The organism is Burkholderia sp. BC1 (assembly GCF_052683555.1).
Window position 1 is genome coordinate 1 of the sequence record NZ_JBQYLP010000016.1, and the last position, 56,409, is coordinate 56,409.

Genomic DNA, 56,409 nt, shown 5'->3' on the forward strand with positions numbered 1-56,409 from the left:
ACGAGCCGCGTTTCGAGCTCGCGCGTATCGACGTCGGGCATCGTGCCGGGCTCCGCATGCACGACGAAGTGAATGCGGGCGATGGCCGATTCCGACAGCAGCGGCGTGAACTCGACGTTCACGCCGTTGTACGCATCGACGAGCAGCTTCGCGATGCGCCGCCGCAGGTCGGTGTTGTATTTGTCGCGCGGCACGAACACGAGACACGACACGAAGCGGTCGAAGCGGTCGCGCCGCACGAACAGCCGCGTGCGTTGGTGTTCCTGCAGCCGCAGGATGCCGAGCGCGATGTCGTAGAGCTGGTCTTCGTCGGCCTGGAACAGCTCGTCGCGTGGATAGGTTTCGAGCACCGTCACGAGCGACTTGCCGAGATGCCCCTTCGGCAGAAAGCCTGCGCGGCGCACGATGTTCGCGCACTTGCGGCGCACGATCGGAATCTCCGCGCTCGACACCATGTACGCGGTCGACGTGTAGAGCCCGAGGAAGCGGCGCTCGCCGCTCACCTTGCCGTCGGCGCCGACGAGCTTCACGCCGACGTAGTCGAGATAGCCGGGCCGATGCACGGTGGCGCGCGAATTCGCCTTCGTCAGAAAGATCGGCGATGCGCCGGAGATGATGGCCGCGGCGGCCGGCGGCAGCGGCGTCACGTCGGGCGCGCCCGGCGAGCGCAGCGATTCGCGCAGGATGCCGAAGCCCGAGCCTTCGATACCGCGCAGCGCGAAACCGGAGCCGTCTGACACGAGCGCGTAGTCGCGTTGCCCGAGGAACGTGAAGTGATCGGCGAGCATCCATTCGAGGAACGCGCGCGCTTCGATATCTTCGGCGGTCGCTTCGCGCGTCTTCATGTCCTTGATCGTCGCGCGCGCGATGTCGACGATTTTCGGCCAGTCCTCGACCGATGCGCGTACGTCGCCGAGCACGCGCGCGATGTCGTCGCGCAGCGTGTCGAGCAGCGCGGCGTCGCCGCAGCGATCGACTTCGAAATGGATGAACGACGCGAGCTGCGACTGGCCGTCGGCCGCGCTTGCGCCGCCTGCGTCGACGCGTTCGATGCCGCCGTGCGCGCCGCGCCAGATCCGGAACACCGGATGCAGTGCCGAATGCAGCGCGAGGCCGAGACGGTTGACGGCCATCGTCACCGAATCGACGAGGAACGGCATGTCGTCGTTGACGATCTCGATCACCGTGTGATCGGAATGCCAGCCGTGCTGTTCGAGGATCGGGTTGTAGACGCGCAGCCGCTCGCTGCCGGGGACGAATTTCTGGGCGGTCTGCCAGTGCGCCATCGCGGCGCCGTAGAGATCGGCGATGCTGCGGCTTTGCAGATCGTCCGCGTCGACGAAATCGTAGTAGTGACGCAGGAACGGCTCGACGATGCGGAACGTCGTTTCCGGCAGCCGCGCGCGCGCGAACTCGACGACGTCGGAGAGCAGGTGGGCGACGACTTCCTCGTTCTTCGCTTCCATGGCGATCTCCTCGTCGGGTGGAGCCATTGGTTGCTGCTGCGTCTGCCCGGCATTATGCGCCGATTGCGTGACAACGCGATGTGCGGGTGCACAACGGCAGCAGGCCCGGGTGCGAATGTGTCGCTGCGGTATCCCCCTTTTGTGGCGGGATAATCCGATTTACTGCATGATGCCGTATCGATGTCCATCCCTTTGGCATGCGAACAGAGGTTCAGTTGTTACCCGACGCTCATTACGCGGTACCCATCATCGGAGAAATTTGATAGATGAATATGACGCGCATGACCCCGTTTCGACAAATCACCCGCATGTATCAGGCGGTACTAGATATTCAGCATTCGCTATCGCAATTCGCGGTGTCGGCACAGAGTAAAAACGAACGTCACCAAGCCGATATCGATTCCCTCGCTGAAAGAATTGCCCGGCTCGAATCGACCTGCCGGCAACTGTTGGAGCGGGTCGAGCAGGAGCCGCGCGCCGCCGAGCCGCCGTCGTTCGTTCCGGTCCCGCCGTTTACCCGCACATCGGAACCCGGCGAATTCATGCCGTTCTCGACCTGTAGCGTCGCGGATTTCTATCACCCGCGCCTGCTCGAGATCTGCGCGATGCTGAACCATCATTTCGTGTTTCATCGGAAACTGTGGGAATGGGTGTTCGTGATTCATCACTTGCTGGAATCAGGCAAAGTGAAGCCGGGCGCGCGCGGGCTGGTATTCGGCGTCGGGAGCGAGCGGTTGCCGGCGCTGTTCGCGAAGCTCGGCGCGCAGATCGTCGCAACCGACGCGCCGGAAGACATCGGTGAATCGAAAGGCTGGAAAGCCACCGGCCAGCATAGTGCGACGCTGTCGCAAATTCGTTACGAGGATATCGTCGACGGCAGTGTGTTCGACGAGCGTGTGTCGTACGAGACCTGCGACATGAACCACATTCCCGATCATCTACGCGATTTCGACTTCAACTGGTCGTCGTGCTGCTTCGAACATCTTGGCAATCTCGAAGCCGGCAAGCAGTTCGTGATCAACGCGGTGGAGAAATGTCTGCGCGTGGGCGGCGTGGCGGTACATACGACCGAGTTCAATCTGACTTCCGACGACGACACCCTGGAAAGCGGACAGACCGTGCTGTATCGACGGCGCGATCTGCTGGATCTGGTCGGCCGGCTGAGAAGCCGCGGACACGACGTAAGGCCGTTCGTCGTTGCGCCCGACTCCCACCCGCTGGATTTTCATGTCGATGCGCCGCCCTACAAGAGCATTCCGCATCTGAAGCTGGCCTACGAAAAGTACGTCGTTACGTCGGCCGGGCTGGTCGTAACACGAGGGCGGTAGTACACCCGGCGGATTCCGCCGGGCCTGTTCACGAGGCTAATGCGTGCCGGTCAGCGCGCCTCGCTCCACAGCTTCCCGCCGGTCGCCCAGTTTTCCTTCTTCACATCGGTCAGGATGATATCGACGGAGCCCGGTTCGCAGCCGAGCGTTTCGCACGTCACACGCGTGATCGCTTCGACGAACTGGCGCTTCTGCTCGACGGTGCGGCCCTCGAACAACTGGATATTGAAAGTCGGCATGACAAAACCTCCGGTTGGGTTTGAAAAAATCGATTCCGCGGATGCCGTCGCCGCCGCGCTCAATCGCGATACGACCGGTCGATCCGGTCGAGCCGCCGCAGCAACGCCGGCCATTCCAGTTCGCCTTCGATCGCGCCGCCGTCGCGCAATTGCTCGGCGGTGCGCTCCGCGACGGCCGGCTCCGGCAGCACGAGCGGGCCGCCGCCTGCCTGTGCGCGCAGCTGGATGTCGCAGGCCTTGATCAGCGTATCCATCAGGACATACGCCTCGGCGACCGTGCGGCCGACCGTCAGCGTACCGTGGTTGCGCAGCAGCATCGCGGATTTCGTGCCGAGACTCGCGGTCAGCCGCGCGCCCTCGGCGGGCGAGAACGCGAGTGCTTCGTAGTCGTGGTAGGTGAGGTCGCCGTGGAACCGCAGTGCATGCTGCGACGCGGGCAGCAGCCCGTCGCGCTGGATCGACACCGCAATGCCGGCGGTATTGTGCAGATGCATCACGCAGACCGCGTCGGGACGCGCCGCATGCACGGCCGCATGCAGGGCGAAGCCCGTCACGTTGACCGCGTGCTCGCCGTCGCCGATCCGGTTGCCGGCGAGGTCGATCTTCACGAGATTCGATGCGCAGACTTCGTCGAACGTCAGACTGAACGGGTTGATCAGGAAATGACCGGGCTCGCCCGGCACGGTCGCGGACAGATGCGTGTAGATCAGGTCGTCCCAGCCGTTCAGCGCGACGAGCCGGTACGCGGCCGCGAGGTCGACGCGCAGCCGGCGTTCGGCGTCCGAGATCGGGCCGCCGGGTTTGACGGCATCAGGACGGTGTGCGAATGACGACATCGGGTTCTCCGAGGGTAAAGCGCCGCGCGACGGCGACCGTGATCCACGACGCGAGCGCGAACGGCGCGGTGAGCGCGACGAGGCCGGCGCGCATCGCAAGCCACTGGATCAGCGCGGCCAGCGCGGCGGCCGCGAGCGCCGCGCGCGTGCCGCGCGGCAACAGCGCGAGGGCGGCGAGCGCACCGTTGAAGCCGAGCAGGCCGTTCGTCAGCGAAGCAGGATCGGCGCCAAGCGCGGTCAGCAACACGGTCGACACGACCGCGCCCGCGAGTGCCAGCGCGGCCGCGCGACGCGACTCGGCCGCGATGCCCGCGACGATCAGCGCGCCGGCCCACGCGCCCTGCGCGAACGTGGTCTGCGCGACGCCGGCGAGCAGCGCGGGGCCGATGGCCGACCACGTCGGCGTCGCGCCGGCGGTCGCGCCATCCGCATGCTGCGTCGCAATAAAAAACGGCAGCCACAGTGCGGACACCGCGAGGCACGGGCTCGAATACGGACACTGCCGCCATTTCGCGAGCGGCCCGCGCATCGCGCGATGCACGAGTGCCGCGCCGATCGCGGGCAAGGGCGACAGCGCGACGCCGAGCAGCGGATCGGGGGCGAACACGGCGGCGACCAGCGCGGCGAGGGCGCCGTTGAAACCGTGCAACCCTTGTTCGAGATCGTCGCGACGCGCGCCCGTCAGCACCGCCGTCAGGTTGGCGGCGGCCGCGCCGAGCAGCGCCGCGCACGCGAGCCGCGGGTCGGTCAGCGCCAGCGCGGCGAGCAGCAGCGCGCCCGTGAGCGCGTTCGCCTGCAGCACGATCTGGCCGATGCTGCGCAGCAGGATGCGCAGATCGATCGACGGCGTGGCAGAGTGTGCGGTGAACATGATGGCGGCGGAGCAGGACGAGCCGCGAGCATAGGACACAATCCCGTGCACCGGAATGGGGAATTCTGGATAGTCGGAATTTGTGCGCGATGCCCCACCGTGGGGCGTGCGAGGAGGCGGAATGACGAAAGCGGTGCGCTGGGCGTCGCTCGAAGGCGACGGCATCGAACATCTGACGTTCGAGCGGAGCGGCGACGGTATCGTCGTCGAAAGCGCGGTGGTCGGCCAGCGGTACGGCGGGGCCTACGGGCTCGCGTATCGGCTCGTCTGCGATCCGCGATGGCGCGTGACCTGCGCGGTCCTCAAGGTGATGGGCGGCGGCACGCTCGAGTTGCACGGCGACGGCGCCGGCCACTGGCGCGACCGAGCGGGCGAGGCGCTGCCCGCGCTGGACGGCTGCATCGACATCGATATCGCGGCGACGCCGTTCACGAATGCGTTGCCGATCGGCCGCCTCGCGCTCGCGCGCGGCGAGCGGCAGCCGATCGACGTCGTCTACGTGTCGGTGCCCGACCTGACCGCGACGCGCGTCGAGCAGGCGTACACCTGCATCGAGCCGGGCCGGCGCTATCGCTACGAAGGGATCTTCCGCAACTTCACGGCCGAGATGGACGTCGACGACGACGGCCTCGTGATCGACTACGAGACGCTGTTCAAACGTCTGCCGACGCCCGGCTGAGCGGCGGCCGCCGGCGACGGCGCGGCCTTGCCTTCGTGTGCGGACGCGAAGCGGTCGATCCGCGACGCGATCAGGTCGGGATCGCGCAGCACGATCCAGTGGGCCCCGTCGATTTCCTCGCGCACATGCTCGCCGAGCCAGCGATCGAGATCGATCGTCATCTCGGGCGTCACGTAGCGGTCGCGCACCGGCACGAGAATCTGCACCGGCGCCTGCGCATACCGCTCGCGCGGCTTGCTTGCGCGCGCGATGAAATTCGCGCGGTACAGCTGCAACCCGTTCAGCGCATTCTTCAATTGCGACGGATCGCGCTCGACGCGCACGCGTTCGGTCAGCTGCATCCAGCGCGGCCACAGCGCGGCGCCGCCGAGCCGCCAGACCAGCGACGGCACGATCGGCAGATGGAAGAACGCGATGTACCACGATTTCAGGCTCTGCTTGAGCCGCATCCTCGCGCGGAACACGTGATCGAGGCACGGGCCCGAGATCGACGTATACGACGCGATCCGCCCGCGAAACGCAGGGTCGGTCACAGCCTCCCAGCACTGGATCGACCCCCAGTCGTGGCCGACCAGATGAAACGGACGGTCGCCGCAGGTCGCATCGGCAACCGCCTTCAGGTCTTCCGCGAGCCGCGCGAGCGCGTAGTCGGCGCGGTGTCGCGGCGCATCGGACGCCCCCGCGCCGCGCACGTCGTACGCGATCACGCGATAGCGCCCGGCAAGCCGTGCGCGAATCGGCGCCCACACGGCGGCCGAATCGGGATAGCCGTGCACGAGAATCAGCGGCGGCGCGCGACGCGGGCCGCTGACATAGACGGCGAGCTTCACGTCGCCGGAGCGGACGGTCAGCATGTCGCGATCGCGCGCCATCGCATCATGCCTGCGCGACGGGATGCAGCGGCACGCGACGCGGTGCGGCCTGCGCGGCATAGCGCGCGTTGGTCGCGTCGATGTTCGCGAGCAGCGTGTCGAGTCCCTGCAGATACTGGTGGTTGTCGTGATCCCACGGATGGAAGCCCGGCCGGAAATAGTCGAGCCACTCGCGCGCGATGCTCGGAAACACGCCGTGCTTCGGCCCGTACAGATACTTGACGAGACGCCACATGCCGCCGAACCTGCCGTGACGGCGACGATGCGCGAGCATCAGCCGCACATGGAAGTCGAACACGATGGTCCAGAAAATCACGGTCGTGATCAGCATCGTGCCGGTGCGCAGCAGATAGCGGCCGATGCCGGGCTTCATCACCGCGTTCCACACGTCGTACGAGACGGCCTTGTGCTCGGTCTCTTCCATCGCGTGCCACATCCACATCTGCTGATAGCCTTCGACGGAGCCGTCGATCCGATGCTCGTGGCCCGACAGCAGCTGGTTCGCGAGAATCGCCGTGTAGTGCTCGAGCGCGATCGTGATCGCGAGCTGCATCGAATGCGGCAGCACCTTCTTGAACCAGCCGAGAATCGTCCACAGGCGCTTGTCGAGCTTGTGCGCAGGCAGACCGGATGCCTGCAGCAGATCGTTGTACTCGATGTGCTCGCGCGTATGCATCGCTTCCTGTCCGATGAAGCCGAGCACCTGCTTCTTCAGCTCCGGATCGTCGATGCGGTCGCGATAGTTGCGCACCGAATCCATGAAGAAGCGTTCGCCGGCCGGAAACAGCAGCGACAGCGCGTTCATGAAATGCGTGACGGGCACGCCCTGCACGTGCCAGTCGCGCGCGCGCTCGGGCGGCAGCGCGAAGCGGACGTCGCGCCGCACCGGCATCATCTGCGGAGTGCTCATGACTGTTTTCCTCCTTGATTGCCTGCGTTGTTGTAGGTGGCGTGGAGCGGGGCGCTCGCCGGCGTGCCGAAGCGTGCCGCGCGGCGGCGCGCCTTCGCGGCCTCCTGGCGCGACTTGAGCACGACGAGCGCCTGATAGGCGGCCGGCAGGATCCGCGCCATCCAGTCGGCGGCCTTCGCGTCGCGGCCGATCAGCACGCGGCGCTTGTTCTTGCGCACGCCGGCGAGGATCGTGCGCGCGGCATCGTCGGCGCTCGTGATGAAGAACTTCTCGAAGTCGTCCTTGCCCTGCTGTTCGCTTTCGATCATGAAGCCGACCATGTTCTTCGCGATCCGGCTCGACTGCGCGATGTTGGTGCGGATGCCGCCCGGATGCACGCAGGTCGCCGACACGCCGCAGTTCATCATGTCGAGTTCCTGCCGCAGCGATTCGGTGAAACCGCGCACCGCGAACTTGGTCGCGTTGTACGCGCTCATGCCGGGCTGCGCGAAGATGCCGAAGATGCTCGACGTGTTGATCACGTGGCCTTCGCCGGCGGCCTTCAGATGCGGCAGGAACGCCTTCGTGCCGTGCACGATGCCCCAGAAGTTGATGTTCACGATCCATTCGAGATCGGCGTAGTCCATTCCCTCGATCGTGCTCGACAGCGCGACGCCCGCGTTGTTGAAGATCAGGTTGACCTTGCCGTGCTCGCGTGCCGTATCGTCGGCCCACGCGAACATCGCGTCGCGATCGGCGACGTCGAGCACGCGCGAGCTCACGCGTACGTTCGGCGCGATCGCGCGCACAATCCGTTCGGTTTCGGCGAGGCCGACGCCGTTCTTGTCCGCGAGCGCGACGTGGCAGCCGGCCTGCGCGAGCTGCACCGCGAGCGAGCGGCCCATTCCGGAACCGGCGCCCGTGATGGCCGCGACCTTGTTGGCGAAATCTTTCATGTGCTTGCTCCTTGTCCGGGTCAGGCTGCTTCGGCCGAAGCGGAAGCGCGAGGGGCGGGCGCCGCGGCCGCGTGCGCGGCATCGTGCGGCGCGCGATACGCGTGGTAATCGGCGATCGAGAAGTGCGCCGTAGCCTGGCGGAAGCGCCAGGTGAAGCCCGGCCACAGCGTCGTGTTCTTGCCGGTGCGCGGATCGAGATACCAGCTCTTGCAGCCGCCCGTCGACCAGATCGCCTTCTTCAGCTTGCGCTGCAGCTCGCTGTTGAACTGCGCCTCGACGGTCGGGCGCACCTCGATCGCGTCCGCGCGCTCGCGGTGCATCGCCTGCAGCGCGCCGAGGATGTATTCGATCTGCGACTCGATCATGAACACCATCGAGTTATGACCGAGCCCGGTGTTCGGGCCGACGATCATGAAGAAGTTCGGGTAGCCGGGCAGCGTCGTGCCGAGATACGCGTGCGCGCCGTCGCGCCATGCATCGACGATGTCGAGGCCGCCGCGGCCGATGATCGCGCCGCGCGGGAACGGATCGGCGACCTGGAAGCCGGTGCCGTAGATCAGGCAGTCCACCTCATGACGCGTGCCGTCGGTCGTCACGACCGCGTCGGCTTCGATGCGCGCGATGCCGGTCGTCACGACGCTGACATTGCTGCGCGACAGCGCCGGGTAATAGTCGTTCGAGATCAGCACGCGCTTGCAGCCGAGCGTGTAGTCGGGCGTGACCGCGCGGCGCAGCGGCGGGTCCGGCACCTGCTTGCGGATATGGCGCAACGCGAGCTTCTGCACGTTCTTCATCAGCCCCGGATGGATGGCGAAGCCGAGCACGCGCGATTCGAGCATCCAGTAGAGTCCGCTGCGCACGAGCTTCTGCGTGAACGGCAGCGTGCGGAACAGCCATTGTTCGAACCGCGTGAGGTTGCGGTCGGGCTTCGGCATGATCCACGGCGGCGTGCGCTGGAACAGCGCGAGCGACTTCACGCGCGGCGCGATCTGCGGCACGAACTGGATCGCGCTCGCGCCGGTACCGATCACGGCGACACGCTTGCCCTCGAGCGGATACGCGTGATCCCACTGCTGCGAGTGGAACGCGCGGCCGCGGAAATCCTCGACGCCCGGAATCGCCGGCAGCGCGGGGCGCGACAGGCCGCCCATGCCGGACACGAGCACGCGCGCCGACAGCCGCTTGCCGTTCGAGAACGTCAGACGCCAGCGCTGCACGCGCTCGTCGTATTCGGCACGCTGCAGTTCGTGGTTCATGCGCAGATGCGGGCTGATCCCGAAGCGCTGCACGCAGTCTTCGAGATACGCGCGGATCTCGGGCTGCGGCGCGAACATGCGCGTCCAGCGCGGGTTCGGCGCGAACGAGAACGAGTAGACGTGCGATTGCACGTCGCAGGCGCACCCGGGATAGTGGTTGTCGCGCCACGTGCCGCCGACCGAGGCCGCCTTCTCGAGCACGACGAAATCCGTGACGCCCGTCTGCCGCAGGCGAATGGCCATCCCGAGCCCGGCGAAGCCGGTGCCGATGATGGCGATGTCGATGGTTTCGTCCGGGCCGTCATGGCCGGGCGGGCCGAAAGGCAAGGTGCGAGCATTCATCCGGGTGTCTCCGATTGGGCTCATTTTTTAATGTTACATTGGTTGATGTAACGATAGTGGGTGAGCCGGCAAAGCGCAAGCCACTAGAAGCGCCGCTCTAAGGGCCGGAAGCCGCGCCATGCAAGGCGCTGCGCGGTTTGGAACGGACGGCTTTCCGCAGTGAGGAAAGCGCGCGGACGCCCGGCGTACGCCGGCAAACGGCCGCGGTTTCGCGCGAGGATGGGCGGACGGCTGTTTGAAACGGAATCAGGGACGGACCGCGCGGGCGGTCGTCTCATGGAAAACCCCGGTCACGATGACGACTTGCGCGAGCGCATAGAGCGCCCAGATCGCGGGCCGATGCCGGGAAAGCCGCCGAGAAAGCGCTCGACGCCGATCAGCGTGTCCGAGCCGACGAAGATCAGGCTGCCGATCGCGACGAATGGCGCATGCATATCGGCGGCAAGCGCGAAGCTCGCCATCGCGACGAGCACGAGCATGTAGAGGGCGACCGGCACCGCGAGCGCGCCGAGATGCGGGAAGAACGCGGCATAGAACGCGGGCGCCGCGATCCAGAGCGCGACGAGTGCCGCGACGCGCCAGCCGTGCGGACGCGCACGCCAGCGCAAGAAGATCGCGCAGTAGCACAGATGGGTCAGCAGGAACGCGCCGAGGCCGCCCATGAACGTGAACGGCGAGTCGGGCAGCGCGAGCAGCACGTCGCCGAGCACGGCGGCGGCGAGCGCCGCGACGAGCCACGCGCGTTCGCGCGGCGCACGCAGCGTGCTGCCGGCGGCCAGCAGCAGGATGCCCATCGCGGCCTTCGCGGCGAACTGTCCGCGATACGGCGCAGCGGCGAGCGACACGCCGTACAGCAGCGCGGCGGCGACGGCGAGCGGGCAGAGCCGGCGATAGGTAGCGGGAAGCGTGGCGAGCAAGCGCGGTCTCCGGATCGTCGTTGTCGGCGCGCAGCGGCAGGCGGTAGCGCCGACGCGCGGATTGACGACCATTATCCGGAACAACGCGCGGGCGGACACCGGCGAATCCTTCTAGTGCGCCGGTGTCCGCCGCCGGGCGCGCTCGCGAGCGCGCCGTGCCGCCTGTCGGCAGGCGTCAGGTCTATTTCGCGGCGAGCGCGGCCGCGACGCGGCGGTCGATCCACGCGTTGTCGGCGACATTCAGCTTCTGCGGAATCAGCTTCGCCGCGAGGAACGCATCGGCGACACGTTGCTGAACCGCGACGATCTTCTCGTCGACCGGCACCGCGCCGAACGGCACGCGCTTGATCCAGGTTTCGACGAGCGGCGCCGGCATGCCGACGGTCGGCGCGATCAGCGCGGCCGTCTCGGCCGGATGACCGTTCACCCATGCGCCGGTCTCGCGCGCCTGCGCGAGAATCGCGGCAACCACGTCGGGATGCTGCTGCGCGAAATCGCGCGTCGCCTCGTAGAAGTTGTTGGTCGGCGTGAGGTCCGTGTAATCGGACAGCGTGCGGATCTTCAACGCGTTTTGCGCGGCTGCGTAATACGGGTCCCAGACGGCCCACGCGTCGACGTGCCCGCTTTCGAAGGCGGCACGCGCATCGGCGGGCGGCAGGTAGACCGGGCGGATCTCGTCGTAGCGTACGCCGGCCTTGTTCAGCGCTTCGAGCAGCAGATAGTTCGCGCTCGAGCCTTTCTGCAGCGCGACGCGCTTGCCGCGCAGCTCGGCCACCGAGCGGATCGGCGAATCGGCCTTCACGAACACGGCCTCGTTGTGCGGCGCCGGCGGTTCCGCGCCGACGTACACGAAGCGCACGCCGGCCGCCTGTGCGAACACGGGCGGCGGCGCGCCCGTATAGCCGAAGTCGATGCCGTTCGCGTTCAGTGCTTCGAGCAGCTGCGGGCCGGCCGGAAACTCGAACCATTGCACGTCGTAGCCGAGCGGCTTCAGCCGCGCTTCGAGCGAATGCTGCGCGTGGATGATCGCGAGCAGCCCGGCCTTCTGATAGCCGATGCGTACGACCTGGCCCGCGCTCGCCGGCGCGCAGACGGACGCGGCCGACAGGGCGACGAGTGCGGTGGCGACGGTGCGGGCGATCCAGCGGGGGAAACGAATCATCGAACGAACTCCATGCGTGACGTCTTCGGAGAGCGGCATGCCGCTCGGGTGGAAGAATCGTCGCATGGGCGTTGGCGCCCGCCAACGAAGCAATGCCGATATGAATATGAAAGCGGCGCGCTTATGCTTTGCCGCCGCTGCCGTGCGCTTCGGGCGCACCGGCCTGCCGCGCGGCTTCGTCGCTGAGCTTGCGATCGAGAATCGTCGCGACGCGGCCGCCGAGGTACGCGCTGGCCGCGTTTTCGAGCGCGCGGTTCATCTCCGCCTCGACGAATACGGCCGCGAGCGGACGCAGGCGCCAGATCGCGTCGACGAGCGCCGGCACGTCGGTTGCCGGCGGCAGCGTGCCCGCATCGTAGCGGTCGAGCTGCTTGACGACGAGATCGACGAGCAGCCGCGCGACGGCGTCGAAGTGCGGGCGCGCGAGGCTGATCACGTCGAGCAGTTCGCGCGGCGGAATGCCTTCCTTCGTCATCGCGGCCGCCGCTTCGAGCAGCGCGGGGCTCTTCGCGACGAACGACATGCCGCGCCGCTCGAGCAGCCCCAGTTCGGTCACGCGCGCGAGCTGCGTGGGCGTCTGCGGCCCGAACATCTGCGCGAGCGCGGCGAGCGAATAGGTTTTCGGGCGTTCGTGCGACCAGCGTCCGCCGATCGCGTTTTCGAGGCCGAGGATCGAGCGCAAGTCGTGGCCTTCGTCGATCGCCTTGATCAGATCCTGGATGTTCGACAGCGTATAGCCGCGCGCGAGCAGATGGTTGATCAGCTTCAGGCGCGCGACGTGCGTATCGTCGTAGATGCCGACGCGCCCGCGTTTCTCGGGCGGCGCCAGCAGCCCGCGATCCTGATATGCACGGACGTTGCGTACGGTCGTGTCGGACACGCGCGCGAGTTCGTCCACCGTGTACTCGTTGCGGGTTTCGTCGGCGGCGGTGTCGGACGGAGGAGGAGTCTGTTTCGGCATGCGGCCATTCTAGCGCGACGCGCCTTGCGCGGGCGAGGCGGGCAGCGTGGCCGCGCCCTCGCCGAGCGGGCGCTGCAGCAGTGCGATGTCGATCCAGCGGCCGTGCTTGAAGCCGACCGCCTGTAGCGTGCCGGCCGGCGCGAAGCCGAAGGCGCGATGCAGCGACGTCGAGCCGCCGGTGCCGCCGTCCGCGATCGCCGCGATCATCTGCCGCCACGGGCCGGCCTCGCAGCGCGCGATCAGCGCGGCGAGCAGGGCGCGGCCGATGCCGCGGCCGCGCTGTGCGTCGTCGATGTAGATCGAGTCTTCCACGGTGTATCGGTAGGCGTGCCGCGGGCGGTACGGCGTCGCATACGCATAGCCGGCGACGCGGCCGTCGCATTCGGCGACGAGATACGGAAGCCCGTGGCGCAGCACCGCGTCGCGGCGCGCGGCGAGTTCGGCGACGTCGGGCGGGACTTCCTCGAACGACGCGACGCTGTGGCGCACGTGATGCGCGTAGATCGCCTGGATCGCGGAGAGATCGGCGTCGGTCGCGTCGCGGACGGTACAGGCGGGAGCAGCGGACATGGCGAAGTCGGATCGGACGAAACCGCTACTATGCGGGCGCGCGGCCGGCAGGTAAAGCGGACGGCACCGGCGCCTGCTGCACGATCGGCGCGCGCGGCGCCTGCCCGCGTGTCGGCGGCCGCGCAAAGCGGCGCCGCCGCATCCGTCAGCCGCGCGTGCGCAGCGGCGCGTCCTCGACGAACCAGGCAAGCACGAACGCGATCGCGATCACCGTCGCCGCGGCCAGATAGACGACGTGCAGCGAGTCGGCGAACGCATGCAGGTATGCGCTGCGAACCGCCTCGGGCAGCTGCCCGAGCGTGCCGGGACCGAGCGCCGCCGGCAGTTCGGTCCCGGCCGGCAGCGCATCGATCAGCCGCGCGCGCAGGCCGTGCGAGAACAGCGCACCGAACGCGGCGACGCCGATCGAGCCGCCGATCGAGCGGAACAGCGTCGCGCCGGACGTCGCGACGCCCATGTGCCGGAACTCGACGGTGTTCTGCGCGGCGAGCGTCAGCACGGGCATCACCATCCCGAGGCCGATGCCGAGCAGCGCCATATACGCGTACATCGTGTGCAGCGGCGTGTCGAGCGACAGCGTCGACAGCAGCACCATCGCGACGCCGCCGATCAGCGTGCCGGCGATCGGAAACGCGCGGTACGAGCCGAGTCGCGCGATCAGCCGGCCGCTCGCGACCGACATCGCGAGCATCCCGCCCATCATCGGCAGCAACTGCATGCCGGCCTGCGACGGCGTCGAGCCTTTCACGACCTGCAGATAGAGCGGAATGAACGTGACCGAGCCGAACAGCGCGACGCCGACGACGAAGCCGATCGCGCAGCACAGCACGAAGGTGCGATGCCGGAACAACTCGAGCGGCATGATCGGCTCGGCCGCGAGCCGTTCCTCGTACACGAACCCGCCGATCGCGACGAGCCCGAGCACGAGCGTCATCCAGAGCTGCGGCGACGACCACGGCAGCAACGAGCCGCCTTCGCTGGTAAACAGGATCACGCAGGTGAGCGCGGTCGCGAGGAACGCGGCGCCCAGGTAGTCGATGCGGTGCTTCACGTGCGCCGCATGCGGCCGGAATGCGATGCCGATCACGGCAAGCGCGAGAAAGCCGAGCGGCAGGTTGATCGTGAAGATCCAGCGCCACGACAGATGCTCGACGAGAAAACCGCCGAGCAGCGGCCCGACGATCGTCGCGAGCCCGTAGACGCCGCCGAACATCCCCTGATAGCGCGCGCGGCGGTCGGGCGGGACGAGATCGCCGATCGCAGCCATCGTGACGACCATCAACCCGCCGCCGCCGAGGCCCTGCAGCGCGCGCAGCGCGATCAGCTGCGTCATGTCCTGCGCGATCCCGCAGAGCGCCGACCCCGCGAGGAACAGCGCGATCGCGACCTGCAGCACGATCTTGCGGCCGTACAGATCGCCGAGCTTGCCGTAGAGCGGCAGCACGACCGTCGACGACAGCAGGTACGCGGTCACGACCCACGACAGCCGGTCGAGCCCGCCGAGTTCGCCGACGATCGTCGGCAGCGCGGTCGACACGATCGTCTGATCGAGCGCGGACAACAGCATCACGAGCAGCAGCGCCGCCATGATCGGCGCCGTCGGCGCATCGCGGCGCGCGACGGGGTCGACGGACGGCGAGGGAAGGGTATCGGTTCGCATTGCATTATCTGCCATGGCAGGAAGTTGCTCGAAATATAGTCGTCGATAGATGACCAGTCAATTTCTGCTTGGGCGTGAATTGTTGCAGTCGTAACGGTGCGTTGCCGGCTCGCCGAATTGATCGAAATCAGCCCGAAACGGGGCCGGACTCAAGTTTTCTGAAGGCGAACCGTAATCCAGAGTGCCGCGCCCGCCGGTCGCGGCGCTTTTCTCGATCCCGTGCCGTCATGAATCTGAACGCCCTGTTTTCCCGTTTCTCGATCCGCACCCGCATCTTTTCCACGCTCGGCCTCGTCGCGGGGCTGCTCGTCGTGTCGGGGCTGATCGGCCTCGCCGGCATGCAAAGCTCGAATCGCGCGCTCGACGAGGCGTACACGCGCGAGCTCGCCGCCAAGACCGCGCTCGCAGCCGCCACGCTGAACCTGACGATCGTGCGCACCACGCTCGATCGCGCCGTGCTGCATCCGGAGGCGCCCGACGTGCCCGAGCTCGTCGCGAAGGCCGAGAACTACCTCGCGAAGGCGAATGCCGCGTGGGGCACGTATGCGGCGATGCCGCACGATGCCGACGAAGCGCCGCTCGCGAGCCGGCTCGACGCCGCGCGCCAGGCGCTGATCGGACAGGCGCTGAAGCCGCTCGCCGATGCGATCCGCGAAGGCCGGCGCGACGACGCGGACCGGCTGCTGATGTCCGTCGCGCCGCCGCTGTCGGTCGCGCTGACGCGCGCGACCGATGCGCTCGACACGTTCCAGGCCGCACGCGGCCGCGCCGTCTACGACGCCGCACAAACGCGCTACGACTGGCTGCGCGCCGGCGCGATCGCCGGCATCGCGCTCGGCGTTGCCGCGTGTCTCGGCTGCGCGATCGGCCTGCACTTCGCGATCACGCAGCCGGTCAACCGGCTGCTCACGCATTTCCGCCGGCTGTCCGACGGCGACCTGACGTCGGAAGTGCGCTGGACGTCGCGCGACGAGATGGCGGAACTCGTGAAGGGTGTGACCGGCATGCAGCGCAGCCTCGCCGATACGGTGCGCCAGGTTGCGCACGGCTCCGATGCGATCTCGACCGCGACGCATCAGATCGCGGCCGGCAATACGGACCTGTCGCAACGCACCGAGGAACAGGCGGCCGCGCTGCAGCAGACGGCCGCGAGCATGGAGCAGCTGACCGCGACCGTGAAGCAGAACGCCGATCACGCGGTCGAGGCGCAGGCCTGCGCCGACGACGCGCGCGAGATCGCGACGCGCGGCGCGACGGTCGTCGGCGAAGTGATCGGCACGATGGGCGAGATCGATCAGAGTTCGCAGAAGGTCGCCGACATCATCGGCACGATCGAGGGCATTGCGTTTCAGACCAACATCCTTGCGCTGAATGCGGCAGTCGAAGCCGCGCGCGCGGGCGAGCAGGGCCGTGGCTTCGCGGTGGTGGCCGGCGAGGTGCGCACGCTCGCGCAGCGCTCGGCGTCCGCGGCGAAGGAAATCCGCACGCTGATCGGCGAGTCGGTCGAGCGTGTCGCGAACGGATCGCGGCTCGTCGGCGTCGCGGGCGAAACGATGCGTGACATTCAGCAGGCGATCGCGCGCGTCGCCGGCATCATGACCGAGATCGCGGCCGCGTCGAACGAGCAGCGCGACGGCATCGAGCAGGTCAATCGCGCCGTGTCGCAGATGGATCAGGTATCGCAGCAGAACGCCGCGCTCGTCGAGCAGGCGGCCGCGGCCGCCGCGTCGCTCGAGGAGCAGGCCGAAGGCTTGCGGCGCGCGGTCGGCGCGTTCCGCGTCGCCTGAGCGCCGGCGCGCGGCCGCGTCAGGCGGCCGTCAGTTGCGCGGCGGCGCGCGCCGACGCGACGATCAGCAGCTTCATCGTCGCGCGCGTCGCGCCGACGAACAGCTTGCGGGCCGCGCGCGCGTCGAGCGACGCGAAGTCGACCTCGGTGAGGATCACGCACGGCGCCGACTGTCCCTTGAAGCGATGGATCGAATCGAGCAGTACGTCGCCGTCGCGATACTCGGGGTTGCCGAACAGGTCGTACGTGCCGGTGAAGCGCTTGAGCCGGTGCGGGCCGAGCTGGTCGAGCGGCGCGAGCACCGATCCTTCGCGGCCGCGGTACGACAGCACCGCGATGTCCTGCTTGCGAAAGCCGAGCGACAGCGCGTGCGTGATCGCGCGCTTGGTTGCGTCGATGCAGGCGTCGGCGAGCGTGTCGGCCGACGCATCGGGTTCGCCGTACGCCGACACCGACGGATCGGACCCGTCGAACGGGCTGCCCGAACGCAGTTCCGTCGCGAGCGGTTCGACGCGCCCGACGATGTCGCGCACGAATTCGAGCACGTCGCGCGGGCTGCGGTAGTTCGTCAGCGCCTTCAGCGTGACCCAGCCCGGGAGCGCGACCGGTTCGCGCATGTAGAGGTTCTGCAGCGGATCCTCGAGCCACCACCATGCGCCGTCGGCCGCGAGCAGCCGTTCGAGCGCGGCGGCCCACGACGCGTGGAAATCCTGTCCCTCGTCGACGATCAGCACGTCGAAGCGCCAGCGTTCGGCGATCGGCGTCTGCGCAAAGCGCGCCTCGAGCTGTTCGAACGCGCCGGGCGCCTCGAAGTCGGGCACATAGCCGCCGTCGCGCGCGACCCAGTCGCACAGCTGGTGATAGTTCGCGACCGTCGCGCCGGCCGGCGCGATGCGTGCGATGTAGTCGGCGAGCGGCCGGTTGAAGCAGACGTACAGCACGCGCTTGCCGGCCGCGACCGCATCGCGCATCGCCTGCACGGCGAGCTGCGTCTTGCCGGAGCCGGCGGTGCCCGTCACGCGCAGCCGGAACGGCGTGAACTCGAGCTGCCGCGCCCAGGCGGCGAGGCCGCCCGACAGCCGCGTGACGAGCGTGCCGGCCTGACCGACGAGCGCGCTCGTGTCGGGCGTCAGCGCGAGCTCGTCGGCGAGAAAGTGGTGGATCTTGGCGGCGTTCGGCAGCGGCGTTTCATCTTCGGGCAGGATCTGCACAATCACCTGCGCGAGCTGCGCCTTGCGCGACGCGTCGACGATGCGGTCGGCCGCGACGCCCGCGATCGCGGTCTGGCGGATCGCGTAGTCGGGGCAATACAGCAGCGCGTCGATCCCGTAGACGCCCGCGCCGAACGCGGCCGTCAGCCGCCGGTGCAGCGTTTCCTGCGTGCGCGCGAGCTGGATCGCGACGTTGCGCTCGGTCTGCAGATACACCTTCACGAGCCCTTTCGGCGTCTCGCGCAGGAAACCGGCCTTCAGTTCGATCAGCAGCACGCGGCCGGCCGGGCTCACGACGACGAACGCGGTCTCGCCGAACACCGAAAAGTTCTGGTCGGCGCGCGTCCAGTGCACGCCGTGGTAGACGGTGTAGCCGTCCGGCAGCGCGTGTTCGAGTGCGGCGAGCGTTTCGCGTTCGCGTTCGGCAGCGCCGGTCGCGGCGAGATTTTTCCAGTCGTCGGGGATGAGGCGGGCCATGGAGTCGGGCGGCGGATGCCGGCGTCGCGTGAACGGGTCCGGCTATTGTACTGACGAAGCCGCGGACGGCCGCCGTGCGCGCCGTGCTATCCGCGTGCGAGCCGCTTCGCGAGATCGGCGCTGAGGATCGCCATGCGTGCCGGCTTCTCGTAGCAGACGACGTCGAAGGTGCGGATCACTTCGCTGATGTCGGCTTCGCTCGCGCGGCCCGTGAGCAGATCGCCCGTCAGCACGAAAATCGGCGCGCCCGGATTGTCGGACGTGCGCACGGCCTTGATCGCGGTCGCGGCCGTGCAGTCGTCGAACAGCCACTCGGTGACGACCGCGTCGAATGCCTGACCTTGCAGCGCATCGACGAAGGCGGTCAGGCCGTCGAACGACGCCGTCGCGAAGCCCTGGCGCTCGAGATAGCGGCACAGCTCGGTCGCGCTGACGCGATCGGGATCGATGACCGCGACGACGAGCTTGTCGCTTTCCGCACGGCGCGGATAGATTTCGATCTTGTGCACGTCGTACGCGTTCTGGTACAACACGCCGGTGTGGCGCAGCACGCGCCAGCGGCCGTTCTGTTCGTACGCGACGAATTCGGGGCGCGCGCCGGCTTCGAGCGGCGCGCCGATCCATGCGGTGCACGGGATCTCGGCGACACCGGCATAGAGAATCGCGTCTTGCGAGCACGCGCCGACCATGCCGGGGTCGAGCGTCTGGGCGCCGAACAACTGGGCGGCCGGTTCGCCGTACGCTTCGGCGACTTTCTTGATCTGCGCAAGTGTCCACGGGCTGCTGCCGCGCAGCTTGCGGTGGCCCTGTGAAAAACTCAGGTCGAGGATGCGGCACAGCTCGGTGGTCTGCTGGCGCTTGCCGATGCCGTTGCGGGTCATCAGCTCGCGCACGCGCTCGGCAACCGCGAGGGAGTCCGTGGTGATTGCTTCGGTGGTCATGCTACGGGAGCGGATCGGGTCGAATCGAATGACGTTCAGAACGACGCCTTGCGGCGGTCTCGGCGGACAGTCCTGAGGGATGTCCAGTGGCGAGCCGACCGGCCACGCGCAGAAAAGATAACTTTACCGCAAAATGGCTTTCGCTCCTTATGCAGATCCGTGCGTTTCTGTGAAAGGTGTATCCCGGCATTACGGCCGGGCATGCGTTAGCCGGACATTCCTACCGAACAAGAAATAATGACGACAATTTATCCGCTGCACGATGGGCTCACGCGCGCCGACGCGCCGTTTCCGACCGAAGCCGACGTCGTGATCGCCGGCGCCGGCATCATGGGGTGTGCGGCCGCGTACTACCTCGGACTGCGCGGCCTGAAGGCCGTGGTGCTCGACAAGTCGCGAATCGCCGGCCAGCAGTCGACGCGCGCGTGGGGCTTCGTGCGGCAGCAGGGGCGCGAATCGCCTGAAGTGCCGCTGATGATGGCAGGCATGCGGATCTGGGAGAAATTAGAGGAAACACTCGGTTTCGATCTCGAATGGCGGCAGGGCGGCTGTCTCTATATTGCGGACAACGAAACGGATTGGCAGTCGTTCCAGGCGTGGCTCGCCGTCGCGCGCGAGCACGGGCTCGACACGCGCACGCTGACGCGCGCGCAGATCGACGAACGCGTGCGCGGGCTGTCGACCGATGCGCGCACGCTCGGCGGCCTCTATACCGAAAGCGACGGCTAGGCCGAACCGCGCCGCGTGGCCGCCGCGTTCGCCGCGCGCGCGATCGAGTCCGGCGCGCGCTTCTTCGAAGGCTGCGGCGTGACCGCGATCGAGACGGGCGCCGGCGCGGTGACCGGTGTGGCGACCGAGCGCGGCACCATCCGCACGCGTCGCGTGATCTGCGCGGCCGGCGCGACGAGTTTCCGGCTGCTCGACGGCGTCGGCATCCGGCTGCCGCAACAGGCCGTGCGCGGCACCTGCATGCGCACCAATGTGGTGCCGCCGGTATCCGCGTCGACGATCTGGGGCCACGGCCTCGGCATCCGGCAGCGCAAGAACGGCGCGATCAATCTCGCCGACGACATGCAGGTCGACGTCGATCTGACGCTCGGCCACTTGCGCGGGCTGAGTTTGTTCTGGCCGGCGTTCTGGTCGCAGCGCGAGAAATTCCGTCTGCATCTGAACGGCGCCGCGTGGCGCGATACGCTCGCGCGCCTGGGCGGCCGCCTCGACGCGATCGAGCCGCGCGACCCGTTGCCGCAGCCGAACCGTGCGCACGCGCCGCGCGCGCTCGAAAAGCTGAAGGCGATCTTCCCCGTGCTGAAGGATGCGCAGATCGTCGAGGCCTGGGCCGGGCTGATCGACGTGCTGCCGGACGGGATTCCGGTGATCGACGCACCCGACACGCCGTCGGGCCTCACGATCGCGACGGGATTCTGCGGTCACGGCTTCGCGATGGGGCCGATCGTCGGGCGGCTGCTCGCCGAATGGATCGACACGGGTGCACCGTCGCTCGATCTGTCGGCGTTTCGCGCGCGACGTTTCGTCGACGGCACGATGGTGCCGGCGCGCAGCATGCTGTGACGGACGCGTGCGCGCCGCCGCATCGTAGAATCGAGCCCGCATCGTTCAGGAGACTTCCCGTTGGCTTCGCCTTCCGCCCAGCGTCGTTCACTGCGTTCGCGGCTGCGCCGCGCGCGCGACCCGTGGCAGGCGCCACGCACACGCACGTTGTTTACGCGTCCCGCGACGTCGCCGCGCCGCACGTTGCTGTTTCGCCTCGGCGCGGTGCTGCTGCTGTGCGTGCTCGCGTTCTTCGCGCTGTATCTCGATCGCGACGGGCTGCGCGATTCGACGAAAAGCACGCCGATGAGCATCGCCGATCTCGTCTATTTCACGATGGTGACGGTCGCGACGGTCGGCTACGGCGACATCGTGCCCGTCACCGCGCGTGCGCGGCTGATCGATGCGTTCTTCATCGTGCCGATCCGCATCGTCATCTGGTTCATCTTTCTGGGCACGGCGTATCAGTTCGTGATCCAGCGCGTCATCGAGGAATTCCGCATGAAACGGCTGCAAAAGCAATTGACCGATCACATCGTCGTGTGCGGCTACGGGCTGTCCGGGTCGATCGCGGTGCGCGAGCTGCTCGAAAGCGGCGTCGAGCCGTCGACGATCATCGTGATCGATGCGCAGCAGCAGGCGCTCGAAGCGGCGACCGCACTCGGCGTGACGGGGTTGCTCGGCGATCCCGCGCAAGAGGACCTGCTGCGCCAGGCGCAGGTGCGCGCCGCGAAGGCCGTGATCATCTCGGTGACCGACGATCCGACCGCGATTCTGCTGACCTTGTCGGTACGCAGCATCGCGCCCGAGACGAAGATCGTCGTGCGCATCCAGGAGAATCTGTATCAGCGGCAATTGCGGCAGGCCGGCGCGGACGTGATCGTGTCGTCGACGAAGATCGGTGCGTTGCTGCTCGCCGACGCGGTGCATAGCCGCTATATCGTGCCGTTCGTGAACGACATGCTCTCGACGCGCGGGCGCGCGACGCTGCTCGAGCGCGAGGCGCTGCCGCACGAGGTCGGCTGCATGACGAACATGGTGCCGGGCGCGATCGTCGTCGGCCTCGATCGCTGCGGCAAGATCCAGTCGTTCTACGAGGATCCGCCGTGCCGGATCGAGGCGGGCGATACGCTGGTCGTCATTCAGTCGGCGCGGATTCCGGATGCGGATGTTTGAGGGGGTTCTTGAACGAGGCGGTTGAGCCTATGAGAACTGCTCGCAGGAAAGGCCGGCGCCGCCACGATGCCTACCCACGCCCCACAAACGGCATCGCCGTCGCCATGATCGTCATGTTCAGAATGTTCGCGTCCAGCGGCAGGCTCGCCATCTGCACGATCGCGTTCGCGACATGCGCGACGTCCATGCGCGGCTCCGGCGCCATGCTGCCATCCGCCTGCGGCACGCCTTGCGTCATGCGTTCCGTGAGCGCGGTCGCCGCGTTGCCGATGTCGATCTGACCGCAGGCGATGTTGTACGCGCGGCCATCCAGCGCCAGCGACCGCGTGATCCCGGTCACCGCATGCTTGGTGGCCGTGTAGGCGATCGTCTCGGGGCGCGGCGAGTACGCCGAGATCGAGCCGTTGTTGATGATGCGGCCGCCTTGCGGCGTCTGCGCCTTCATGATGCGCCAGGCCGCCCGCGCGCAAAGGAACACGCCGGTCAGGTTGGTTGCGACCACGGCGTTCCAGACGTCGAGCTCGTATGCGTCGAGGGAAACGGGCGGCGCATTGCGTCCGGCATTGTTGAACAGCACGTCGAGCCGGCCGAACTGCTGCGCGATCTGCGCAAACGCGCGGTCGACCGACGCTTCGTCGGTGACGTCGGCGGGAAACACGTGCGCGTCGCCGCCCGCGGCGCGAATCGCTTCTTGTGTTTCGCGCAACGACGCTTCCGTACGTCCGATCAGCGCGACGGTGAATCCCGCGCCGGCGAGCGCGACGGCCGCTGCGCGGCCGATGCCGGATCCGGCGCCCGTGACGGCTGCGAATTGCTTCGAGACAGACATGGCTTGAATTCCTGCTGGTTGAAGAGGGATGGCGCGGACGCACGCGCGATGTCGTCGCAAGATGCCGTCGCCCATGACGCGACATCGTACACGCGCCTATTTCTTTCGCGCCGGTCCCGATTTCCGCTGCCGCACGCCTGCCTCTGCGAACAACTCGACCACGACGTCCCGCAGCCAGCGGTTGCCCTCGTCCTGGTTCACGCGCGCGTGCCACAGCATATGGATCGGTGCGCCGGGCAGCGTCACCGGCAGCGCACGCCAGCTTAGCGAAAACGGCGTCGCGAGCTGCAGCGCGAGATGCTCCGGCACCGTCGCGATCAGGTCGGTGCGTTGCAGGATATAGCCGACGCTCATGAAGTGCGGCACCGTCAGCCGCACGTTGCGCGTCACGCGACGCCGCTTCAGCCATTCGTCCACTTGCCCGTGGCCGGTCCCGGCCGACACCACGACCAGATGCCCGGCGTCGCGCCACGCGTCGAGCGTGAGCGGCGCGGCCTCGAGCGGATGCCCGCGCCGAAACAGGCACACATATCGTTGATCGAACAGCCGGCGCTGATAGAAACCGCCCTGTAGCTGCGGCAGCAGCCCGATCGCGAGGTCGACGCGGCCCTCGGCCATTTCGTCGCTCAGGTTCACGCTCGTGTTGCGCACGGTGTTCAGCACGATACCGGGCGCCGTCTGCGCGAGGCGTTCCAGCAACGCGGGCAGGAACACGACTTCGCCGATATCGGTCATGCCGATCGTGATCGTGCGCACGGCGTGCTGCGGGTCGAAGCCCGTCTCGGGATTGAGCGCGGCGTGCAGCGTCGCGAGCGCGTGCGAAACCGGTTCGGCCAGGCGCAGCGCGAACGGCGTCGGCACGACACCGCCCGGCGCGCGCACGAAGAGCGGATCGCCGAGCCGTCGACGCAGCTTCGCAAGCGCGTTGCTGACGCCCGGCTGACTCATGTTCATCTGCTCGGCGACGGTCGACACGCGCCGTTCCTGCATCAGCCGCTGGAACAGCAACAGCAGGTTGAGGTCGAGGTCGCTCAGTTCCATGGCTTGGCGTGGCTCCCGATTATTTCGTTCAGTGATGAAGCGGATTCCCTGCATTTTATTGTGGGATGAAACCCCGCTCCCGACAATACCGGCACGACGCCTGCATTCGAGCTGACCGCAGCGTCGGCCGCACCCCTGCGGAACCCACAAACCGAATATCGGAGACACCTTCATCATGCAGACCAATCTGACGATCGCGATCGTCGGCGCCGGCATCGGCGGCCTGACGCTGGCGCTCGCGCTGCGCGAGCACGGCATCGACGCGCAGCTCTATGAACAGACCAGCGAGTTGCGCGAAGTCGGCGCGGCCGTCGCGCTGTCGGCCAACGCGACGCGCTTCTACGAACGCATGGGATTGCGTTCGCAGTTCGACGCGGTATGTGCGGAGATTCCGGCCCTCGTCTATCGCGACGGACGCAGCGGCGCGGTGATCGGCCATCATCGCGGCGAGCCGAGCTATCGGCGGCAATTCGGCGGCGCGTACTGGGGCGTCCATCGCGCCGATCTGCAGGCCGTGCTGTCGAAGGCGGTCGGTCTCGACTGCATCCATCTCGGCCATCGTCTCGTCGATCTCGCGCAGCATCCGGACCGCGTCACGCTGAGTTTCGACAACGGCCGGCGCGTCGAGGCGGATCTCGTGATCGGCGCGGACGGTGCGCGCTCGATCACGCGGCGCTGGATGCTCGGCTACGACGACGTGCTGTATTCGGGCTGCTCGGGCTTTCGCGGCGTGGTGCCGGCCGAACGCATGGACCTGCTGCCGGATCCCGAGACCATCCAGTTCTGGATCGGTCCGCACGGGCATCTGCTGCACTATCCGATCGGCGACAAAGGCGATCAGAACTTCCTGCTGGTCGAGCGTCACCCGTCGCCGTGGCCGTCGCGCGACTGGGTCATGCCGGCAGAAGAGGGCGAGCAACTGCGTCTGTTCCGCGACTGGCATCCGGCGGTCGTGCAGATGATCACCGCCGTGCCGATCAGTCAGCGTTGGGGCCTGTTTCATCGGCCGCCGCTCGGTCGCTGGAGCCGCGGGCGCGTGACGCTGATCGGCGATGCCGCGCACGCGCTCGTGCCGCATCACGGGCAGGGCGCGAACCAGTCGATCGAGGATGCGGTCGTGCTGGCGGCGCAACTGGCAAAGGCCGGGCCCGGCAACTGGCGCGAAGCGCAGGAAGCCTACGAACGCCTGCGCCGCGGTCGTACGCGCAAGGTGCAGTACGCATCGATCTCTGCCGCCGACGTGCTGCATCTGCCCGACGGGCCCGCCGCGCAGGCCCGCAATGCGCGTCTCGCCGAGCGCGATCGCGTGCTGCATCACCTCGACTGGATTCATGATTTCGACGCGCTCGAACAGGTGCCGAGCGAGCGGCAGGGTGGGACGTGGCTGTGAGCGGGGCAGACACGATATCGGCACCGTGACGCCGCGGTGCGTCGCGGCCGCCGGCCGGCATGATCCGGATGGGCAGTTCGGCGCATGGCCGATCGACGTCAGGCGCGATGAAAAGCGGACGGCCAGCGCCGTCTGTCTCACTGCACGCACGCCAGCGCATACGTCAAGCGCTGCCCGAGCAGCCCGCGCCGCACGTCCCGCGTATGATCGCTGTCGACGATGCATCGCTCGGCGTGACGAGGCTGCTCGGCGATCGCGCGCAAAAGGATCGGCTGCGTCGAGCGCAGTTGCGCTCGTCGTCATTCAGTCGGCGCGGATGCCGGATGCGAACGCTCGAACCTCGCCGTCGGCGCGCTGCGCAGCTTCGTCGAAACGCGCGAACGCATGCAGCAGCCTCACACGGAGCGCGCTAAGCCGCGGATCGCCGCGGTCGCGCGGCCGCGGCACATCGACACGGAACGCATCGTCGAGCCGGCCCGGATTCGGCGCGAGCAGCAGCACGCGATCGCCGAGATACAACGCTTCGTCGAGATCGTGCGTGACGACGATCGCCGCCATCCGGCGTCGGCGGACGACGTCGAGCAGCAGCCGCTGCAGGCGCATCCGCGTGATCGCGTCGACCGCGCTGAACGGTTCGTCGAGCAGCAGCAGATCGGGTTCGCCGAACAGCCCGCGTGCGATTGCCGCGCGCTGCGCCATCCCGCCCGACAAGGTAGCCGGCAGATGCTGCGCGACATCGGCCAGCCCGACTTCGTCGAGCAGCCGTGCGACGCTCTGCGCACGTCCGCCGCGCGGCCCGGCCGCGAAGCCGACGTTGTCGGCGATCGACAGCCACGGCAGCAGCCGCGGCTCCTGGAAAATCAGCCCGATACGCGGCGACGGTGCGGCGAGCGCAACGCCGTCGAGCGTCACGCGGCCGCGAAACGCGGTATCGAGGCCGGCGACGATCCGCAGCAACGTGCTCTTCCCGCAGCCGCTCGGGCCGACGATACAGACGATTTCGCCGTGCGCGAGCTGCAGCGCGATGTCGGCGAGGATCGGGCGGTCGCCGTAGGACTTGTGCGCGATCCGCAGGTCGAGCAGCGGCGTATCGGTCGCGCGGGCGGCATCGGGCGACGGCAGCCGCGCGCTCATCGCGATGCGTCCCGCGACGTGCCGGCGGCCGCGTCGCGCCAGCCGAGCCAGTGCAGCTCGATGCGCCGCATCGCGCCGTCGGTCAGCTTGCCGAGCAGCGCGAGCAGCAGGATCGCGCCGAATACGAGATCGGGGCGCCCGGTTTCGCGACCGTCGCTGAGCAGAAAGCCGAGGCCGCGCGTGGCCGCGATCAGCTCGGCCGCGACCATGAACATCCACGCGAGGCTCAGGCCCGTGCGCAGCCCGGTGACGATCTGCGGCAGCGCGGCGGGCAGCAGGATCCGGCGGAACAGCGCGAGCGGACGCAGGCGGTACAGCGCGCCGAGCTCGATCAGCTTGCGATCGACGTTGCGTATCCCGGCGACCACGGCGAGATGAACGGGGAAGAACGCGCCGATCGCAATCAGCGTGATCTTCGGCGCTTCGTCGATGCCGAGCCAGAGCAGCAGGACGGGCACCCACGCGAGCGACGGGATCGCGCGCAGCGCCTGGAACGTCGGCTCGAGCAGCGCGTCGATGCGCCGGCTCACGCCCATCGCCGCGCCGACGACGAGCGCGAGCGACGCGCCGATCGCGAAGCCCGCGGCGACCCGCAACGCGCTCGCACCGACGTGGCGCGCGACGCGCGCGGCGCCCATTCGCGCGAGCGTATCGAATATCTCGCTCGGCGCCGGCACCAGATTGGCCGGCAACCCGCCGCGCCGCACGCCGAACTCGATCAGCGCGAGCGCGGCGAACGGCAGCGCGATGCCGGCGATGCGCCACGCGCGCAACGGGTCGCGGTGCGTCGCACGCGCCGGCGCGCAAGGGCGGCGGACGAGCGCGTCGTCGCGCGCGACGGTAGGCGAGAGCCGCGACATGTCAGTGCGACGCGGTGGCGAGCGGGCGCACGAACGCCGGATCGATCAGCGTATCGACGATCTTCGCGGGATCGACGCCCGGCTTGATCAGTTGCTCGGCCGTCAGCACCGGTGCGGCGGCCTTCAGCGCCGCGCGCTGGCGCTCGCCGGGCACCGGATCGCCGAAATCGTTGCGCTGCAGCTGCAGCGTCGCGACCTGCAGCGACACCTTCGATTCGTCGGCGACGATCCGCGCGGTTTCGTCCGGATGCGCGACGATCCATTCGCGCGCGCGCTCGTAGACCTGCAGCACGCGCGTGACGGCCTCCGGATACTGGCGCGCGAACGCGTCGCGCACATTGAGCAGCCCATACGTGTTGAACGCGACGTTGCGATACAGCAGGCGCGCGCCGTCGTCGAGCTGCGCGGCCGCCATATGCGGATCGAGGCCGGCCCACGCGTCGACCTGACCGTTCGCGAGCGCGGTGCGGCCGTCCGGATGCTGGAGGTTCACGAGTTCCACGTCGTCGCGCGTCAACCCGACGGTATGCAAGGCGCGCAGCGTGAACAGAAACGGATCGGTGCCGCGCGTCGCGGCGATCTTCTTGCCTTTCAGGTCGGCCAGCGAGCGGATCGGCGAATCCTTGCGTACGACGAGTGCGGTCCACTCGGGGCGCGAGAACACATAGACGGCATGGATCGGATTGCCGTTCGCGCGCGCGAGCACCGATGCGAGTCCCGCGGCGGACCCGAAGTCGACCGCGCCGCTGTTCAGGTATTCGAGCGCGCGATTGCTGCCGAGGCTCAGTACCCAGCGCACCGGCGTGCGATCGGCCTTGAACGCGTCTTCGAGCCAGCCGAAATGGCGGATCACGAGACTTTCGGGCGAGTAGTACGCGTAGTCGACGCGAATTTCCGCGGGGGCGGCCGCGTGCGCGCGCGGCGACACGACAGCGGCGAGCGCGACGGCGAAGGCGGCCGCGGCTTGCCACGCGCGGAACCAGGACAGCTTCATCGTGAGATCTCCGGAAGGGCGGCAACGTGCCGCGAACAGGCAGGATGACCGAGCACTGTACCGAAGCGCCGGCGCGGCGATAACCAAGAAATCCGCGATTGCACATGCGTGCGGCTGCTAAGCGCGACGCGCGCGCCGTTATCGTGCACGCCGAAAAATTTATCGATTTATATCGGTTGGGATACCGACGCCGACCGCCCAGAATCTTCGCTGCCCGCACACGCGCGCGGCGCATGCGCGCCGATCGCGCGGTGCCGATACCGCCGGTTCGCCGGTGCAACGAGGGAGTGCAATGAGTTCGATCGATCTGAATGCCATCACGCCGGTTTCCGCGCCGATTCGCTCCGCAAGCGATGTCGCGCGTCTGATCAACACGACGGATGCGTCCGTCAGCCACGCGCGCATGATCGTGCTGCTCGCGCTCGGTGGCGTGTTTCTCGATGCGTACGACCTGACGACCTTGTCGTACGGCATCGACGACGTCGCGCGCGAGTTCGCGTTGACACCCGCGCTGACCGGGCTCGTCGGTTCCGCGATCATGATCGGCACGATCTTCGGGAGCCTGCTCGGCGGCTGGCTGACCGACCGCATCGGCCGCTATCAGGTCTTCATGGCCGACATGCTGTTTTTCGTGATCGCCGCGATCGCCGCCGGCCTCGCGCCGAACGTGTGGGTGCTGATCGGCGCTCGCTTCGTGATGGGGCTCGGCGTCGGTATCGACCTGCCGGTCGCGATGGCGTTTCTCGCCGAATTTTCGAAGTTCGGCGGCCGCGGCAACAAGGCGTCGCGGCTGGCCGCGTGGTGCCCGATGTGGTACGTCGCGTCGTCGGTCTGCTTTCTGCTGATCTTCGGCCTGTACTTTCTGTTGCCGGCCGAGCATGCCGGGTGGCTCTGGCGCGCGTCGCTGATTTTCGGCGCGGTGCCGGCGCTCGCCATCATTCTCGTGCGTAACCGCTTCATGAACGAATCGCCGCTGTGGGCCGCCAACCAAGGCGATCTCGCGAACGCGGCGCGCATTCTGCGCGAGTCGTACGGGATACACGCGCACGAAGCGCAGGACGGGCCGCGCGAGCCGAGCGCGCCGCCGGTGCGGATCCGCGCACTGTTCGAGCGGCCGTATCTCGGCCGCACGATCGTCGCGAGCGTGATGAATCTGTGCATCCCGTTCGAATACACGGCGATCGCGTTCTTCCTGCCGTCGATCCTCTCGCAGTTCCTCGGTGCGGGCGTGTTCGAGACGATCGCCGCGTCGCTCGCGCTGAACGTGCTGTTCGCATTCACCGGCGGCCTGCTCGGGATGCGGCTCGCGTACCGCTATCCGTCGCGGCACGTCGCGATCGCGGGCTTCGCGCTGCAGTTCGTCGCGCTCGTCGCGCTCGCGCTGGCCGGGCATCCGCACGGCGCACTCGCGGTCGGCTTCGTGCTGCTGATGCTCGGCACCTGGCTGTTCGCGGAAGGCTTCGGCCCCGGCGCGCAGATGATGATCTATCCGACGCTGTCGTATCCGGCGACGATCCGCGGCACAGGAGTCGGCTTCGGCCGCTCGCTGTGCGGAATCGGTCAGGCGTTGGCGCTGTTCGTCCTGCCGATCCTGCAGGCGCGGCTCGGTACCGACATGTTCTGGGTGGTGGCGGTCAGCGCAGTCACGCCGATCGTGTTCCTGCTGATCGTGCGCTACGAGCCGACCGCGCGCGACATCGATGCGGATCCGCACGCATGAGCGGCGGCATCGGCGGCCGCGGCCGCCGATGCCGTGCGGCCGTCAAACGGATGCATGCGCGTCACGCTCGCTGCGCGCGAGATCGCGAAAGCGCGCGGCCGGATGCGTGTCCGGCAGTCGTGCGGAGCCGCCGAACAGCTTTTCCCGCAGCGTGCCGGGCGCGTATGCGTTCGGGTACACGCCGCGCCGCTGCAGTTCCGGGACCAGATAGCGCACGACGTCCTCGAACGTCTCGTGCGCGACGGCATACGCGAGATTGAAGCCGTCGACGTCGGTCGTGTCGACCCACTCCTGCAGGATGTCGGCCACGGTCTGTGCGGACCCGACGAAGACGGGCCCCATGCCGCCGATGCCGCCCCATGCCGCGAGCTCCTCGATCGTCCACGTCGTATCGCCGCCGGCTAGATGCTCGACCGCCGACACGATCGCGTTCGTGTCGACGCGCCTGACGGGATCGGTGCGCGCGTACTGACCGAAGTCGATGCCGGTCCAGCCGGACATGAACACCAGCGAGCCGTCGTACGAGACGTAGCGGCGGTACTCGTCGAACTTCGCCTGCGCCTCGGCGTCGGTCTCGCCGACGATCACCGTGACGAGCGTGTAGATCAGCACGCTGCGCGCGCCGCGCCCGGCCGCGACGGCCTGCGTGCGGATGTCGGCGACGTAGCGCGCAAGCTGCGCGCGCGTCGGTGCGGCGACGAACACGCATTCGGCATGCCGTGCGGCGAACGCCTTGCCGGGGCCCGATGCGCCGGCCTGGAACAGCACCGGCGTGCGCTGCGGCGACGGTTCGCACAGATGGCAGCCCGGCACCTCGAAGAACCGCCCCTTGTGGCCGATGTCGTGCACTTTCTCCGGATGCGTAAACACGCGGCCGTCGCGATCGCGGACCACCGCGCCGTCCTCCCAGCTTCCCTCGAACAGCTTGTACAGCACCTCGACGTATTCGGCCGCGACCGCATAGCGATCGTCGTGCGTGCGCAGCCCGCGATCGCCGACGTTCTTCGCGCCGCTTTCGAGGTACGACGTGACGATGTTCCATGCGAGCCGGCCCTTCGTATGATGATCGGCGGTCGACAGCCGGCGCGCGAACGTATACGGATGCTCGAACGTCGTCGATGCCGTGATGCCGATGCCGAGATGCTCGGTCGCCATCGCGATCGGCGCGGCGAGTTGCAGCGGATCGTTGACCGGAATCTGCGCGGCCTGACGCAGCGCATGGTAGTGACTGCCTTGATAGACGTCGTAGTAGCCGATCACGTCGGCGATGAAGATCGCATCGAAGAACCCGCGTTCGAGCACGCGGGCAAGGTCGGTCCAGTAGTCGAGATCCTTGTACTGCCACGAGCGGTCGCGCGGATGCGCCCACAGCCCCGGCGACTGGTGGCCGACGCAGTTCATCTCGAACGCGTTGAAGCGAATGGTCTTGCTCATCGCGCCGCTCCCGCGACGGCATCCGTGCCGCTGCCGACGCGCCAGACGAACGGCGGCGTGCGGCCGTTGATCACCCAGTCGCCGACGATCCGCGCCTTGTAGACGAGCGGGTTGTGCGACGACACCGTGCGTGCGTTGCGCCAGTGGCGGTCGAGCGCGGTCGCGCTGCGTGTCGCCGACGCGCCGAGCGCGTCGAACAGCCGCGTCGCCGCGCGCAGCACGAGATCGGACACGACGAGCTGGCTCTGCGCCGATTCGACTTCAGCCGCAACGTTCGCGGCCCGCTCGGCCGCATCGTCGCCGCCGAAGTGCGCGTCGTACGCGAGCTGCAGCGATTGCGCGGCGCGCAGCGCGAGCGCCTCGGCGCCGTACGCCCACGACGCGATCTCGCCGATCACCTGCTGAAGCTGTGCGTCGTCGGCCGCGCGCGCGGCATTGCCGTGGCTGTACACGCGCGTGCGGCCGCGCACGAGCTCGCCCGCGTCGCGCACGATCGCGCGGCCGATGCCGGCCAGCGTCGCGACGTGGAAGAGCTGGTAGAACGCGGTCTGATACTTGAAGCGGCGTGCGAAGTCGATCACGTCGTCGGCCTCGACCGCCGCATCGACGAAGCGCGTCGTACCGCTGCCGGTCGTCGTCTGCCCGAAGCCGTCCCAGTCGTCTTCGCGGATCACGCCGGGCTGTGCGGTCGCGACCGCGACGATCACGTCGCTGCCGTCCTCGCGCTGCGCGAAGACGTCGATCCAGTCGGCGAACAGGCTGCCGGTGCTGTAGAACTTCCGGCCGTTCAGCACGAGCCGGCCGTCGCGGGCCGATAGCGTCGTGACGGTCCGGCCGAGCGGCACGTCGCCGGCCTCGGTCCACGCGTTGCCGACGAGCTGGCCGCTCGCGAAGCGGTCGAACCATGTCGCGCGTGCGGGGCCGGGCGGCGCGTTCAGCCAGTCCTCGACGAAGGCGAAGTGTCCGCGCAGCGCCTGCGGCAGATTCGAATCGGCGGCGCCGAGTTCGATCAGCAGGCGAAACAGCTGCGGCAGCGATGCGCCTGCACCGCCGTCGCCGACCGGCAACCGGACCGCGCCGAAGCCGGCGGCCTTCAGCCAGCCGATCGCTTCGTGCGGCAGTTCGCGACGGCGTTCGCGATCGGCAGCGCCTGCGGCGATCCGGTCGAAGATCGGGCGAAAGCGGCGCGCGAGCGTGTCGTAGTCGGTGCCCGCGGAGAGGTCGGTGTCGATGTGCGACGAAGTCATGCGGCGTTCCTCGAAAGGCGGCGCGGTCGCGCCGGGCAGGCCAGTATAGGAAGCGCGCCGCGCGCATTCCAATAACGGATTCGCACATCGTTATCGTCCTCAGGCATGACGCGGCCGCTGCGCGCCGCGGCGACACTCGAGCAGCGATTGCGGCGTCATGGCGCGCAAGTGGACGGCAGCCTGTCGTTTGTGATCCGAACGAATATCGTTACGACGATCGCTCGGTTGGCCGTGCCGACGCGCGCTGCTAGATTGAAGGCTTTCCCGATTCGACAGGAGTGCCCGATGTCAGACACGAGCGCGACGATTCACGAACCGCCGGCCGATACGCAAGCGCAGACCGCCCGCGTGATCGCCGACGATGCACAGGCGATCGCTGCCGCGCATGCGCTCGCACAGCGGCTCGCGGCAGGCGCCGCCGATCGCGATCGCGAGCGGCGGCTGCCGTACGACGAAATCGAATGGTTCTCGCAGTCGGGGCTGTGGGCGATCACGGTGCCGAAGGCATACGGCGGTGCAGGCGTGTCGCATCTGACGCTGACCGACGTCGTGAAGATCGTCGCGGCAGCCGACGCGTCGCTCGGGCAGCTGCCGCAGAATCATTTCGGGCTCGTCGACGTGATCGCGCTGACCGGAACGGACGCGCAGAAGCGCTACTTCTTCGGCGAAGTGCTGCGCGGCAAGCGGTTCGGCAACGGCTTCTCGGAGAAGGGCACGAAGCACGTGCTCGACTTGAAGACACGCGTGCGTCGCGACGGCGACGACTATGTGGTCGACGGCACGAAGTTCTACTCGACCGGTGCGCTGTTCGCGCATTACGTGCCGGTGCTCGGCCTCGACGATGCGCAGCGCGCGTGGCTCGCCTACGTGCCGCAGCCCGCACGCGGGCTCACCGTGATCGACGACTGGTCGGGGTTCGGGCAGCGCACGACCGCGAGCGGCACCGTCGTGCTCGACGGCGTGCGCGTGCCTGCGTCGCATGTGCTGCCCGCGCATCGGGTGTCGGACGAGCCGACGCTCAACGGTCCGCTATCGCAGATCATCCAGGCGGCAATCGATGCCGGCATCGCGAAGGCCGCGATCGACGATACGCTCGCGTTCGTGCGCACGCGTACGCGGCCGTGGGTCGACAGCGGCGTCGAGCGCGCGGTCGACGATCCGCTGCTGCTACGCGAAGTCGGCCGTCTGCATATCGAGCTGCATGCGGCGGAAGCGCTGCTCGAGCGCGCGGCGCGCACGCTCGACGAAATTCGCGCGCGCGGCACGGTGACCGACGACGACGTCGCACGCGCGTCGGTCGCGGTCGGCGAAGCCAAGGTGCTGACGACCGAAATCGCCTTGCGTGCGGGCGAGAAGCTGTTCGAACTGGCCGGCACGCAGTCGACGCTCGCCGAGCACGGTCTCGACCGGCACTGGCGCAATGCGCGCACGCACACGCTGCACGACCCGGTGCGCTGGAAATACCATCTGGTCGGCAACTACTATCTGAACGGCGTGCGACCGGCGCGGCACGCGTGGAACTGATATCGCGCCGCGACGTGCAGCGCGGCACATGCGCCCGTATCGCGCACGCGCCGCCTCGCGTTACTTCACGCAGTCGAGCGTGTATTTGAGCCCCGGCGCGAGCAGCCCGCGCCACACGTCCCACGTATGGCCGCCGTCGACGATGCGCAGCTCGGCCGGATTCTGCGCGCGCCGCAGATGCGTATAGAGCAGGCTCGATTCGGCCTGGATCGTCAGATCGTCGTCGCCGGCCGCGATGAACATCGGCACGCGCCACGTGCGCGCGAAATAGCCGCGCATCAGCGCGGGATAGTTCAGCTCGTGCCACACGCGCGCGTCGAACTGGCGATCGCCGAACACGCCGACGTAACGCGCCGCCGAATTGAGCGGCGGCTCGTTCGCGTAGATCGCGGGGCTGAGCAGCATCGCGCCGCAGAACAGCCCCGGCTCGAGCAGCGCGAAGCGCAGCGCGCCGAAGCCGCCCATCGACACGCCGCCGATCGCGCGGCCCGCGCGCTGGTTCGATACCGCGAAGTGCATCTCGACTTCGGGCAGCAGGTCGTTCAGAAACGCGCTCTGCATCTTCTCCTTGCGATCGACGTACCAGTCGGTGCCGCCTTGCGGCATCACGATCACGACCGGCGGAATCTCGTGGCGCTCGATCAGCGTGTCGGCCGTCGCCTGCAGCCGGCCTTGCGTGATCCAGTCGTTCGCGTTGCCCGCGTTGCCGTGCAGCAGATACATCACCGGATAGCGCGCGCCTTCCGCGTTGTAGCCGGGCGGCAGGTAGACCGTGTACGACCAGTCGCGCTGCAGCGACGCCGAACGGAACGTGCGCAGCACGATGCTGCTGCCGGGGTTGAGCGTCGCGCCCGACGCGGCCGGCGTGGCGAGCGACGATGCAGCCGCGCCCGATGGCGCGGCGGACGCGACGGGCGTGGCGCGCGCGGCGGCGATGGAGCCGGCGATCAGGGCAAGGGCGAGCGGAAAGGCGAGTCGACGCATGGCGAATCGGGTCAGAAAAGGCGCCGCCTATCGTAGCAGCAGACGATGGCGCCGCATGTCAGCGCCGCGAACCGAACGGCAGCCGCGCGGTGAGCGGCGCATAGAGTTTCGCGACGAGATACAGCAGCCCCATCGCGACGACGTCGGCGGCGAGCCCGAGCGGCACGTTCAGATAGCCGTCGGTCGCCTGGTACAGCACCGAATCGACCGCGAGCGAGATTCCGGTGCCCGCGACGAAACACAGCAGCCCCTGCCGGCCGATCGTGCCGATCCACGGCATCGCGTGCGCGACCTTCTTCATCCAGCCGAGGTGCACGAGCTTCGCCGCGAGCCATGCGATCGCGAGGAAGTTCGCGAGCCGCAGCGCGCCGAGGTTCTGCTTGATCGACGGATCGGTCGGGAACGGTTCGATGCGCAGCCGGTAATACGCGCCCGCGGCGACGATCGCGACCGCCGCGACGCTGAGCAGCCAGCCCTGCGGCTTCGGCGCGAGCGTCTGGTAGACGGGCTGGCAGCGCGAGATCACGCCGAGCACGAACAGGAACTGCCACGCGAACGGATTGAAGTCCCACGGCACGCCGTCGACGGTCGGCAGGAAGCGCGCCGCATGCGGCGCCGCGTACCAGAGCGATCCGCTGAACGCGAGCAGCAGCCACGGCTGCGTGCGCGCGAGCGGCAGCGCGAGCGGCGCGAGCAACGCGAAGAACGCATACATCGGCAGGACCGACGCGAGGTACGGCTGACGGCGAAACAGCAGGATGTCGCGCAGCGCGGCGAGCGGCCGGTGCAGCAGGCCGTCGAGATCGTTGGTCGGCATGTTCGGCCCGTCGATCGCGAACGCGTTCAGCACGGCCGTGATCAGCAGCATCAGCCCGGCCGTCACGAGAAACGCGCGGTAGATCTCGAACGCGCGCCGGATGAAGCGCTGGCGCGCCGCCGATTCGTCGTGGCGCTCGGCGAGCGAGTTGTACGCGATGGCGGTCGCGAAGCCGCCGAGGAACACGAATACCTCGGCCGCGTCGCACAGCGCGTACGCATGCAGCGTCACGCGCGACAGGATGCTGCCGCCGATATGGTCGACGACGATCACGAGCAGCACGAGGCCGCGGAAGAAATCGAGTTCGGCATAGCGGCCGGCCCGGGCGGGCGCGGTCATCGCGCGTCCTCGCGGCCGGCGCGGGCGCTGGCGCAGGCGCGGCGGCAACGGGCCGCGCGGGGTTCGGGGTGAAGCATGACTGCGTGACGAAATGATGATGGATGCGCATTGTGCCACCGATGCGGCCGGTTCCGGGTTTACGCGAATGGCGGCCCGCCGCGCCGCGGCCGGCAAGGCGGCCGCGGCGGCCGCCCGGGCACGCAGTTGGAAGGGCGCAACGCTTTGCCCGCAGGGCATGCGCGTCGGTGGACGGCCGGTTTTCGACGTGACACCATTTCGTCGTCGCGCGGCTGCACGCCGCGCGGTCCGCCGCGCGGACCAGCCATACAACAAACCAACAATTGCCGGGCACATGCCAGCCCGGTGCCGGGTTCCGGAGATCCGACATGAGGAAGCACGTCATTTTTGCCGCCGCGCTCGCCGCGTTTGCCGCGCCGGCCTTCGCGCAGGACAGCGTGACGCTGTACGGTGTGATCGACGAGGGCTTCAACTACACGAACAACGTGAGCGTCAACGGCGCGGGCAAGGCCGATTACCAGCTCGCGAGCGGCTATGCGCAGGGCAGCCGCTGGGGGCTCAAGGGTAGCGAGGATCTCGGCGGCGGGCTGAAGGCGATCTTCACGCTCGAAAGCGGTTTCGACGTGAACAACGGCCGGCTCGGGCAGGGCAGCCGGATGTTCGGCCGGCAGGCGTTCGTCGGCCTCGGCGCGTCGCGTTTCGGCACGCTGACGTTCGGCCGCCAGTACGATTCGGTCGTCGACTATCTCGCGCCGCTGACCGCGAACGGCAACTGGGGCGGCACGCTGTTCTCGCATCCGTTCGACAACGACAACACCGACAACTCGTTCCGCGTGAACAACACGGTGAAGTACGCGAGCCCGGACTGGAACGGGCTGTCGGTCGGCGGCACGTACAGCTTCAGCAACAGCACCGGCTTCTCGAACAACCGTCAGTACAGCCTCGGCGCGCAGTATTCGCTCGCCGGCCTGCAGGTCGCGGCCGCGTATCTGCAGGCCAACCATCCGGGCGCCGGCGGCGCGGGTGCGATCGCCGCGGACGACGCGAACTTCGTCGCCGAGCGGCTGCGGGTTTTCGGCGGCGGGCTGAACTACACGTTCGGGCCCGCGACGGTCGGCTTCGTCTACACGAAGACCGACTTGAAGAACCCGGTGTCGACCGTCTATCTGCCGGCGTCGACGTTCGCGGGCCTCGGGCTCGGCGCGACGAAATTCGACAACTTCGAGGTCAACGGCAAGTATCAGCTGACGCCCGCGTTCTACGTCGGCGCGCAGTACGTGTATACGGACGGCAAGTTCGATGCGGCGACCGGATCGATCAAGCCGAAGTACCACACGGTCGGGCTGATGGCCGACTACAGCCTGTCGAAGCGCACCGACGTCTACCTGCAGGGCGCGTGGCAAAAGGTGGCCGGCGATCGCACGGGTACCGCGGCCGACGGCGGCTACGTGGTCGGGACCGACGGCCCGTCGTCGTCGTCGAACCAGTTCGCGGTGCGCGCCGCGATTCGTCACAAGTTCTGACGGGCAGCCACGTAACGCGGCCCCGTCAGGTCGCGCGGCTCACGTCGCCGAGCGTCTCGGCGAGCCAGTCGACGAAGATCCGCACGCGCGGCGCCAGATGGCGGCCGTGCGGAAACACCACCGCAACGGGCAGCGGCGGCGCCTGCCATTCCGGCAGCACCTCGACCAGCGTGCCGTCCGCGAGCAGCGGCTCGAGGCCATCGCGCGGCGCCTGGATCATCCCGAGGCCCGCGACGCAGCACGCGAGATACGCCTGCGAGCTGTTCACCGACACGATGCTGCGCATTTTCACCGTGTGCACGTCGCCGGTGTCCATGTCCGTGTATTCCCAGTCCAGTTCGCGACCTGTGCGGCTCGAGAAATAGCCGACCGCGACGTGGTCCGGCAGTTCGTCGGGCGTACGCGGCAGCCCGTGGCGCGCCGCGTAGTCGCGCGACGCGCAGTTGAGCTGCGCCATCTCGCCGATGCGCCGCGCGACCAGCGACGTGTCGGACAGCGTGCCGACGCGCACCGCGCAGTCGATGCCGTCCGCGACGAGGTCGACGAAGCGGTCGGTCATGCTGATCACGACGCGCAGGTCCGGGTAGCGCGTGTGGAAATCGGGCAGCGCCGGGATCACGCGATGCAGCGCGAAACGCTCGGGCAGATCGACGCGAACGACGCCGCGCGGCGACGCGCCGGCCTCTTCGAACAGCGTTTCCGCGTCGTCGAGATCGGCGAGCAGCCGCACGCAGCGCTCGTAGTAGGTCGTGCCTTCGACGGTCAGCCCGACGCGACGCGTCGTCCGCTGCAGCAGCCGTACCTTCAGATGCTTTTCCAGATACTGGACCGCGTTGCTGACGGTCGGACGCGGCAGTTGCAGCTGCTCGGCCGCCTTCGTGAAGCTGCCGAGATGGGCGACGCGCGCAAAGATGCGCATTGCTTGCAGATGATCCATGCGGGGAGCGAAAGCCGGCGGGTTGGGACAGCCTCCATTGTTAATCAGCGTCGAATGATTTGGTTGCGCGTTTCGCGTTTATCGCGCGCGGCGTTCCGTCGAGAATGCGGTCCATCGGTCACCACGCGAAGGAACGCACATGAACACACGTCAACTGGGCCGCACGGGCCCGCGGGTATCGGCGATCGGGCTCGGCTGCATGGGCATGTCCGATCTTTACGGCCCGGCCGACCGCGACGAGAGCATCGCGACGCTGCACGCCGCGCTCGATCACGGGATCACGCTGCTCGACACCGGCGATTTCTACGGGATGGGCGACAACGAAATGCTGATCCGCGATGCGCTGCGCGGCCGCACGCGCGAGCAGGTGCTGATCAGCGTGAAGTTCGGCGCGCTGCGCGATCCGGCCGGCGGCTTCGCCGGCTACGATGCGCGGCCGGTCGCGATCCGCAACTTCGTCGCCTATACGCTGAAGCGGCTCGGTACCGACTACATCGATCTCTACCGGCCGGCGCGCGTCGATCCGGCGGTGCCGATCGAGGAGACGGTCGGCGCGATCGCCGATCTCGTCAAGGCCGGCTACGTGCGCCATATCGGCTTGTCGGAGGTCGGCGCCGACACGCTTCGCCGCGCGGCGGCCGTCGCGCCGATCGCGGATCTGCAGATCGAATATTCGCTGCTGTCGCGCGGGATCGAGGACGCGATCCTGCCGACGTGCCGCGCGCTCGGCATCGGCGTGACCGCGTACGGCGTGCTGTCGCGCGGGCTGCTGGGCGGCGGCTGGAATAGGGCGCAGCCGCGCGAGCGCGATTTCCGCGCGGCGAGCCCGCGCTTCCAGGGCGCGAATCTCGAACACAATCTCGCGCTCGTCGATGCGTTGCGCACGATTGCCGACGAAAAGGGCAGCAACCCCGCGCAGATCGCGATCGCCTGGGCGCTGTCGCGCGGCGACGACATCGTGCCGTTGATCGGCGCGCGTAAGCGCACGCAGCTCCGCGATGCGTTGCAAGCCTCGTCGATGCAACTAACGGTCGATGACCTCGCGCGCATCGAAGCGGCGGTTCCCGCCGGGGCGGCTGCCGGCGAACGCTATCCGGCCGCACAGATGGCGCACCTCGATAGCGAGCAGGGACGGGGGGCTCACGAGGGCTGAGCGCTGCGCCGGCGAGCGGTCCCGCCCGCCGGGCCCGAGCCGGACTCAGGCAAAACCAGATGGTGGACGGCGCGCGGGCGGTGCACCATCGGCACCGTATTCAACCGGACGCACCGCCCGCCATGCAGATTCATACGTTGACGATCATCGCGCTGGTGTTCCTGCTCGCCGGCGCGGTCAAAGGCATGATCGGCCTCGGCCTGCCGACGATCGCAATGGGGCTGCTGATGCTCGCGATGCCGCCGTCGGCCGCGGCCAGCCTGCTGCTGGTGCCGTCGTTCATCACCAATATCTGGCAATTGTGGCTCGGTCCGTCGTTCGGGCCGCTGCTGCGCCGGCTGTGGCCGCTGATCGCGGGGCTGACGATCGGCACGCTGACGGGCGGCCTGCCCGCGCTCGCGGCCGGCAGCGCGTGGACGCATGCGGCGCTCGGCGTCGTGCTGATCCTGTACGGCCTGTGGGGTCTCGCGGCCGCGCGCTTGCCGGCGCCGGGCCGGCACGAGACGTGGCTGTCGGCCGTGGTCGGCTATCTGACCGGCGTGGTGACGGCCGCGACCGGCGTGTTCGTCGTGCCTGCCGTGCCCTATCTGCAGGCGCTGCGGCTCTCGAAGGACGATTTGATCCAGGCGCTCGGGCTGTCGTTTACGGCGTCGACGATCGCGCTCGGCTTGCAGTTGCGCGTGTCGGGCGCGCTGCAGACCGTCGACCTCGGCGTGTCGGCGCTTGCGCTGGTGCCGGCGCTGGCGGGCATGGCCGGCGGCCAGTATGCGCGGCGCGTGATGAGCGAAAAGACCTTCAAGCGCTGCTTCTTCGTCGGGTTGATCGCGCTTGGCGCGTATATGACGGTTTCCGGGCTGCGCTAGGCCGCTCGCGGCGAGCGCGCCGACGTCACTGCTGCCGCCGAACGCCGGCATCGGCTCCCGGCTTCCGGCGGCATGACGGAACGGCGTGCTTCCGCTCAGGCAGGATCCGCGTACTTCAGCGTCCATCCGAACGAACGGCTGGCGCCCGAGCCGAGCGCAAACGGCCGCGTCGTGCACGCAAAGTTCGAATGCAGCTGGCCGATCGGCGTCGTCGACAGCGGATTCGTCGCGCCATTCACGGTGTCGAAAGCCGACAGCGCGCAGGTGTCGAAGCCCGATGCCGCGTAGCCGGTCGCGATGCCGTTCGCATACCTGACGGACATCCCGTCGCCGTTGACCTGCGTGGCCGCGAAGTCCGCGAACGACGTGAAGTCCGTTTCGACCGACAGCGTGCCGGCGAGCGTGCCCGAGCTCAGCGTGTCGCTGCGCGAGATCGTGCCGTGATCGAACGTCAGCACCGTATGCGCCTGCAGGTCGAGGTCCGTCGTGTAGGCGGCGTTCTTCGTCGCGAGCCGGAATTTCGCCGTATCGAACGACACGATCACCTGGGTGCCGGTCTGCTGCACGTTCAGGTTCTTGTAGTACGTGACGGGAATGTAGGTCTTGCCGTTGTACGAGACCTGCGGCACCAGCAGCGCATAGCCGAGATCGGTCGTGCCGTAGGACAGCTTGTCGGAGAACGGCACCGGATAGTACGGCGTGTACGAGTTGTAGTCGGGCGCCTGGCTCAGATTCAGGTTGATCACGCGCCGGCCGTCGCGCACGGTGAGCAGCGCCGCGCTGTACGGATGCGCGGTGTCGTTGGGCTGGTTGTACCAGGTGAGCGTATAGCGCGGCAGTGCATCGAGCCATGCGCCGTAGTCCGCGTCGGCCATCGGCGCCTTGCCTTCGAAGCCGAGCTTGTTCCACCACGCGTTCACGTACAGGTACTGGTGCAGCAGGCTGAAGTTCTCGCCCATCACGCGCGGCTTGCCCCGATACGCGTCGGTGCCGCGCCCCTTGACCCACATATTCACCGACGGCGTCGGCAGCGACGGGTCGTACCAGTACGTGTCGAAGCGGTGCGCGGCCTTGTAGATGAACGCGTAGGCGATCTGCTTTTCCTGGTCGGTCAGCACGCCTGCATTGGCTGCCGCGGTCAGCACTTCCATGAAGGCGGAGTCGCCGTACGGGCCGATCGAGCGGCCGTAGTTGAAGCCCTGGCCGTCCGTGTTCAGCTGCGGGAGGATCAGGTCGACCGACTTGCGCAGATAGCCCTTCAGCTCGGGCGTGAGATTCGCCGCGTTGTCCATTTCGAAGGTGCGCTCGACCACTTCGCCGATCAGCAGCGTGCTGTAGCGGTCGAAGCGGGCCTTGTCGTAGTACGTCGTGTGCGTGTTCGATGCCTCGTCGGAGAAGCCGCCCGACGAATCGTTGCGGATATGGTTCGTGAGCGTGTACAGCAGCGCGTCGCGCGCGCCCATCGTCGCGACCGCCGGATCGGTCGCCGACGCGAACGACGGATTGCTCCAGCCGAGCTTCTGCCGCAGCCCGGCGATCCCGTACGACACTGCATAGTAGTTCTGGGCGGTGTTGAGCGACGCGATGTCGATCGGCGTGCCGGCGGCCGGGCACGTGTCGGTCTTGCCGCTCGCATCGGGGCCGAACATGTCGCAGAACGTGAGCCGGCGCTGCAGCGTCGCGAGCATCGCGTCGCTGAACACTTCGTTGAGCATGCCGTGCGCCTTCAGGTTGTTCAGCGCGACGAGATAGTAGTACTCGCCCCAGGACGTATTCGCATACGTGTAGTTGGCGCCCGACTGCGCCATCATCGCGGTCGTGATCTGCTGGTAGGTCGCGAGATAGCTCGCGTATTGCGGGTCGCCCTTCGACTTCATGTCGATCAGGATGTACGACAGGCCGAGCGCGAGCTTGCCGGGCAGGAATTTGTCGCCGGTGTTCGTGTCGAGCACGTGGACCGGCGTGCCGTCGCCGAGATCCATCACGACCTGCGTGAAGTCGGGCGACTTGCGGATCAGGTCGAACAGCGCGCGCATCTGGCCCATCATTGTGACGGGGATGTCGGCGCCGGCCGGCACGCTGGTGTCGGGCGCGCCATAGACGAGCGCCTGCAGCGAGTTGGCGGCGAGTGCGGGCGTCGACGGCGATGAAGGGGAGGACGGCTGCGTGTCGGTCACGTCGTTGCCGCCGCACGCGCTGACGAACAGGACGGAAAGGGCGCTGAGCGCGGCGCCGAGCGCGAATCTGCTGCGCGGATGCATTGTGGGGTGTCTCCGGTTTGAATAGTGGTGAGGACGGGCCGGTCCGACGCTGCCTCGCTCGATGCCCGTACCCGACTTCCGCCTTGCAACCCTGATCCCTGAAGGCGGACGCCTGAATTGCAACCCGAGCGGGCCGACGTTTTCCGGTGCTGGAGCGGTGGTTCGAATCGCCGCCCGCTAACGATGGAAAACGTTTTCCCAATTTAGGCATCGTCAGGCCTGCTGTCAATGAACTTTCGTCAGGAGGGGTGGCGGGGGAAACCCGGATGGGAAAGGGAGGACGATTCCGCGGTGGTCGGGAAATATGCGGTTTTCAGGCGCGTTTATTGCGGATGTTTCCTTCCGGCGTTTGCGATGAGCGTGGCGGAAGCGGTGGGAATCCGAGTGCAAGGGATGCACGCTTTCTTCCGTTCGAAGAAGAAAACGTTATCCATAGGCGTCCCGGCGATAGATATGCGTGACGATCGACCCCGCAGGCGCCCGCCCTGGAGCGCGTTAAAGCTGCCGCTCGATCGCCGCCTTGTCGATGACCGACCAGACCTGGCGGATCTTCCCGTCGAGGAATTCGTAGAACACGTGCTCGCTGAACGCGATCCGTCTGCCGTCGACTGCGAGGCCCAGAAACGTCGCACGCGGCATGCAATCGAACCTGAGCCGGCACGCGACACGCGGCGGCTCGCAGACCAGCCATTCGATCTCGAAGCGCAGATCGGGGATGTCGCGCACATCCTGCTCCAGCATCGCGCGATAGCCGGCCAGCCCGAGCGCGCGGTCGTTGTGGATCACGTCGGCCGCGACATGGCGGTCGAGCGCGGCCCAGTCCCGTCGGTTCAGGCAGTCGATATACGCACGGTAGCGCGCGGCGAGATCGGTTCGAGTCACGGCGATGTCTCCTCGTTGGGGCGACGGCGGCGCGAATGCCGCACCGCTGCCGCTACAGATTCGGCGCATCGAGAACCCTGCGCTCATCGACGGGCCAGTCGCGCGCGCCGTTTTCGATCGGCAGCGTGTCGAGCGGCAGCCGGCCGAACAGCGTGTCGGTCAACTGCCGGTCGTCGCGGTACAGCGCGATCAGCCCGTCGACGATCACCAGCCGTCGATCGGTGCGTGGAGGCGAGGCGTTGGCAATGGCAGTCATGTCGGGCGCGGAGCGCGGGTTCCAATGCGGGAACTGGCAATGTCGGGCGAACAAGGGCGCAAGCAGGCGGCGTGGCCACGCAGGATCACCGCGATTGCGCCGGCGCATCCCCCGACAGGAACGCGACGAACTCGCGCGTATATTTCGGCAGCGCGTCGAACGACCGCGCGCAGAGCGTCAGCTTTCGGTGGCTCCACGAATCGGACAGCTCGACGAGCCGCACGTCCATCGTCTGCATCGCGCGTTCCGCCGCGTGCCGCGACACGATGCCGATCCCGACACCGCTTTCGATCACGCGGCAGATCGCGTCGAAACTCTTCAGCTGCACACGATACCGGATTCGCTTGCCGAGCGCGCGCGCCTGATCGGCGAGATGGACCTGCAGCGCGCTGCCGTCCGTGAGCCCGATGAAATCCGCATCGACGATCTCGTCGAACGCGACCGCGTCGCGCGACGCGAGCGCATGGGCGGCCGGCACGACGGCGATCAGCCAGTCCTCGCGAAACGGCTTCTGCTCGAGGCCGCCGAGTCCGACCGAATCGGCGACGATGCCGAGCTCCGCCGTCTTGCTGCGGATCGCGTGCACGATTTCCTGGCTCGAGCGTTCCTCGACGCTGATCGACAGCTTCGGGTGGCGCGGCAGATACTCGGCCAGCGCGTCGGGCAGATATTCGCTGAGCGACGCGGTGTTGCACAGCAGCCGGATATGGCCGCGCAGTCCGAGCCCGTACTGCTGCAGTTCGCCGCGCATGTGGTCGATCTGCTGCAGCACCGTGCGCGCATGGTGTTCGAGCGCATGACCGGCGTCGGTCGCATGCACGCCCGCCTTGGTCCGGTGCAGCAGCGGCACGCCGAGCTCGTCCTCCATCCCGCGAATGCGCTCGCTCGCGGCCTGCAGCGTGATGTGCGTGCGCTCGGCGCCGCCCGTGATCGTGCCGGCCTCGCAGATGTTCAGGAAAAGCCGCAGATCGGTCAGGTCGAAGCGCATGGCGGGGCCGTATTGTTGTCGGATCGCCGATAAGGTAGCAGGGAATCGCGCGCGCGATGCTCAGGCGCTGCCTGAGACGCGATTCGCCGCTTCCGCATTTTCAGGATATGGCCGGCGATCGATGATGCTGACGTCAAACGCGAAGGGGAGACCGTCATGCAAATCGATTCGTCGTGGGGCGTGTCGTTCAAGATCGCGCTGCATCTGCTGTTTCTCTGCATCGGCATCGCCTACGCGTGCTCGGAACTGATCGACTGGATGCGCTGAGCGAGCGCGCCGGCGGGGCCGTCGGCGCTGCGGAAAATAATGCCGATTTCCCCAACAGGCGCGGTCATAGTTACCTGAATCGCACGGGGCGCTGGTCATGCATATCGTCCGGCTCCACGACCGGTGATCGTTTGTCATCATTGTTTGCATCCGGTTACACGTCGGCCGTTCCGTTTTTGAGATGCTTGAAAGCTTGTAAAACGGACACCGGTAGCACCGGTTCGACGATGGAAAAGCATCGACTCTATCGCCCTGCGGCATGGGCATTCGGCCTCGCTGCCGTGCTCGCGATGGCCGGCTGCGCGAGCACGCCGCCCGTTCCGCCGAGCGATACGCTTGCCGGCCCCGCGCGACCGGCGGCGCCGGCACAGCCCGCTGCGGCATCGGCACCCGCGCCGGCGCCTGCGCCGATCCTGGTCGCGCACGACTACGTCGTGAAGCGCGGCGACACGCTGACGGGCATTGCGAACGCGAACGACTGCAGCGTCGCCGATCTGCGGCTCTGGAACAAGCTCGGCGCGCGCAGCAGGCTGCGCACCGGGCAGGTATTGCGGATCGTGAAGCAGGATGTGCAGCGGCCGCCGGCGACGACGGGCAGCACGCAGGCGTCGGCGCCGGCCGCCGCGAGCGACGCGACGGCCGCCGCGCGGCCGAGCGAGTCGAGCGCGAGCGATCGCGAGGTCGTCCAGCAGACGAAGCGTCACGCGCGCGGCGTCGCGCTCGCCTGGCCCGCGCACGGCCGGATCGTCGACACGTTCCGCCCCGGCCAGAACCGCGGGATCCAGATCGCGGGCCGCCCCGGCGACCCGGTACGCGCGGCCGCCGACGGCCGCGTGATGTATGCGGGCACCGGGCTCAACGACTACGGCAGCCTGATCATCGTCCAGCACAACGCGGATTTCCTGACCGCGTACGCGCACAACCGCAAGCTGCTCGTGAAGACGGGCGACGTCGTGCATCAGGGCGACGAGATCGCCGAGATGGGCGACCTCGACAACTCGCGCGTCGCGCTGCTGTTCGAAGTGCGGCGCGACGGCAAGCCGGTCAATCCGCTGCCGTATCTGCCTGCGCCGCAGGGCTGAGGCGCGAACGCGCAGCCGCGCCGCTGGAACGCGGCGGCGCTCGCTGATACGCTAGGGTCTGTTCATCGCGCCTCACGGGTGAGGCCGCCGGTGCGTGTATTCGCGGTGGGCGGCGGCTGCCGCCGCGAAGCGTGTGCCGATGCGAACGGGCGCGCGTCGTCGATGTGCGCCGTGCGATGCGATCGACTCCGACAAGACATCACGCCATTCATGGAACACTCACCGACACGCCGCTCGCTGTTGCTTGCCGCCGTTGCGGCACCGTTCGTCGCCGCGTGCACGTCGGCGCCCGTCGCCGATCAGGGACGCGTGCATAGCGCTCAATCCGAACTCGCCGCGCTCGACAAGGCGTCGGACGGCCGGCTCGGCGTCGCCGCGCTCGACACGTCGACCGGCGCGCGCATCGCGCATCACGCGCGCGAGCGCTTTCCGCTGTGCGGCACGTACGCGGTCGTCGCGGCCGCCGCGATCCTCGCGCGTGCGTCGCTCGACGCATCGCTGCTGCCGCGCCGCATTCTCTATCGCCGTTACGGGATCGTCGCGGGCTCGCCCGTCACCGAAAGCCACGCGGACACCGGCATGACCGTCGCGCAGCTCTGCGCGGCGATGCTCGAGTCCGGCGACAAGGGCGCCGGCAACCTGCTGATGGACGTGCTCGGCGGCCCGCAGGCGGTGACGGCGTTCGCCCGCGAAAGCGGCGATACGACCTTCCGTCTCGATCGCTGGGAGCCCGAGCTCAATACGGTCGGGCCCGACGACGTGCGCGACACGTCGACGCCGGTCGCGATGGTCGACACGCTCCAGCGGCTGCTGCTCGGCGATGCGCTGCGCGAGCCGCAACGCGCGCAGCTGATCGACTGGATGACGGCCGGCGCGCGCGGCGACGGCATTGCCGCAGCCGTGCCGCCCGGTTGGCGCGTGGCCGCCAAGCGGGGCGCGGGCGGCTATGGCACGACGACGGACGTCGCGGTGCTGTGGCCGCCGTCGCGCGCGCCGATCGTGATGGCCGTGTCGTACACGCAGCCGCGCGCCGATGCCGCGCCGCGCAGCGACGTGATCGCCTCGGCCGCGCGGATCGTCGCGAACGCGCTGACGGCAACCGCATAGCGCGCACGGCGCGGCGCCGACACTCGCGTCGAGCGGGCGTTTGCCTTATCGTGTCGGTCAGCGCGTGCCGCCGCCGGCACGCCGTCTTTCCGCTCACTTCGCTTCGCCATGCGCCGACTTCCGCCTTTGCACGCGCTGCAGATCTTCTCGACCGTCGCCCGTCACGGCAGCTTCACGCGCGCGGCCGAGCAGCTGTGCGTGACGCAGGGCGCGGTGAGCCGGCAGATCCAGACGCTCGAGGCGCATTACGGCTTCCCGCTGTTCAAGCGGCATGCGAAAGGACTGACGCTGACGGCCGAAGGCGAACAGCTGCTGCCGGTCGTCAACGAGAGCTTCGCGCGGATCGAGGACATTTCGTCGAAGCTCACGCGGCAGCGCACCGACCTCGCGCTAAAGGTGCCGACCTGCGTGATGCGCTGGATGCTGCCGCGCATCATGCGCTTTCAGGGCGAGCATCCCGATCTGCACGTCCAGATCACGACCGCATGGCAGCACGTGGTCGACTTCTCGTCCGAGCCGTTCGACGCCGCGATCGTCTACGGCACGTCGCCGGGCGCCGGCGTGGTCGCGCTGCCGCTGTTCGGCGAGCGGCTGACGCCCGTGTGTGCGCCCGAGCTGCGGCAAACGGTGCCGCTCGAGGCGGTCGACGACCTCGCGCGCCATACGCTGCTGCATCCGACGCGCGACCATCGCGACTGGCGCGCATGGCTCGAGCACGCAGGCGTGCGCACGGTCGATCCCGAGCGCGGGCCGACCTTCGACACGCTCGATCTCGCGACGAACGCCGCGATGCAAGGCTTCGGCGTCGCGATCGGCGACGTGACGCTCGTCGACGACGACGTCAGTGCGCGCCGGCTCGAACGGCCGTTTGACATCGTGCTCGAGACGGGCGCGCGCTACTTCTTCGTGTACCCGGAGAGCGGCGGCAGCCAGCAGAAGATCCGCGCGTTCAGCGACTGGATCGCGCGTAATCGCGATTGATGCGGCGCGGCGCGCGGCCGCCTGCTTACTGATACGTGACGATCGCGATCATCGGCGTGTGCTCGCCGCCCGGACGCGTCGGTAAAACGATTGCGCGCGACGCCTGCGTAAAGGTCGTCGTCCGTACCGGCTGCAACGTCGCCGCGTCGACGAACTCGATGCGACCGGCCGTCGGACGCGGACAGTCGGGCCGCACGTGCGCGGCCGGCGCGTCGAGCGCGAACGAGCACGGCGGCTCGACGATCATGCCGGAGAAATGGATGACGCCGGACGTTGCGCCGGCGAAAGACAGGGACGAGGCCAGAAGCGACGCACCCAGGACGAACGATGCGGCGGTCACGCGATGCTTCATGACAGGCTCCAGAGTGGCAGCGCATCGCGGCGGGGCCGCTCGGACGGCAGCTCGTCAACGCGGCGATGCTGAATACGTAAACGGCAACGGCATCGGACCTCTTGAGTGAAAAAGACGAAATCTTGAAACCGCACAAGCGGCGTGCGGCTGTTTCAATCAATGTAGACGGAATCTGCGCGTTCGCAAGTCGGGATCGTGCGAAGTCGCATCGTGCACGAGCGGGGGTGCGGCACGTGCGGTTGCGCGCGCAACGGCTGTCGGCCGCGGCAAAAAAACGGCCGCTCGCAACGAGCGGCCGTACGGCATGCCGAAGCGGCGCGCCGGCGTTCAGGCCGCGCGCTTGCGCACCGCGCCGACGATCACGAGCAGCACGATCGCGCCGATGATCGACGCGATCCAGCCCGCGCCCTGACCAGGCGCATACCAGCCGGCGGCCCGGCCGACGTAGCCGGCAATCAGCGAGCCGACGATACCGACGATCGTCGTCATCAGCAGGCTCATCTTGTCGTCGCCCGGCTTGAGCGCACGGGCGAGGAGGCCGACGATCAGCCCGACTACGAGGGTTTCGATGAATTGCAGCATGGATGCCTCCCTATCGCTGTTCAGCGGTTATCGAAACGGAATGGACCCGCGCGGCGCATCGGGGTTCCGTGCGCCGGCGGCGCGCGCAGTATCGCATGCCGTTGCGTCGCCGGGATGTCAGGCGGCGGGCGCGAGGCGCCGATAGCCTTCGGTCGCCTGCAGCAGCGTGCGCGTGTAGTCGCGCGCGACCTGTCCCGCGCGCACGTCCTCGATCCGCAGCAGTTCGACGATTTCGCCGTGCTGCATCACCGCGACGCGCTGGCACAGGAAGCCGATCACCGCGAGGTTGTGGCTGACGACGATCATCGTCAGATTGCGTTCGCGATGCAGGCGCCGCAGCAGGTTCAGGATCTCGGCCTGCACGGAGACGTCGAGCGCGGACGTCGGCTCGTCGAGCAGCAGCACGCGCGGCTCGACGATCAGCGCGCGTGCGATGGCGACGCGCTGCCGCTGGCCGCCCGACAGCTGATGCGGATAGCGGAAGCGGAACGCGGGGCCGAGCCCGACTTCGGACAGCGCACGCGCAATGCGCGCGTCGGCATCGCCGATCCGATGGATCGACAGCGGCTCGCGCAGCGTCTGGTCGACCGTGAAGCGCGGATGCAGCGACGCGTACGGATCCTGGAACACCATCTGCACGCGGCGGCGGAACGCGCGATCGGGCGTGCCGGCGATGGGCCGCCCGTCGATCGACAGCCGGCCGGACGCGAGCGGAACGAGGCCGGTCAGCGCGCGCAGCAGCGTGGACTTGCCGGAGCCCGATTCGCCGACGAGGCCGAACACCTCGCCGTCGCGCACCGCGAAGCTCGCGTCGCGCACGGCGTCGACATGGCCCGTACGAGTGGGAAAACGGATCGATACGTGATCGACGTCGATCATCGTGCAGCCTCCTGTCGAATGGCGCGCGCGGGCACGTCGAGCCATGCCGGATCGCGCTGCAGCACGGGCAGCTCGTCCGGCGGATTCGCGAGCGGCGGATTGGCCGCGAGCAGTCCGCGCGTGTACGGATGTGTCGCATGCTGCAGATCGCGCGCGGCGCAGGTCTCGACGACGCGTCCCGCGTACATCACGGCGACGCGATCGCAGAACGACATCACGAGCGGCAGGTCGTGGCTGATGAACATCAGCCCCGTGTCGTGCCGCGCGATCATCGCGTCGAGCACCGCGAGCACCTGCATCGACACGGCGACGTCGAGCGCGGACGTCGGCTCGTCGGCAATCAGCAGCCGCGGGCCGGTGGACACCATCATCGCGATCATCACGCGCTGGCCCATCCCGCCGGACAGCTCGTGCGGATACGCGTCGGCCACCCGCTCGGGATCGCGGATCTGCACGGCCGCGAGCGCCTCGACGATCCGCTCGCGCAGCGCGCGGCCGCGCAGGCCCGGCTCGTGCCGCCGGAACGCTTCGCCCATCTGCTTCGCGACGGTCATCACGGGGTTCAGCGAATACTTCGGATCCTGCAGGATCATGCCCATCTGGCTGCCGCACAGGCGCCGGCGCTCGCGCGGCGACATCGCGAGCAGGTCGTGGCCCGCGAAGCGCATCGTCCGTGCCGAGCAGCGCGCGGCGTCCGGCAGCAGCCCGAGCAGCGCGCGGCCCGTCAGCGACTTGCCGGAACCCGATTCGCCGACGATGCCGAGCCGCTCGCCCGGTGCCAGCGTCAGCGACAGGTCGCGCACCGCGTCGGTCACGGTGCCGTCGTGGCCGCGAAAGCCGATTTTCAGGCCGTCGATCTCGCACAGCGGCGCGACGGTTGCGACGGTGGAAGGGGTTTGCATGTCACGCTCCATGTCGCGGATCGAAGACGTCGCGCAGCCCGTCGCCGAGCAGGTTGAACGCGAGGCTCACGAGCAGGATCGCCGCGCCGGGCAGCGTCGCGACCCACCATGCGTCGAGCAGCACGTTGCGGCCCGACGCGACCATGAAACCCCATTCGGGGCTCGGCGGCTGGGCGCCGAGGCCGAGGAAGCCGAGGCCGGCGACGGTCAGGATGATGCCGGCCATGTCGAGCGTCGCGCGCACGATCACGGACGACATGCACAGCGGCACGATATAGCGCAGCAGGATGCGCGGCCCCGACGCGCCTTGCAGCCGCGCGGCATGAATGTAGTCGGCCTGCGCGATGCGGATCGTCTCGGCACGCGCGAGCCGCGCATACGCCGGCCACGCAGTGATCGAGATCGCGACGACCGCATTGACGACGCCGGGCCCGAGCGCCGCGGCAAATGCGAGTGCGAGCACGATCTTCGGGAACGCGAGCGCGATGTCGGTGATGCGCATCAGCACGCTGTCGACGAAGCCGCCGCAATAGCCGGCCGTCGTGCCGATCGCCAGCCCGATCGGCACGACGATCGCGACGACGAGCAGCGCGATGCCGAGCGTGAGCCGCGACCCGCCGATCAGCCGGGACAGGATGTCGCGGCCGAGCTGGTCGGTGCCGAGCCAGTGCGACGGCGAGCCCGGCGGCAGCAGGCGATCGCCGAGCACCTGGCGCAGCGGATCGTGCGGCATGATCAGCGGGCCGACGATCGCCACGACGATCAGCGCGACGAGAATCGCGAGCCCGAACAGGTTGAGCGGATTCGTCGCGAAGCGGCGCCAGCGGCGATACGTGAGCCCGAGCGCGGCCTGCGAGCGCGACGCCGGCGCATCGGAAAGCAGCCACGCGCGTAGCGTGACACGGTCGGCATTCATCATCGGTCGACCTTCGGAAGCGAGTGAAACGGAAGCAGCGGGGAAGCGGGCATGGCAAAGCGGTCCTTAGCGTGCACGCGGATCGAACACGCGGTAGAGCGCATCGGTCAGCAGGTTGACGGTGATGAACATCACGCCGATCACGAGCGTCGCGCCGAGCACCGCGTTCATGTCGGCATTCAGCAGCGCGCCCGTCAGATAGGAGCCGAGGCCCGGCCACGCGAACACGATCTCGGTCAGCACCGAGCCTTCGAGCAGGTTGCTGTACGTGAGCGCGATCACGGTCAGCAGCGGCACCGCGATGTTGCCGAACGCGTGACGCCAGATCACGCGGCGCTCGGACAGGCCCTTGGCGCGCGCGGTGACGATGTATTCCTGGCTCAGCTGATCGAGCATGAACGAGCGCGTCATCCGGCTCAGATACGCGACCGAGTAGTAGCCGAGGATCGCGGCCGGCAGCGCGATGTGCGAGAGCGCGTTGCGCAACACGTCCCATTCGCCGGCGAGCACCGCGTCGATCAGCAGGCTGCCGGTGCGCGTGTCGACCATCCCGTCGTATACCGGATCGAGGCGGCCCGGCCCGGCGACCCAATGCAGCCGTGCATAGAACAGCAGCAGCCCCATCAGCCCGAGCCAGAACACCGGCACCGAATTGCCGATCAGCCCGATGAAGCGCGCGATGTGATCGATCGGCCGGTTGTGCTTCACCGCGGCCGCGACGCCGAGCGGCACGCCGATCGCGATGCCGATCAGCGTCGCGATCGTCGCGAGTTCGAGCGTCGCGGGAAACACGCGCTTGATATCGTCGAGCACGGGGTTCGACGTCAGCAGCGAGACGCCGAAATTGCCGTGCAGCACGTCGCGCGCGTAGATCAGGAATTGCGTGACGAGCGGCTTGTCGAGTCCGAGCGCGATGCGCTCGGCCGCGTACGCTTCGGCCGACGCGCGATCGCCGAGGATCGCGAGCACCGGATCGATCGGCACCTTGCGGCCGATCACGAAGGTCAGCGCGAGCAGCCCCGCGAACGTGACGGCGAGCGTGACCGCCCAGCGCAGCACGCGCAGCGTCCAGCGGACGGCCGGACGCCGCGCGGGCAGCGTGCGGAGCGCTTCGAGAGTGGAGACGGGAGTCGACATGCGGCGGCCGTTACTGCTTCTTCAGGTTGCGGTAAGACACGAGATCGTTGATCGGCCCGACCTCGAGCCCGCTGACGCCGGGGCGCGTCGCGACCTGCGCGACCTTCTCGAACATGATCACGAACGGCGACTGCGCGAGCACTTCCTTCTGCATCGCCTGATACAGCGCCGCGCGCTTGGCGGCGGTCGGTTCGGCCAATGCCGTGTCGGTTTCCTTCGTCAGCTTCGGGATGTCCCAGCTGTTGCGCCAGGCGAGCATCTTGTAGGGCGACTTGTCGCCGTTGTCGGGGTTCCATGCGAAGCCCTGCGCATTGCTGTGCGGATCGATGTAGTCGGCCGACCATTCGCCGATATAGATGTCGTGCTGGCGCGCGCGGTATTTCGCGAGCGTCTGCTTGTTGTCGCCCGGAATCAGCTGCACCTTGATGCCCGCCTGCGCGAAGTTCGCCTGCACGGCCTGCGCGATCTCCGTGTACGGATAGTCGTTGCGCACGTCCATCGTCACCGAGAAGCCGTTCGGTACGCCGGCTTTCGCGAGCAGCGCCTTCGCCTTCGCGACGTCCAGCTTGTACGGGTTCGTGTTCAGCGCGCCGAGGAAGCCTTCGGGCAGGAAGGTCTGATGCACCTTGTAGGTCGTCTTCACGACGTTGTGCTGGATCCCCGCATAGTCGACGAGCCATTTCAGCGCTTCCTGCACCTCGGGCTTCGCAAGCGTCGCGTTCTTCGTGTTCAGGCCGAGATAGAGCAGCGTCGCCTGCGGCGATGCCGTGACCTTCGCCTTGCCGGACTTCACGACGGCCGCGAGATCGTCGGGGCTCAGGTCGCGCGCGGCGTCGACGTCGCCGTTCTCGAGCAGCAGCCGCTGGCTGGCCGCCTCGGGCACGTGACGCAGCACGATGCGCTTCATCGCGAGCGGCAGACGATAGCCGTCGAAGCGCTGCAGCACGATGCTGTCGCCGGCCGTCCACTTCGCGAGCTTGTAGGCGCCGGAGCCGGCCTCGTTGGTCTTCAGCCATGCGTTGCCGAGGTCGTTGCCCTGCTGGTGCGACAGCAGCAGCTTCCGGTCGACGACCGACGCCGGCCACGAGCCGAGCACGTTCAGCACGAAGGTCGGCGCGTACTTGCGGTCGGTCGTGATCGATACCGTCTGGTCGTCGAGCTTCTTCACGTTCGCCGCCACGTTCGCCTTCGTGAGGCCGATGCCGGTCAGCACCGCGGCCGGGCCCTTGTCGAGCTGTACCGCGCGCTGGATCGACCAGACGACGTCGTCGGCCGTCAGTGCGTTGCCCGAGTGAAACTTCAGGCCGCTGCGCAGCTTGAACGTGTAGGTGAGGCCGTCCGCGCTGACCGTCCACGACTGCGCGACGTCGCCGTTGAATTTCGACGGATCGCGCAGGTCGACGCGCACGAGGCGGTCGTAGGTGTTCGCGACGTATTCCTCGGGCACGAGCTCGTAGATCTCGGCCGGATCGAGCGTCATGAATTCGTCCAGCAGCGTGGCCATCACGAACATGTCCTTCGGCGTTTCCGCGCGTGCGGCGGAAAACGGTGCGGATGTCAGGGCGGCGGCGAGCACGGCGGCGGCGACGAGCCGGGATGTCAGGGGTTTCATGGGCGCTCCATCTGTCGTTGATGTCGTTGAACGTGAACGGAAAGGGGGACGTGCGTCACATCAGGCGCCACGGGCCGCTGGCGTCGTTGTCGATCACCGGCAGCGCGCGCGAGCCGGGCAGCTCGTAGTGCCACCATTCGCTGTCGATATGCGCGAAGCCGGCCGCGTGCATCACGCCGAGCAGCAGCAGCCGGTTGCGCTGCACGGCCTCGGGCAGCCCCGCGTGGAAGTGCCCGGACGCGGCCACCATCTCGTCGAAGCCGGTGCCCATGTCGAGCGGCTCGCCATCGGCGCCGACGAGCGTCAGGTCGAGCGCCGTGCCGCGGCTGTGATTCGAGCCGCGGCCGAGATCGGCGACGAAGTTCGGGTCCGGCAGGAAATCCCACAACACCTGCTGCGCCTCCGGCGGCCGGTATGCGTCGTAGATGCGCAGCGTGAAGCCGGCCTGCGCGGCGACGTCCACCGCGCGGCGCAGCGCCGCTTCGGCCGGCGCGAGCAACAGGCAGTGCGCGCGGCGGTAGATCGGCTTGCCGGTCAGGTTGCGCTCGGTCGCATAGACGAGGTCGATCTCGACGCGATGCGTGGCGGGCGTGATTTCGACGAGGCGGTGATCGTTCATCGGCAAATGGGTTCTCTCAGGATTCGAATTGATCGAAGGTGCGCTGCAATTCGCGGTTGCGCGCGACGCGCCGGTCGATGGCGGGGCCGAGACGGTCGACGACGGCCGTGATCAACAGGTTGAACAGGCAGGTGAGCGGCGCGAGCGAATCCCAGAACTGGCCGACGTCGGTCTTGACCTGCAGCAGGTCGGCCGGCCAGTCGCGTGCCCACGGGCAATACAGATCGGTGACGAGCGCGAACGGCTGGCCGAGCTCGGCCGCCGTCTCGCAGTAGCGGCGCGCGGTGCGAGAATACGCGCGCGTGTCGGTGACGATCGAGTACGGCCGCTCGAATTCGGAGTTCAGCGAATCGACGTACGAGCCCGACTGGCCGTCCGAATAGAACACGCGCGGGCGCAGATATTCGAGGTAGCTGCTGAACGCGTTGCTGATGCCGCGCGTCGACTGGATCCCGACGATGAACACCGCATCGGCATGCGCAATGCGGTCGGCGACCTGCGAGAACACCGGGCCTTCGGCCAGCCGGTACACGTGGCGGATCGCATCGAGCTCGCGTTCGAGCGACGAGGCGAGCGCGTTCTCGCCGCCTGCGTCGCCGCTCGGCGCCGTGCGCGCGACCCGGCGATATTCGT

The 56,409-nt window shown here is 68.1% G+C and carries 49 protein-coding genes and 3 pseudogenes (1 of these 52 only partly in view); 14 read left to right on the forward strand and 38 right to left on the reverse strand.

All coding sequences use genetic code 11. The features are described 5' to 3' along the window. Positions 1-1,466 (reverse strand): annotated as a pseudogene (locus ACSHSS_RS10590) (NAD-glutamate dehydrogenase); the annotation flags it as partial. Between the two features lie 266 nt (positions 1,467-1,732). On the opposite strand from ACSHSS_RS10590, the gene ACSHSS_RS10595 reads away from it, so the two are divergent. Then, positions 1,733-2,794: a hypothetical protein gene (locus tag ACSHSS_RS10595; RefSeq protein ID WP_230955625.1), complete on the forward strand. Its 1,062-nt coding sequence runs from the start codon at positions 1,733-1,735 to the stop codon at positions 2,792-2,794. 50 nt (positions 2,795-2,844) lie between these two features. Here the strand turns inward: ACSHSS_RS10595 and ACSHSS_RS10600 are convergent, their stop codons facing one another. Genes ACSHSS_RS10600 through ACSHSS_RS10610 form a run of 3 tightly spaced genes read right to left on the reverse strand, consistent with a single transcriptional unit; the run spans position 2,845 to position 4,740 of the window. Then, a complete protein-coding gene (locus ACSHSS_RS10600) occupies positions 2,845-3,033 on the reverse strand; it encodes a 4-oxalocrotonate tautomerase (protein ID WP_048804610.1) in 189 nt (62 codons plus the stop codon). A 59-nt stretch (positions 3,034-3,092) separates the two neighbouring features. Further along, positions 3,093-3,869, reverse strand: coding sequence for a class II aldolase/adducin family protein (locus ACSHSS_RS10605; protein ID WP_445544937.1), 777 nt, complete (start codon positions 3,867-3,869; stop codon positions 3,093-3,095). Beyond that, complete coding sequence (locus ACSHSS_RS10610) at positions 3,844-4,740, reverse strand: urea transporter (protein ID WP_060146170.1); 897 nt, start codon at positions 4,738-4,740, stop codon at positions 3,844-3,846. The genes ACSHSS_RS10605 and ACSHSS_RS10610 overlap by 26 nt, the downstream gene beginning before the upstream one ends. A 121-nt stretch (positions 4,741-4,861) precedes the next feature. Here ACSHSS_RS10610 and ACSHSS_RS10615 point away from each other — a divergent pair, with 121 nt between their 5' ends. After that, positions 4,862-5,419, forward strand: a complete 558-nt coding sequence (locus ACSHSS_RS10615; protein WP_060146171.1) for a putative glycolipid-binding domain-containing protein — start codon at positions 4,862-4,864, stop codon at positions 5,417-5,419. On the opposite strand, the gene ACSHSS_RS10620 is transcribed toward ACSHSS_RS10615, so the two are convergent. From ACSHSS_RS10620 to ACSHSS_RS10660, 9 genes and pseudogenes are all read right to left on the reverse strand, one after another. Continuing rightward, complete coding sequence (locus ACSHSS_RS10620; RefSeq protein ID WP_060146273.1) at positions 5,380-6,291, reverse strand: alpha/beta fold hydrolase; 912 nt, start codon at positions 6,289-6,291, stop codon at positions 5,380-5,382. The two genes, ACSHSS_RS10615 and ACSHSS_RS10620, sit on opposite strands and share 40 nt — an antisense overlap. Positions 6,292-6,295: 4 nt before the next feature. After that, a complete protein-coding gene (locus ACSHSS_RS10625; RefSeq protein WP_006403241.1) occupies positions 6,296-7,201 on the reverse strand; it encodes a metal-dependent hydrolase in 906 nt (301 codons plus the stop codon). Further along, positions 7,198-8,136 (reverse strand): SDR family NAD(P)-dependent oxidoreductase, encoded by a 939-nt coding sequence (locus ACSHSS_RS10630; protein ID WP_006396814.1) that lies wholly within the window; start codon positions 8,134-8,136, stop codon positions 7,198-7,200. Before ACSHSS_RS10630 ends, ACSHSS_RS10625 begins: the two co-directional genes overlap by 4 nt. 20 nt (positions 8,137-8,156) lie before the next feature. Then, complete coding sequence (locus ACSHSS_RS10635; RefSeq protein ID WP_445544938.1) at positions 8,157-9,734, reverse strand: flavin-containing monooxygenase; 1,578 nt, start codon at positions 9,732-9,734, stop codon at positions 8,157-8,159. Between the two features lie 246 nt (positions 9,735-9,980). Next, a pseudogene (locus ACSHSS_RS10640) lies at positions 9,981-10,651 on the reverse strand (lysoplasmalogenase). 181 nt (positions 10,652-10,832) lie between these two features. Then, the gene (locus ACSHSS_RS10645) at positions 10,833-11,813 is read right to left on the reverse strand and encodes a sulfonate ABC transporter substrate-binding protein (protein WP_445544939.1); all 981 of its coding nucleotides are present in this window, start codon (positions 11,811-11,813) and stop codon (positions 10,833-10,835) included. Positions 11,814-11,934: 121 nt separating this feature from the next. Further along, entirely contained in the window at positions 11,935-12,774 is an 840-nt protein-coding gene (locus ACSHSS_RS10650) for a MerR family transcriptional regulator (protein WP_012216835.1), read from the reverse strand. Between the two features lie 9 nt (positions 12,775-12,783). Further along, a complete protein-coding gene (locus tag ACSHSS_RS10655) occupies positions 12,784-13,344 on the reverse strand; it encodes a GNAT family N-acetyltransferase (RefSeq protein WP_445544940.1) in 561 nt (186 codons plus the stop codon). A 145-nt stretch (positions 13,345-13,489) separates the two neighbouring features. Then, on the reverse strand, positions 13,490-15,004 hold the full coding sequence (locus ACSHSS_RS10660) for an MDR family MFS transporter (RefSeq protein ID WP_445544941.1): 1,515 nt from the start codon (positions 15,002-15,004) through the stop codon (positions 13,490-13,492). 227 nt (positions 15,005-15,231) lie between these two features. On the opposite strand from ACSHSS_RS10660, the gene ACSHSS_RS10665 reads away from it, so the two are divergent. Further along, on the forward strand, positions 15,232-16,791 hold the full coding sequence (locus tag ACSHSS_RS10665; RefSeq protein WP_445544942.1) for a methyl-accepting chemotaxis protein: 1,560 nt from the start codon (positions 15,232-15,234) through the stop codon (positions 16,789-16,791). Between the two features lie 19 nt (positions 16,792-16,810). On the opposite strand, the gene ACSHSS_RS10670 is transcribed toward ACSHSS_RS10665, so the two are convergent. Continuing rightward, a complete protein-coding gene (locus ACSHSS_RS10670) occupies positions 16,811-18,478 on the reverse strand; it encodes an ATP-binding domain-containing protein (protein WP_048804617.1) in 1,668 nt (555 codons plus the stop codon). 86 nt (positions 18,479-18,564) lie between these two features. Continuing rightward, entirely contained in the window at positions 18,565-19,419 is an 855-nt protein-coding gene (locus ACSHSS_RS10675) for a helix-turn-helix domain-containing protein (protein WP_006396823.1), read from the reverse strand. Between the two features lie 237 nt (positions 19,420-19,656). On the opposite strand from ACSHSS_RS10675, the pseudogene ACSHSS_RS10680 reads away from it, so the two are divergent. Together ACSHSS_RS10680 and ACSHSS_RS10685 are read left to right on the forward strand one after the other, a co-directional pair. Further along, positions 19,657-20,991, forward strand: a pseudogene (locus tag ACSHSS_RS10680) (NAD(P)/FAD-dependent oxidoreductase). A gap of 60 nt (positions 20,992-21,051) precedes the next feature. Next, a complete protein-coding gene (locus ACSHSS_RS10685; protein ID WP_006396825.1) occupies positions 21,052-22,146 on the forward strand; it encodes a potassium channel family protein in 1,095 nt (364 codons plus the stop codon). Positions 22,147-22,216: 70 nt separating this feature from the next. On the opposite strand, the gene ACSHSS_RS10690 is transcribed toward ACSHSS_RS10685, so the two are convergent. Together ACSHSS_RS10690 and ACSHSS_RS10695 are read right to left on the reverse strand one after the other, a co-directional pair. Continuing rightward, positions 22,217-22,975 (reverse strand): SDR family oxidoreductase, encoded by a 759-nt coding sequence (locus tag ACSHSS_RS10690; RefSeq protein WP_445544943.1) that lies wholly within the window; start codon positions 22,973-22,975, stop codon positions 22,217-22,219. Between the two features lie 96 nt (positions 22,976-23,071). Then, on the reverse strand, positions 23,072-24,016 hold the full coding sequence (locus ACSHSS_RS10695) for a LysR family transcriptional regulator (protein ID WP_261543756.1): 945 nt from the start codon (positions 24,014-24,016) through the stop codon (positions 23,072-23,074). Positions 24,017-24,191: 175 nt separating this feature from the next. Between ACSHSS_RS10695 and ACSHSS_RS10700 the strand changes: the two genes are divergently transcribed. Then, complete coding sequence (locus tag ACSHSS_RS10700) at positions 24,192-25,406, forward strand: FAD-dependent monooxygenase (protein WP_445544944.1); 1,215 nt, start codon at positions 24,192-24,194, stop codon at positions 25,404-25,406. 303 nt (positions 25,407-25,709) lie between these two features. Here the strand turns inward: ACSHSS_RS10700 and ACSHSS_RS10705 are convergent, their stop codons facing one another. The 3 genes from ACSHSS_RS10705 to ACSHSS_RS10715 are packed head-to-tail and all read right to left on the reverse strand — an operon-like array spanning position 25,710 to position 28,394. Further along, positions 25,710-26,540, reverse strand: coding sequence for an ABC transporter ATP-binding protein (locus ACSHSS_RS10705; protein WP_445544945.1), 831 nt, complete (start codon positions 26,538-26,540; stop codon positions 25,710-25,712). Then, positions 26,537-27,400, reverse strand: coding sequence for an ABC transporter permease (locus tag ACSHSS_RS10710; RefSeq protein ID WP_105770751.1), 864 nt, complete (start codon positions 27,398-27,400; stop codon positions 26,537-26,539). Before ACSHSS_RS10710 ends, ACSHSS_RS10705 begins: the two co-directional genes overlap by 4 nt. 1 nt (position 27,401) lies before the next feature. Next, positions 27,402-28,394: an aliphatic sulfonate ABC transporter substrate-binding protein gene (locus ACSHSS_RS10715; protein WP_059940474.1), complete on the reverse strand. Its 993-nt coding sequence runs from the start codon at positions 28,392-28,394 to the stop codon at positions 27,402-27,404. A 292-nt stretch (positions 28,395-28,686) separates the two neighbouring features. On the opposite strand from ACSHSS_RS10715, the gene ACSHSS_RS10720 reads away from it, so the two are divergent. Beyond that, positions 28,687-30,114, forward strand: a complete 1,428-nt coding sequence (locus ACSHSS_RS10720) for an MFS transporter (protein WP_253634269.1) — start codon at positions 28,687-28,689, stop codon at positions 30,112-30,114. A gap of 42 nt (positions 30,115-30,156) precedes the next feature. On the opposite strand, the gene ACSHSS_RS10725 is transcribed toward ACSHSS_RS10720, so the two are convergent. Beyond that, a complete protein-coding gene (locus ACSHSS_RS10725; protein WP_105779890.1) occupies positions 30,157-31,548 on the reverse strand; it encodes an LLM class flavin-dependent oxidoreductase in 1,392 nt (463 codons plus the stop codon). Next, positions 31,545-32,795, reverse strand: a complete 1,251-nt coding sequence (locus tag ACSHSS_RS10730) for a monooxygenase (protein ID WP_445544946.1) — start codon at positions 32,793-32,795, stop codon at positions 31,545-31,547. The genes ACSHSS_RS10725 and ACSHSS_RS10730 overlap by 4 nt, the downstream gene beginning before the upstream one ends. Before the next feature lie 285 nt (positions 32,796-33,080). Between ACSHSS_RS10730 and ACSHSS_RS10735 the strand changes: the two genes are divergently transcribed. After that, the gene (locus ACSHSS_RS10735; RefSeq protein ID WP_445544947.1) at positions 33,081-34,319 is read left to right on the forward strand and encodes an SfnB family sulfur acquisition oxidoreductase; all 1,239 of its coding nucleotides are present in this window, start codon (positions 33,081-33,083) and stop codon (positions 34,317-34,319) included. A 60-nt stretch (positions 34,320-34,379) separates the two neighbouring features. Here the strand turns inward: ACSHSS_RS10735 and ACSHSS_RS10740 are convergent, their stop codons facing one another. Further along, positions 34,380-35,303 carry an alpha/beta hydrolase gene (locus ACSHSS_RS10740; protein WP_048804628.1) on the reverse strand — a complete coding sequence of 308 codons (924 nt, stop codon included), beginning with the start codon at positions 35,301-35,303 and terminating at the stop codon, positions 34,380-34,382. Positions 35,304-35,361: 58 nt separating this feature from the next. After that, positions 35,362-36,459: an OpgC domain-containing protein gene (locus ACSHSS_RS10745; RefSeq protein WP_035955079.1), complete on the reverse strand. Its 1,098-nt coding sequence runs from the start codon at positions 36,457-36,459 to the stop codon at positions 35,362-35,364. Between the two features lie 386 nt (positions 36,460-36,845). On the opposite strand from ACSHSS_RS10745, the gene ACSHSS_RS10750 reads away from it, so the two are divergent. Then, positions 36,846-38,000 (forward strand): porin, encoded by a 1,155-nt coding sequence (locus tag ACSHSS_RS10750; protein WP_048804629.1) that lies wholly within the window; start codon positions 36,846-36,848, stop codon positions 37,998-38,000. A gap of 25 nt (positions 38,001-38,025) precedes the next feature. On the opposite strand, the gene ACSHSS_RS10755 is transcribed toward ACSHSS_RS10750, so the two are convergent. Beyond that, on the reverse strand, positions 38,026-38,937 hold the full coding sequence (locus ACSHSS_RS10755) for a LysR family transcriptional regulator (protein ID WP_048804630.1): 912 nt from the start codon (positions 38,935-38,937) through the stop codon (positions 38,026-38,028). Positions 38,938-39,076: 139 nt separating this feature from the next. Between ACSHSS_RS10755 and ACSHSS_RS10760 the strand changes: the two genes are divergently transcribed. Beyond that, complete coding sequence (locus ACSHSS_RS10760; protein WP_035955077.1) at positions 39,077-40,090, forward strand: aldo/keto reductase; 1,014 nt, start codon at positions 39,077-39,079, stop codon at positions 40,088-40,090. 122 nt (positions 40,091-40,212) lie between these two features. Further along, the gene (locus ACSHSS_RS10765; protein ID WP_445544948.1) at positions 40,213-40,953 is read left to right on the forward strand and encodes a sulfite exporter TauE/SafE family protein; all 741 of its coding nucleotides are present in this window, start codon (positions 40,213-40,215) and stop codon (positions 40,951-40,953) included. 95 nt (positions 40,954-41,048) lie between these two features. Here ACSHSS_RS10765 and ACSHSS_RS10770 read toward each other — a convergent pair whose 3' ends face one another. From ACSHSS_RS10770 to ACSHSS_RS10785, 4 genes are all read right to left on the reverse strand, one after another. Next, complete coding sequence (locus ACSHSS_RS10770) at positions 41,049-43,214, reverse strand: hypothetical protein (RefSeq protein WP_048804633.1); 2,166 nt, start codon at positions 43,212-43,214, stop codon at positions 41,049-41,051. A 495-nt stretch (positions 43,215-43,709) separates the two neighbouring features. Then, positions 43,710-44,096 (reverse strand): ester cyclase, encoded by a 387-nt coding sequence (locus ACSHSS_RS10775; protein ID WP_253634263.1) that lies wholly within the window; start codon positions 44,094-44,096, stop codon positions 43,710-43,712. Between the two features lie 52 nt (positions 44,097-44,148). Then, complete coding sequence (locus ACSHSS_RS10780; RefSeq protein WP_445544949.1) at positions 44,149-44,352, reverse strand: hypothetical protein; 204 nt, start codon at positions 44,350-44,352, stop codon at positions 44,149-44,151. A gap of 85 nt (positions 44,353-44,437) precedes the next feature. Then, positions 44,438-45,340, reverse strand: coding sequence for a LysR substrate-binding domain-containing protein (locus tag ACSHSS_RS10785; protein ID WP_006415377.1), 903 nt, complete (start codon positions 45,338-45,340; stop codon positions 44,438-44,440). Positions 45,341-45,834: 494 nt separating this feature from the next. Here ACSHSS_RS10785 and ACSHSS_RS10790 point away from each other — a divergent pair, with 494 nt between their 5' ends. The 3 genes from ACSHSS_RS10790 (at position 45,835) to ACSHSS_RS10800 (ending at position 48,777) form a co-directional block, all read left to right on the forward strand. Then, complete coding sequence (locus tag ACSHSS_RS10790; protein ID WP_445544950.1) at positions 45,835-46,689, forward strand: peptidoglycan DD-metalloendopeptidase family protein; 855 nt, start codon at positions 45,835-45,837, stop codon at positions 46,687-46,689. Between the two features lie 210 nt (positions 46,690-46,899). Further along, positions 46,900-47,796, forward strand: coding sequence for a class A beta-lactamase (gene bla / locus ACSHSS_RS10795; RefSeq protein WP_012467957.1), 897 nt, complete (start codon positions 46,900-46,902; stop codon positions 47,794-47,796). A gap of 108 nt (positions 47,797-47,904) precedes the next feature. Continuing rightward, positions 47,905-48,777 (forward strand): LysR substrate-binding domain-containing protein, encoded by an 873-nt coding sequence (locus tag ACSHSS_RS10800; RefSeq protein ID WP_035955064.1) that lies wholly within the window; start codon positions 47,905-47,907, stop codon positions 48,775-48,777. Between the two features lie 25 nt (positions 48,778-48,802). On the opposite strand, the gene ACSHSS_RS10805 is transcribed toward ACSHSS_RS10800, so the two are convergent. The 9 genes from ACSHSS_RS10805 to sapR all read right to left on the reverse strand — a co-directional run. Next, positions 48,803-49,129, reverse strand: a complete 327-nt coding sequence (locus ACSHSS_RS10805; RefSeq protein ID WP_012467956.1) for a type 1 fimbrial protein — start codon at positions 49,127-49,129, stop codon at positions 48,803-48,805. Positions 49,130-49,456: 327 nt separating this feature from the next. Beyond that, positions 49,457-49,711, reverse strand: a complete 255-nt coding sequence (locus tag ACSHSS_RS10810; RefSeq protein WP_006396851.1) for a GlsB/YeaQ/YmgE family stress response membrane protein — start codon at positions 49,709-49,711, stop codon at positions 49,457-49,459. A gap of 117 nt (positions 49,712-49,828) precedes the next feature. After that, the gene (locus tag ACSHSS_RS10815) at positions 49,829-50,590 is read right to left on the reverse strand and encodes an ABC transporter ATP-binding protein (protein ID WP_012216859.1); all 762 of its coding nucleotides are present in this window, start codon (positions 50,588-50,590) and stop codon (positions 49,829-49,831) included. After that, complete coding sequence (locus ACSHSS_RS10820; RefSeq protein ID WP_060182271.1) at positions 50,587-51,492, reverse strand: ABC transporter ATP-binding protein; 906 nt, start codon at positions 51,490-51,492, stop codon at positions 50,587-50,589. The genes ACSHSS_RS10815 and ACSHSS_RS10820 overlap by 4 nt, the downstream gene beginning before the upstream one ends. A gap of 1 nt (position 51,493) precedes the next feature. Continuing rightward, entirely contained in the window at positions 51,494-52,408 is a 915-nt protein-coding gene (nikC, locus tag ACSHSS_RS10825; protein WP_445544951.1) for a nickel transporter permease, read from the reverse strand. 66 nt (positions 52,409-52,474) lie between these two features. Continuing rightward, on the reverse strand, positions 52,475-53,545 hold the full coding sequence (locus tag ACSHSS_RS10830; RefSeq protein WP_012216861.1) for an ABC transporter permease: 1,071 nt from the start codon (positions 53,543-53,545) through the stop codon (positions 52,475-52,477). A 10-nt stretch (positions 53,546-53,555) separates the two neighbouring features. Beyond that, a complete protein-coding gene (locus tag ACSHSS_RS10835; protein WP_105782891.1) occupies positions 53,556-55,157 on the reverse strand; it encodes an ABC transporter substrate-binding protein in 1,602 nt (533 codons plus the stop codon). A gap of 55 nt (positions 55,158-55,212) precedes the next feature. Continuing rightward, a complete protein-coding gene (gene ddpX / locus ACSHSS_RS10840; RefSeq protein WP_043280742.1) occupies positions 55,213-55,776 on the reverse strand; it encodes a D-alanyl-D-alanine dipeptidase in 564 nt (187 codons plus the stop codon). A 16-nt stretch (positions 55,777-55,792) separates the two neighbouring features. Next, a protein-coding gene (gene sapR, locus ACSHSS_RS10845; protein WP_012216865.1) for a sap1 transcriptional regulator SapR crosses the window boundary here: on the reverse strand, positions 55,793-56,409 show its 3' portion. Its footprint extends 259 nt past the window's final position; 617 of the gene's 876 nt are visible here — the last part of the coding sequence; its start codon lies beyond the right edge, outside the window; it ends in the stop codon at positions 55,793-55,795.

Coding starts and splice junctions, on each gene's coding strand:
- ACSHSS_RS10595 (WP_230955625.1), top strand. CDS start 1,733: ATGAATATGACGCGCATGACCCCGTTTCGACAAATCACCCGCATGTAT.
- ACSHSS_RS10600 (WP_048804610.1), bottom strand. CDS start 3,033: ATGCCGACTTTCAATATCCAGTTGTTCGAGGGCCGCACCGTCGAGCAG.
- ACSHSS_RS10605 (WP_445544937.1), bottom strand. CDS start 3,869: ATGTCGTCATTCGCACACCGTCCTGATGCCGTCAAACCCGGCGGCCCG.
- ACSHSS_RS10610 (WP_060146170.1), bottom strand. CDS start 4,740: ATGTTCACCGCACACTCTGCCACGCCGTCGATCGATCTGCGCATCCTG.
- ACSHSS_RS10615 (WP_060146171.1), top strand. CDS start 4,862: ATGACGAAAGCGGTGCGCTGGGCGTCGCTCGAAGGCGACGGCATCGAA.
- ACSHSS_RS10620 (WP_060146273.1), bottom strand. CDS start 6,291: ATGGCGCGCGATCGCGACATGCTGACCGTCCGCTCCGGCGACGTGAAG.
- ACSHSS_RS10625 (WP_006403241.1), bottom strand. CDS start 7,201: ATGAGCACTCCGCAGATGATGCCGGTGCGGCGCGACGTCCGCTTCGCG.
- ACSHSS_RS10630 (WP_006396814.1), bottom strand. CDS start 8,136: ATGAAAGATTTCGCCAACAAGGTCGCGGCCATCACGGGCGCCGGTTCC.
- ACSHSS_RS10635 (WP_445544938.1), bottom strand. CDS start 9,734: ATGAATGCTCGCACCTTGCCTTTCGGCCCGCCCGGCCATGACGGCCCG.
- ACSHSS_RS10645 (WP_445544939.1), bottom strand. CDS start 11,813: ATGATTCGTTTCCCCCGCTGGATCGCCCGCACCGTCGCCACCGCACTC.
- ACSHSS_RS10650 (WP_012216835.1), bottom strand. CDS start 12,774: ATGCCGAAACAGACTCCTCCTCCGTCCGACACCGCCGCCGACGAAACC.
- ACSHSS_RS10655 (WP_445544940.1), bottom strand. CDS start 13,344: ATGTCCGCTGCTCCCGCCTGTACCGTCCGCGACGCGACCGACGCCGAT.
- ACSHSS_RS10660 (WP_445544941.1), bottom strand. CDS start 15,004: ATGCGAACCGATACCCTTCCCTCGCCGTCCGTCGACCCCGTCGCGCGC.
- ACSHSS_RS10665 (WP_445544942.1), top strand. CDS start 15,232: ATGAATCTGAACGCCCTGTTTTCCCGTTTCTCGATCCGCACCCGCATC.
- ACSHSS_RS10670 (WP_048804617.1), bottom strand. CDS start 18,478: ATGGCCCGCCTCATCCCCGACGACTGGAAAAATCTCGCCGCGACCGGC.
- ACSHSS_RS10675 (WP_006396823.1), bottom strand. CDS start 19,419: ATGACCACCGAAGCAATCACCACGGACTCCCTCGCGGTTGCCGAGCGC.
- ACSHSS_RS10690 (WP_445544943.1), bottom strand. CDS start 22,975: ATGTCTGTCTCGAAGCAATTCGCAGCCGTCACGGGCGCCGGATCCGGC.
- ACSHSS_RS10695 (WP_261543756.1), bottom strand. CDS start 24,016: ATGGAACTGAGCGACCTCGACCTCAACCTGCTGTTGCTGTTCCAGCGG.
- ACSHSS_RS10700 (WP_445544944.1), top strand. CDS start 24,192: ATGCAGACCAATCTGACGATCGCGATCGTCGGCGCCGGCATCGGCGGC.
- ACSHSS_RS10705 (WP_445544945.1), bottom strand. CDS start 26,540: ATGAGCGCGCGGCTGCCGTCGCCCGATGCCGCCCGCGCGACCGATACG.
- ACSHSS_RS10710 (WP_105770751.1), bottom strand. CDS start 27,400: ATGTCGCGGCTCTCGCCTACCGTCGCGCGCGACGACGCGCTCGTCCGC.
- ACSHSS_RS10715 (WP_059940474.1), bottom strand. CDS start 28,394: ATGAAGCTGTCCTGGTTCCGCGCGTGGCAAGCCGCGGCCGCCTTCGCC.
- ACSHSS_RS10720 (WP_253634269.1), top strand. CDS start 28,687: ATGAGTTCGATCGATCTGAATGCCATCACGCCGGTTTCCGCGCCGATT.
- ACSHSS_RS10725 (WP_105779890.1), bottom strand. CDS start 31,548: ATGAGCAAGACCATTCGCTTCAACGCGTTCGAGATGAACTGCGTCGGC.
- ACSHSS_RS10730 (WP_445544946.1), bottom strand. CDS start 32,795: ATGACTTCGTCGCACATCGACACCGACCTCTCCGCGGGCACCGACTAC.
- ACSHSS_RS10735 (WP_445544947.1), top strand. CDS start 33,081: ATGTCAGACACGAGCGCGACGATTCACGAACCGCCGGCCGATACGCAA.
- ACSHSS_RS10740 (WP_048804628.1), bottom strand. CDS start 35,303: ATGCGTCGACTCGCCTTTCCGCTCGCCCTTGCCCTGATCGCCGGCTCC.
- ACSHSS_RS10745 (WP_035955079.1), bottom strand. CDS start 36,459: ATGACCGCGCCCGCCCGGGCCGGCCGCTATGCCGAACTCGATTTCTTC.
- ACSHSS_RS10750 (WP_048804629.1), top strand. CDS start 36,846: ATGAGGAAGCACGTCATTTTTGCCGCCGCGCTCGCCGCGTTTGCCGCG.
- ACSHSS_RS10755 (WP_048804630.1), bottom strand. CDS start 38,937: ATGGATCATCTGCAAGCAATGCGCATCTTTGCGCGCGTCGCCCATCTC.
- ACSHSS_RS10760 (WP_035955077.1), top strand. CDS start 39,077: ATGAACACACGTCAACTGGGCCGCACGGGCCCGCGGGTATCGGCGATC.
- ACSHSS_RS10765 (WP_445544948.1), top strand. CDS start 40,213: ATGCAGATTCATACGTTGACGATCATCGCGCTGGTGTTCCTGCTCGCC.
- ACSHSS_RS10770 (WP_048804633.1), bottom strand. CDS start 43,214: ATGCATCCGCGCAGCAGATTCGCGCTCGGCGCCGCGCTCAGCGCCCTT.
- ACSHSS_RS10780 (WP_445544949.1), bottom strand. CDS start 44,352: ATGACTGCCATTGCCAACGCCTCGCCTCCACGCACCGATCGACGGCTG.
- ACSHSS_RS10785 (WP_006415377.1), bottom strand. CDS start 45,340: ATGCGCTTCGACCTGACCGATCTGCGGCTTTTCCTGAACATCTGCGAG.
- ACSHSS_RS10790 (WP_445544950.1), top strand. CDS start 45,835: ATGGAAAAGCATCGACTCTATCGCCCTGCGGCATGGGCATTCGGCCTC.
- bla (WP_012467957.1), top strand. CDS start 46,900: ATGGAACACTCACCGACACGCCGCTCGCTGTTGCTTGCCGCCGTTGCG.
- ACSHSS_RS10800 (WP_035955064.1), top strand. CDS start 47,905: ATGCGCCGACTTCCGCCTTTGCACGCGCTGCAGATCTTCTCGACCGTC.
- ACSHSS_RS10805 (WP_012467956.1), bottom strand. CDS start 49,129: ATGAAGCATCGCGTGACCGCCGCATCGTTCGTCCTGGGTGCGTCGCTT.
- ACSHSS_RS10810 (WP_006396851.1), bottom strand. CDS start 49,711: ATGCTGCAATTCATCGAAACCCTCGTAGTCGGGCTGATCGTCGGCCTC.
- ACSHSS_RS10815 (WP_012216859.1), bottom strand. CDS start 50,590: ATGATCGACGTCGATCACGTATCGATCCGTTTTCCCACTCGTACGGGC.
- ACSHSS_RS10820 (WP_060182271.1), bottom strand. CDS start 51,492: ATGCAAACCCCTTCCACCGTCGCAACCGTCGCGCCGCTGTGCGAGATC.
- nikC (WP_445544951.1), bottom strand. CDS start 52,408: ATGAATGCCGACCGTGTCACGCTACGCGCGTGGCTGCTTTCCGATGCG.
- ACSHSS_RS10830 (WP_012216861.1), bottom strand. CDS start 53,545: ATGTCGACTCCCGTCTCCACTCTCGAAGCGCTCCGCACGCTGCCCGCG.
- ACSHSS_RS10835 (WP_105782891.1), bottom strand. CDS start 55,157: ATGAAACCCCTGACATCCCGGCTCGTCGCCGCCGCCGTGCTCGCCGCC.
- ddpX (WP_043280742.1), bottom strand. CDS start 55,776: ATGAACGATCACCGCCTCGTCGAAATCACGCCCGCCACGCATCGCGTC.